The organism is Butyricimonas sp. BSD2780061689_150309_C8 (assembly GCF_015560935.1).
GTDB classification, from domain to species: Bacteria; Bacteroidota; Bacteroidia; order Bacteroidales; family Marinifilaceae; genus Butyricimonas; species Butyricimonas paravirosa.
This window is the reverse complement of the sequence record NZ_JADMSV010000022.1, coordinates 1-57,671: the sequence shown is the minus strand read 5'-3', so window position 1 is coordinate 57,671 and position 57,671 is coordinate 1. Positions and strand designations below refer to the sequence as shown.

At 42.9% G+C, this 57,671-nt stretch carries 39 protein-coding genes and 1 tRNA gene (1 of these 40 running past the window's edge); 35 read left to right on the top strand and 5 right to left on the bottom strand.

The features are described from left to right. Together I2I33_RS15135 and I2I33_RS15130 are read left to right on the top strand one after the other, a co-directional pair. On the top strand, positions 1–1,469 hold the 3' portion of the coding sequence (locus I2I33_RS15135) for a S8 family serine peptidase (RefSeq protein ID WP_087422190.1). 160 nt of this gene lie to the left of the window's left edge; 1,469 of the gene's 1,629 nt are visible here — the last part of the coding sequence; its start codon lies off the left edge, out of view; the stop codon is at positions 1,467–1,469. Positions 1,470–1,484: 15 nt separating this feature from the next. Further along, positions 1,485–2,645 (top strand): retropepsin-like aspartic protease, encoded by a 1,161-nt coding sequence (locus I2I33_RS15130; RefSeq protein WP_087422191.1) that lies wholly within the window; start codon positions 1,485–1,487, stop codon positions 2,643–2,645. 126 nt (positions 2,646–2,771) lie between these two features. On the opposite strand, the gene I2I33_RS15125 is transcribed toward I2I33_RS15130, so the two are convergent. Next, the gene (locus I2I33_RS15125) at positions 2,772–3,329 is read right to left on the bottom strand and encodes an RNA polymerase sigma-70 factor (RefSeq protein WP_087422192.1); all 558 of its coding nucleotides are present in this window, start codon (positions 3,327–3,329) and stop codon (positions 2,772–2,774) included. A gap of 147 nt (positions 3,330–3,476) precedes the next feature. Here I2I33_RS15125 and I2I33_RS15120 point away from each other — a divergent pair, with 147 nt between their 5' ends. The 25 genes from I2I33_RS15120 to I2I33_RS15000 all read left to right on the top strand — a co-directional run bounded on the left by I2I33_RS15120 (position 3,477) and on the right by I2I33_RS15000 (position 41,896). Further along, positions 3,477–4,640, top strand: a complete 1,164-nt coding sequence (locus I2I33_RS15120) for a FecR family protein (RefSeq protein ID WP_087422193.1) — start codon at positions 3,477–3,479, stop codon at positions 4,638–4,640. Between the two features lie 76 nt (positions 4,641–4,716). Next, positions 4,717–8,295, top strand: coding sequence for a SusC/RagA family TonB-linked outer membrane protein (locus I2I33_RS15115; protein ID WP_087422194.1), 3,579 nt, complete (start codon positions 4,717–4,719; stop codon positions 8,293–8,295). Positions 8,296–8,308: 13 nt separating this feature from the next. Continuing rightward, the gene (locus I2I33_RS15110) at positions 8,309–9,778 is read left to right on the top strand and encodes a RagB/SusD family nutrient uptake outer membrane protein (protein ID WP_087422195.1); all 1,470 of its coding nucleotides are present in this window, start codon (positions 8,309–8,311) and stop codon (positions 9,776–9,778) included. 6 nt (positions 9,779–9,784) lie between these two features. Then, positions 9,785–10,690, top strand: a complete 906-nt coding sequence (locus tag I2I33_RS15105; RefSeq protein WP_087422196.1) for a hypothetical protein — start codon at positions 9,785–9,787, stop codon at positions 10,688–10,690. Between the two features lie 10 nt (positions 10,691–10,700). Beyond that, on the top strand, positions 10,701–11,798 hold the full coding sequence (locus I2I33_RS15100) for a TlpA disulfide reductase family protein (RefSeq protein WP_162613853.1): 1,098 nt from the start codon (positions 10,701–10,703) through the stop codon (positions 11,796–11,798). A 40-nt stretch (positions 11,799–11,838) separates the two neighbouring features. After that, positions 11,839–12,915, top strand: coding sequence for a TlpA family protein disulfide reductase (locus I2I33_RS15095; protein ID WP_195666841.1), 1,077 nt, complete (start codon positions 11,839–11,841; stop codon positions 12,913–12,915). After that, positions 12,912–13,592, top strand: a complete 681-nt coding sequence (locus tag I2I33_RS15090) for a hypothetical protein (RefSeq protein WP_140402618.1) — start codon at positions 12,912–12,914, stop codon at positions 13,590–13,592. The genes I2I33_RS15095 and I2I33_RS15090 overlap by 4 nt, the downstream gene beginning before the upstream one ends. A 145-nt stretch (positions 13,593–13,737) precedes the next feature. Then, a complete protein-coding gene (locus I2I33_RS15085; protein ID WP_209279549.1) occupies positions 13,738–14,313 on the top strand; it encodes an RNA polymerase sigma factor in 576 nt (191 codons plus the stop codon). A 95-nt stretch (positions 14,314–14,408) separates the two neighbouring features. After that, positions 14,409–15,587: a FecR family protein gene (locus I2I33_RS15080; RefSeq protein ID WP_087422200.1), complete on the top strand. Its 1,179-nt coding sequence runs from the start codon at positions 14,409–14,411 to the stop codon at positions 15,585–15,587. Between the two features lie 86 nt (positions 15,588–15,673). Further along, a complete protein-coding gene (locus tag I2I33_RS15075; RefSeq protein WP_087422201.1) occupies positions 15,674–19,063 on the top strand; it encodes a SusC/RagA family TonB-linked outer membrane protein in 3,390 nt (1,129 codons plus the stop codon). A gap of 11 nt (positions 19,064–19,074) precedes the next feature. Beyond that, entirely contained in the window at positions 19,075–20,520 is a 1,446-nt protein-coding gene (locus tag I2I33_RS15070) for a RagB/SusD family nutrient uptake outer membrane protein (protein ID WP_087422202.1), read from the top strand. A gap of 8 nt (positions 20,521–20,528) precedes the next feature. Further along, entirely contained in the window at positions 20,529–21,284 is a 756-nt protein-coding gene (locus I2I33_RS15065; protein WP_162613854.1) for a DUF4843 domain-containing protein, read from the top strand. 29 nt (positions 21,285–21,313) lie between these two features. Beyond that, the gene (locus I2I33_RS15060) at positions 21,314–22,927 is read left to right on the top strand and encodes a PKD-like family lipoprotein (RefSeq protein ID WP_087422204.1); all 1,614 of its coding nucleotides are present in this window, start codon (positions 21,314–21,316) and stop codon (positions 22,925–22,927) included. A gap of 11 nt (positions 22,928–22,938) precedes the next feature. Next, positions 22,939–23,832 (top strand): hypothetical protein, encoded by an 894-nt coding sequence (locus tag I2I33_RS15055; protein WP_087422205.1) that lies wholly within the window; start codon positions 22,939–22,941, stop codon positions 23,830–23,832. A gap of 5 nt (positions 23,833–23,837) precedes the next feature. Further along, entirely contained in the window at positions 23,838–25,181 is a 1,344-nt protein-coding gene (locus tag I2I33_RS15050) for a TlpA family protein disulfide reductase (protein WP_087422206.1), read from the top strand. 510 nt (positions 25,182–25,691) lie between these two features. Continuing rightward, complete coding sequence (locus I2I33_RS15045; RefSeq protein WP_087422207.1) at positions 25,692–26,264, top strand: RNA polymerase sigma factor; 573 nt, start codon at positions 25,692–25,694, stop codon at positions 26,262–26,264. A 92-nt stretch (positions 26,265–26,356) separates the two neighbouring features. Next, entirely contained in the window at positions 26,357–27,529 is a 1,173-nt protein-coding gene (locus I2I33_RS15040) for a FecR family protein (protein ID WP_087422208.1), read from the top strand. An 84-nt stretch (positions 27,530–27,613) separates the two neighbouring features. Beyond that, positions 27,614–30,937, top strand: coding sequence for a SusC/RagA family TonB-linked outer membrane protein (locus I2I33_RS15035; RefSeq protein ID WP_087422209.1), 3,324 nt, complete (start codon positions 27,614–27,616; stop codon positions 30,935–30,937). Positions 30,938–30,950: 13 nt separating this feature from the next. After that, positions 30,951–32,372, top strand: coding sequence for a RagB/SusD family nutrient uptake outer membrane protein (locus I2I33_RS15030; RefSeq protein ID WP_162613855.1), 1,422 nt, complete (start codon positions 30,951–30,953; stop codon positions 32,370–32,372). 14 nt (positions 32,373–32,386) lie between these two features. Further along, the gene (locus tag I2I33_RS15025) at positions 32,387–33,148 is read left to right on the top strand and encodes a DUF4843 domain-containing protein (RefSeq protein ID WP_087422211.1); all 762 of its coding nucleotides are present in this window, start codon (positions 32,387–32,389) and stop codon (positions 33,146–33,148) included. A gap of 33 nt (positions 33,149–33,181) precedes the next feature. Then, entirely contained in the window at positions 33,182–34,768 is a 1,587-nt protein-coding gene (locus I2I33_RS15020) for a PKD-like family lipoprotein (RefSeq protein ID WP_087422212.1), read from the top strand. After that, positions 34,765–35,862: a TlpA disulfide reductase family protein gene (locus I2I33_RS15015; RefSeq protein WP_087422213.1), complete on the top strand. Its 1,098-nt coding sequence runs from the start codon at positions 34,765–34,767 to the stop codon at positions 35,860–35,862. The genes I2I33_RS15020 and I2I33_RS15015 overlap by 4 nt, the downstream gene beginning before the upstream one ends. Positions 35,863–36,168: 306 nt before the next feature. Beyond that, positions 36,169–38,313 carry an endo-beta-N-acetylglucosaminidase gene (locus tag I2I33_RS15010; RefSeq protein ID WP_087422214.1) on the top strand — a complete coding sequence of 715 codons (2,145 nt, stop codon included), beginning with the start codon at positions 36,169–36,171 and terminating at the stop codon, positions 38,311–38,313. Between the two features lie 161 nt (positions 38,314–38,474). Beyond that, complete coding sequence (locus I2I33_RS15005; RefSeq protein ID WP_229128325.1) at positions 38,475–39,908, top strand: hypothetical protein; 1,434 nt, start codon at positions 38,475–38,477, stop codon at positions 39,906–39,908. Positions 39,909–40,507: 599 nt separating this feature from the next. Next, on the top strand, positions 40,508–41,896 hold the full coding sequence (locus I2I33_RS15000) for an MATE family efflux transporter (RefSeq protein ID WP_087422258.1): 1,389 nt from the start codon (positions 40,508–40,510) through the stop codon (positions 41,894–41,896). Here the strand turns inward: I2I33_RS15000 and I2I33_RS14995 are convergent. Continuing rightward, positions 41,867–42,445, bottom strand: coding sequence for a Crp/Fnr family transcriptional regulator (locus I2I33_RS14995; RefSeq protein ID WP_087422216.1), 579 nt, complete (start codon positions 42,443–42,445; stop codon positions 41,867–41,869). The two genes, I2I33_RS15000 and I2I33_RS14995, sit on opposite strands and share 30 nt — an antisense overlap. A gap of 54 nt (positions 42,446–42,499) precedes the next feature. On the opposite strand from I2I33_RS14995, the gene I2I33_RS14990 reads away from it, so the two are divergent. From I2I33_RS14990 to I2I33_RS14980, 3 genes are read left to right on the top strand one after another with little or no spacing between them, the layout of a single operon-like run. Then, positions 42,500–45,133, top strand: coding sequence for a transglutaminase-like domain-containing protein (locus I2I33_RS14990; protein ID WP_087422259.1), 2,634 nt, complete (start codon positions 42,500–42,502; stop codon positions 45,131–45,133). Then, the gene (locus I2I33_RS20495) at positions 45,130–45,585 is read left to right on the top strand and encodes a GNAT family N-acetyltransferase (protein WP_087422217.1); all 456 of its coding nucleotides are present in this window, start codon (positions 45,130–45,132) and stop codon (positions 45,583–45,585) included. Before I2I33_RS14990 ends, I2I33_RS20495 begins: the two co-directional genes overlap by 4 nt. A gap of 19 nt (positions 45,586–45,604) precedes the next feature. Continuing rightward, positions 45,605–47,818 (top strand): beta-N-acetylglucosaminidase, encoded by a 2,214-nt coding sequence (locus tag I2I33_RS14980; RefSeq protein WP_087422218.1) that lies wholly within the window; start codon positions 45,605–45,607, stop codon positions 47,816–47,818. Positions 47,819–47,820: 2 nt separating this feature from the next. On the opposite strand, the gene I2I33_RS14975 is transcribed toward I2I33_RS14980, so the two are convergent. Further along, a complete protein-coding gene (locus I2I33_RS14975; protein ID WP_087422219.1) occupies positions 47,821–49,146 on the bottom strand; it encodes an MATE family efflux transporter in 1,326 nt (441 codons plus the stop codon). A gap of 393 nt (positions 49,147–49,539) precedes the next feature. Here I2I33_RS14975 and I2I33_RS14970 point away from each other — a divergent pair, with 393 nt between their 5' ends. From I2I33_RS14970 to I2I33_RS14955, 4 genes are all read left to right on the top strand, one after another. Further along, positions 49,540–50,697, top strand: coding sequence for an MFS transporter (locus I2I33_RS14970; RefSeq protein WP_087422260.1), 1,158 nt, complete (start codon positions 49,540–49,542; stop codon positions 50,695–50,697). 51 nt (positions 50,698–50,748) lie between these two features. Continuing rightward, positions 50,749–51,843, top strand: coding sequence for an ROK family protein (locus I2I33_RS14965; protein ID WP_195666840.1), 1,095 nt, complete (start codon positions 50,749–50,751; stop codon positions 51,841–51,843). Between the two features lie 189 nt (positions 51,844–52,032). Then, positions 52,033–53,538: a glutamine synthetase family protein gene (locus I2I33_RS14960; RefSeq protein WP_087422221.1), complete on the top strand. Its 1,506-nt coding sequence runs from the start codon at positions 52,033–52,035 to the stop codon at positions 53,536–53,538. Positions 53,539–54,031: 493 nt separating this feature from the next. Then, positions 54,032–54,613, top strand: a complete 582-nt coding sequence (locus tag I2I33_RS14955; protein ID WP_087422708.1) for a hypothetical protein — start codon at positions 54,032–54,034, stop codon at positions 54,611–54,613. Positions 54,614–54,724: 111 nt separating this feature from the next. Here the strand turns inward: I2I33_RS14955 and I2I33_RS14950 are convergent, their stop codons facing one another. Together I2I33_RS14950 and I2I33_RS14945 are read right to left on the bottom strand one after the other, a co-directional pair. Further along, entirely contained in the window at positions 54,725–55,423 is a 699-nt protein-coding gene (locus I2I33_RS14950) for a hypothetical protein (protein ID WP_087422707.1), read from the bottom strand. Positions 55,424–55,484: 61 nt separating this feature from the next. Further along, a complete protein-coding gene (locus I2I33_RS14945; protein ID WP_162613881.1) occupies positions 55,485–57,269 on the bottom strand; it encodes a MutS-related protein in 1,785 nt (594 codons plus the stop codon). A gap of 167 nt (positions 57,270–57,436) precedes the next feature. Between I2I33_RS14945 and I2I33_RS14940 the strand changes: the two genes are divergently transcribed. Continuing rightward, positions 57,437–57,510: transfer RNA gene (locus I2I33_RS14940), tRNA-Asp, on the top strand. Positions 57,511–57,671: the final 161 nt, after the last annotated feature.

Genomic DNA, 57,671 nt, shown 5'->3' with positions numbered 1-57,671 from the left:
CCAAGCGAAAAGTGGTAGTGGCGTTAATTGATGCGGGTTTTGACGTGCAACACGAGGCTTTGGCTAACGTATTGTGGCGTAACAAGAAAGAAGTTGCCAGGAATGGAAAAGACGACGATAAAAACGGGTATAAGGATGACCTGCATGGTTGGAATTTTCTCGCGTCGCCTGATGGTAAGTTAATTGAAAAGGCTTCCGATGAGACTTTCCGACAGTTCTTGAAAGTGAAGGATCGTTTCGATGAACTTCACGGAAAGAAGAGAAGCGTTGAAGAAAATAACGAGTATGTCGATTACCTTAAATTTGCAAAGAACAGTCCGTTAGTATCTTTGTACATGGGGGCAAGTTTTAATTATAATATAGCTAAGGGCGTCGAAGAATTAAATCGGCTGTTACGGGAAAAATGTCCTGATCGTGAACCCACGTTGGAAGATTTTGCTGCCTTGAACCCGATCGTGCAACAATCCGGAGATACTCTTCAGAAGATTGCCTTTTATACTTATAATATAATATGGAGCTTCGGGAATAGAAATAAGAAATGGGATGACTTGTATCGAAACCGCTATAGAAGCAGTGAGGCACAGCGTCGAGAGTGTGAAAAAGCGTGGGCGGCTTTGGTCGACGAGAGGAGTTTGGCGAACGATGATTTCAATACCTTATCAAATAAATATTACGGGAACCATGAGTTCCTTTCTACTGCAGCCGACGAGGGAACAGCTGTGGCAGGCATTATCGCTGCCATGCCCGGTATCGCCAAGGGAATAAAGGGAATTTCCGATCAAGTGGAATTGATGCTTATCCGTGCCGTTCCCTCTTCCGGAGACGCATATGATAAAGACATAGCCTTGGCCATTCGTTACGCGGTGGAGCAAGGGGCTGATATCATCAATATCAGTTTCGGGAAATATATGTTGGACAACCCGAAATGGATAGATGACGCTATTGCCTACGCTGAGAAACACGATGTATTGATCGTGCATTCTGCCGGCGATAACTATCGTGACACGGATAAAGATCCTTATTTCCCGGTAAAACAAGGGCTGGGCAGTAAACGTGCGTTTACCAATATGATCACGGTCGGAGCCTCGGATATGGAGGGAAATCCTTATATCAACAGTAATTACGGGGCAGGCAGTGTCGATGTCTTCGCACCTGGGGTGCAATTGTATACAACGGTTCGCGGTGATAACTATAGGAAAGTGACGGGCACGAAAATAGCGGCTCCGGTGGTCACCGGTATCGCTGCTATGTTGAAATCTTATTATCCCTCGCTCAAAGCCTCACAAATGAAGGATATTCTAGTGCGTACGGCTCGGCAGACGCCCTCAGCTGCAGTCCCCTTCCCGCATGATCAGACCAATAGTGAAGGTGCTCCGACCGGGGGATATGACCAGTTGTGTGTATCGGGAGGTATTATTGATGCTGTTGCCGCTGTAAAGCTGGCATGCGAGATTTGTAAGGGAAAGTAATTAAAAATATTCAGTATGAAATTCAAACAATTATATATTAGTCTGTTGGTCGTGTGTCTTGCTTTTTCGTATTTCACGACCAAGGCAGAAACCCCTGCCTTTTATGTAGAAGTGCCTTACACGACCATCAATGGGAAGATTATCATTGAAGCGCAGGCAGAAGGCGTCCCGGGAAAATTTATTTTTGACACGGGGGCACCTACTTATATCACCTACTCTTTGGCTCGGCGTCTTTCTTTAGAATCCACGAACACGCAAAATATTCTTGATGCTCACAATCAGTCGATGACCTTGGAGAAGACACAATTAAAACGTTTGTCGATGGGGATGCCGGGAATTAATATAGAAGAAATTCCGGTTACGATTATGCCTGAAGGTCATCTTATCGAACAATTCGGTGTGGATGGGATGATCGGTTGCGAGTTGTTCCCGGGGGCTGTCGTGCGTATTGATTCCCGCCAGAAAAAGATAATTATAACCGATAATATTTCTCTTTTCCATATTAATTTGAGGAATCGTTTGCCGTTGCTTCACGTGCAAGGACAGATTCCATTTATAGAATTGAACGTGGGAGTGGGGGTGATCGAAACGGTTATGTTTGATAGCGGTTCGGGAGCTTTTTATGAAATGATCTCCGCCACGGCGTCGGAAGCCCTTCGGGAGAATGCTGCCGCTTTGCTATCCAAGGGATACGGTAGTAGTGGAATCGGGATGGCAGGTGCAGCCTCTGCCGGTGAACATAATTTGATTCGTTTGTTTGAATTGCGTGTCAGCACGGGACGTTTCCAGAATATTGTTACAGAATCGATGGATGCACCGTATTCCCGTTTGGGTTCACAATTATTGGACTACGGTACGGTGACGATTGATTACGCCTCGAGTGCTTTTTATTTTGAGCCTTTTGAATCGGCACCTCAAGATTTGTACAAGAAAAGATGGAACGTAGATTTTACTATGGCGAATGGTCATGTCGTGATTGCTTGCGTTTGGGGGGATTTGGTGGAGAAGATTTCTCCCGGAGATCGTGTTTTGAAGATAGACGGGGAACCCGTCGGGGAGGTAAATGTCTCCGATGCGTTGCAGTCTTCGATCGTGAAAATTAAGAACGAGAAAGCTATTATCACTGTTTTGCGACAGGACGGTACGGAGGTCGAGGTTGCTATTGAAAAGAAGTGAGTAATTGACACTCTGTTCGGTATTGGGTATTTTATGTTCCTTGATCGATCTGCAAAGGTGTGTTTCTTTCTATGTATAACAAAACCCCAAAAGTTTTAGTCTAACTTTTGGGGTTCTATTCATTTTTTATGATGTGAAATGTGTGTATAGCATGGGATATAAAAGGAATAGAATTCCCAGTTTATCTTGAAGGCGTTTCAGTGCAATTTGTTTTTGTTTCTTCACGGTATCCACGGCCAATCCTAATTCTACTGCTATTTCAGAAGGTTTTTTGCCTTCTAATGTGAGCGTACAAATTTTTTTGCATTGTGGCGGCAATTCATCAATAGAGGCGAGTAGTTGACGGTATACTTCTTCTTGAATGAGATTATTTAGTACGATAGGTTCTTCTTGTTCTTGCCAGTTATTCGTGATTTCTCTTTCGTGATGTTGTTGAATTTTAAGATTTCGGAGATAAGTAAAACATTTATTGCGAACAGAACGGTATAAATAGGTTCGAATAATTAGTTCATTTTCGAAATGAATTTGTTTTTCCCACAAGTAGACGAATATCTCTTGCACGATGTCTTCTGCTGCCTCGTGATTATTAATGTAATGGAAGGCAAATTGCACGAGTGATGGATAAAATTCTTTAAATAGAATTTTATATTCCTTTTCCTTGTATATGTTACGAATGTCATCCATATCAAATTATTCCACCACGAATCGGTTTAGTGTGAGACAAATTTAGAGTTTTTTTATATTTATGCAAGAGAACGCGTGATTTTTTCTGAATTCTTTTACCACTCTTTCCCGAGTTATGAGTCCTTATATAAACATGGAACAAAAAGTATGGATAAAGGTTTTGAAATTGCGGATATTATTGTTGCATTCATAAAGGGGGATGCGACCCCGGAGCAAATTGTCCGGTTGGACGAGTGGCAAAATGAGTCTGATGAGAATAAACGTTTGTTTGTTTCATTGCTGGATGAAACAAATTTTGATTTGCAAGTACGGGTACGGAAGGAATTGAATATAGAGAAAGCGTTTAATCAGGTTAAATCTAGAAAACGGACGCATGATCGGAGGTTTAAACGAGTGTGGCAACTTTCTCTTGTCGCTTCTCTTGCACTTCTTGTTGTGGTGAGTAGTGTTATGCTGTATAAAGGCCGGGAGGCTGGTGTAAAATCAGAGATTGATCAAGGGGTTATTTCGGGCGGTACGAATAAGGCACTTTTGACATTATCAACGGGAAAGCAAATACTGTTAGATAAACAAGATACATTATTACAAAGTGATATAACTCGTATTCGAGTTGCGAGTGATAAAGGAGTTACTTACGAGAGTATCGATGGGGATTCGTTGATTCAGTTAGCGTATAATACAATGGAAATTCCTCCTAGGGCAGAATTTCAACTGGTTCTATCAGACGGAACGAAAGTCTGGTTGAACGCGGGTTCTAAATTGCGTTATCCGGAAAGATTTGTTGGAGATGAACGACAGGTAGAATTGAATGGTGAGGCTTATTTTGACGTGGTTCATGATGAAAAGGCCCCGTTTATAGTGAAAACTTCTCGATCGACAATAACCGTGTTGGGGACGGAGTTCGGAGTTCGGGATTACGAGGGGAAAGCTAATCTGACAACGTTGGTTCAGGGGCGCGTGGCCGTGTGTGACTCCATGAATAAATCGTATGTGATTTATCCGGGACAACAGGTTATTATTGATGAGCGAGGGACAACAGTGGAAGACGTGGAAACAGCCTATTTTACTTCATGGAAAGATGGTTACTTTACATTTAACCAAGCGACTTTGGGTGATATCATGGATGAATTGTCCCAATGGTATGATTTTGATTGTTTCTTTACTAATACCACGGTGACGAACTTGCGATTGACGGCGAGATTAAAGAAGTATGATGATATTAATGTTCTCTTGGATATATTATCTGATACCGGAGATGTTTGTTTCTCTCGAAAAGGGCGAGCGATCACGGTGACAGAAATTAGCCGATAAAATACCACGGGGAATAGGCTCCACCCAAATTCCCCGTAAGTATTTATTAATTAATAAATAATTGAATTACAAATTTATGGAAAAAAATGGAAAATGCAGGTATTATCTGCCAGAAAAATGGAGATTTTTAAAAGGGTTCACGAGGCTCTTGATGTTAATCTGCCTTGTCAATCTGCCGGTACACGTTTTCTCCCAAGAGAAAAGGTTCTCGTTTGAGTTCACGAACGTACCCGTGAGTACTGTTTTTCTTAATATCGAGAAAAATAGTGATTATTCTTTCGTGTATAATTCGCAAGAATTACAGAAGATTGGATTGAAAGATTACAAGTTCGAAAATACCACGGTTCGTGAGATTTTAGAAACTTGTCTGAAAGGATCGGATTTAGTGTATGAAATTCGAGATAAGCATATCGTTATCCGGCGTGCTAATGGAAATGAGCAAGGAAAGAAAATGGTTCTAGTCCGGGGACAAGTGTTAAGTGTCGATAGTGTTGGTTTGCCGGGGGTGACCGTTTTGATAAAAGGAACAACAACGGGAGTGACAACGGACCACAAGGGCTATTACTCTATTTTTGTTCCTCAACAAGAAAAGGTGGTCTTGGTGTTTTCATTTATGGGAATGAAACAACAAGAAATTCGGTACACGGGGAAAGAGGTAATCAATGTAATGATGGAAGAGGATTTAAAAACCGTGGAAGAGGTTGTCGTTACCGGTTATCAAAATATTCGTAAAACCGATATGGTGGGATCTGCCCAGAGGATCAACCGGGATGAGTTGTTTTTCGATGGAACGAATAGTCTTGAACAAATGTTACAGGGAAAGCTCGCCGGCACGGTGGTGAACAACACTAGTGGATTGGTGGGATCTCGTCAAAAAGTTCGTGTCCGGGGGACATCCACGTTGTTAGGGAATCAAGAGCCTGTCTGGGTAGTGGACGGGATTATTCAAGAGGATCCGTTACCTTTTAAAGCTCAGGAGTTTTCATCTACAGGGGCGATATCTAGTGATAATTTTGATATGGTTCGTGATTTTGTGGGTAATGCGATTAGTTGGTTGAATCCCAATGATATTGAAAATATCACCGTGTTGAAAGATGCCTCGGCAACAGTTCTTTATGGAGTAAAAGCGGCCAACGGGGTGATCGTGATTACAACAAGAAAGGGTACTCAAGGACGGATGTCTGTAAATTATAGCGGTAATTTTTCAATCAGTTCGCGCTTGACGTATGATAAGATGCATTTGATGAACTCGAAAGAACGAATTGATGCGTCGCGGGAAATCTATAGTAATAGGGTTGTGTATAACGGGCGAACGTTGGAGGAAGTCGGGTATGAAGGCGTCTTGAAAAAATACTTGAATAAAGAGATAACGTATGACATGTTTGATGCGGAGGTGAAATACTTGGAATCGGTAAACACGGATTGGTTTGATTTGCTGTATCGTAACCCTTTTAATCATAGCCATAGCTTGAGTATTTCCGGGGGGACGGATAAGGTGGATTATTATTGGTCTTTAAGTGTTAAAGATAATAAGGGGGCAGCTAAAGGGAATGACCTGCGTTCTTATAGTTCGTTGATGAAAATGACTTTTCGTTTGGGAGATAAAATTATTGTCAATGCACAATTAAACGGGGATTATACTAAAACAGATGGGTTTTATCAAGTGAATCCTTACCAGTATGCAAGAACAACGAGTCGGGCAATACCTTGTTTTAACGAGGATGGTACATATTTTTTCTATCCCTCTAAAACGAACACGAAGATGATGTCTTATAATGTTTTGAACGAGTTGGACAACACGGGAAATAAGAATCATAAAAAGAGTTTGGGGACCACGGTGGGCCTTCGTTACACGATTATGAGCGGGTTGAATTTCGAGACGCTTTTAGGGTTGGCATATAGTGGTACGACGGGAGAATCATACGCTTCGGAACGTAGTTTTTATATCGCGAATAAAAGAGGGTATGATTATGGCCTTTTCGGGTCGGAGACCACGGAATACAAGTCATCGCAATTACCTCATGGTGGGGAATTGAACACGACGAACGATCAGAATTTAACGTTGACGTGGAGAAATACGATTGCTTACGATCATGTGTTTGGGGAGAAGCATCGGTTGGGAGTGTTTGCCGGAGTCGAGTGTCGGAGTTCAAAATATGATGGCACGAGTGAAACGACTTACGGGTATTTTCCGGATAGGGGTAAAACGGTGACATTACCTCCGTTACAGTATACTTCAGGAACAGCGAAGTTCGATAATCCGATATATTTATTCATGAAAAAAAACATTGTTGATAAGAAATCAAATTATATGTCTTATTTCGGGTCGTTGACTTATTCTTTTGCAGAACGTTACGTGGTGACGGGTAGTATTCGGAGTGATGCGTCGAATCGTTTTGGGCAAGATACGAAACATCGTTTCCTACCAACATGGTCAATAGGGGGTGTGTGGCATATGACCAATGAATCGTGGATGCAGACCCAGAATTTTTTCAATGAATTAAGTTTTCGTGCAACGTATGGTTGGCAAGGAAACGTGGCGGAAAATTATGGTCCTAATTTAGTGGCACAAATATCCGGGTTAGAGTATTACACGAAAGAGTACCAGTTGAAAGTGAAATCATTACCTTACGGGGATTTGAGATGGGAAAAAACAAAAACGGTAAATCTAGGAATTGATATTGGCTTATTGAAAAATCGATTGATGGTTACGGCCGAGTATTATAATAAGAAAACAGAAGATGTCATTCTAAATAAAGAAGTTGCTTATGAATATGGCGTGAGTTCAATGCCTATTAACGGGGGGGACTTGCATAATAAAGGTTGGGAATTAAGTGTGAACATGACGCCTGTGAGAACCAAGAATTTCTTGTGGAATTTATCTTTTAACACGTCTAAAAATTACAACAAGATGGACTCGAAGACCGAACAAAATAAAAATTGGCGTTCGGCTGCCAGTGGACGTTTAGCGAAAGAGGGGTATGCGGTGTCTTCCATCTGGACGTTCGAATTTACAGGCTTGACGAATGAAGGACGTCCCACGTTTTATATCCCGACGATAGAAGAGTTGCCGGAAGGTATAAAAGATGCAACTGCTTTTATGAAATATTCCGGAACGTTGGAGCCTGATTTTGCAGGTGGAATATCAACCTCTTTGCGATACAAGACATTAACTTTGGCTGCTTCTTTTAACGTGAATATTGGAAGTAAACGTTTCCTGGAAGCGTTGTTCCCGGAATCTATGGTGAATGATGCTCCGAGTGCTTATTCAAATTTGTCAAAGGAATTACTAGGTCGTTGGAAAAATGCCGGGGATGAAGTTAGAACAAATATTCCGACATTTCCTTCTGCCGGTTTGAGCAGTACGCCTAGAGATTGTGTTGTCGCATCTGAATATCTTTACCGGATGTATAATTACAGTGACATACGTGTTGTTGACGGTTCTTTTTTCCGTTGCAATAATATCTCCTTAAGCTATACATTTCCGGAGAAAATAGTAAAACAATTATACTTGACTCATTTGGCGCTAACGGCAGGTGTGAGCAATCCTTTTATTATTGTGAGTAAAGATTATAAAGGTGTGGATCCGGAAGTCGCGACGGGATCTCAACCGATCGTGAGGACGTATTCATTAGGCTTAAATATTAGTTTCTAAAATTTTGAATGATATGAAAAATATAAAATATTGTATAGTTATTTTGGGAATGATACTAGCTGTCGGGTGTGGTGATTTTTTGGATGAATATAGTCAGGATGAGATCATTCCGAGTACGGCTGATGACTTGGACCAGTTGTTGGTGGGGGAAGCGTACCCGATTGTATTACCAATTTTGTCTTATCTGGATTTATTAACAGATGATGTGGAAAGTAATTATCCTACGAATTCGACTCAGTATCAATGTTTGGTAACCGGAGCAGGTGTTTTTACTTGGGCTGAAGATATGTATGAGAGGTTAGAAGAAAATACAAAGACCCCGATAAATACGTGGGAATATTATTATGCCCGCATTATGGGGTGTAATGTTGTGTTGGATAATATCGATGCGGCGATAGGAGATGTGAGCAAAAAGGGTAATGTGAAAGGACAGGCCTTGACGATGAGAGCTTATTACCATTTTATGTTGGTCAATTTGTTTGCACGACCTTATAATATGGAAGGTATTGACCTTTCTAAAGAATCTGGGATTCCGTTAATGCTTTCGTCTGCTGTTAAAGATGAGGCTCCTAAACGAGCCACTTTGGAACAGGTGTACAAGCAAATAGAGAAGGATCTGCTTGAGGCTGCACCTCTGATGAAGCTATATGGTCAGAATAATAATTCGTTTAAAGCGAATGATCTATTTACTTATAATTTATTATCTCGTTTGTATCTTTATGAAGAAAAGTGGGAGAAGGTAATAGAATATGCGGATTATGTGATCGAGCGTAAACCGGTGCTATTGAATTTGTCTGATATCGTAATGGCAAGCGGTTTGTTTAATTGGTCATTTGGTACAAAGAATGTTTTTGATGAGGCTAGTGAAGAACGAATCTGGAGATATTCAAGAAATAATGAATTTGGTCCTTTTTTTTATCTTTACAATGCTCCTGTTGCTTTCCAAGCATCGGAAGAATTAAAAGATTTGTATGAAAAAGATAAAGGGGGTAATTCTGCGGATTTAAGATTAGGATGTTATTATCGCAGTTATTCACAATCGGGTTCAACAAGAATACAATACGGGCAAAAAGCTATTACCGGAACTTCTAAAGGAATGAGAGTGGCAGAGGCTTACTTGAATCGGGCGGAGGCTCAAATTCGGTTGTATTTGCAGAATGGTAATGACGAATTAAGAAAAGCGGCTTTAAAGGATTTGAATTACTTGCGGTCCCGTCGTTTTGATACACGTACGGAATTGTATAAGGATATAGACAAAAACGGGGAGGCGTTATTGGAATTTTGTTTGGATGAGCGTCGCCGGGAGCTGAGTTTTGAAGAACATCGTTGGTTTGATTTGCGTCGTAACGGGATGCCTGAAATTATTCATATACTGACTCTCGAGGCAGGAATGCCCGTGACGTTTGTTTTGGAAGAGAAAAGTGACAAGTATGTTTTGCCAATACCTCGTAATGTTTCAGATAGAAATCCGAATTTAAAATAGATAAGTATGAAAACAAGAATATGGATATTGATTGGAATGTTAATGGGAGTGATTGTAAGTTGTAGCGAGGATAGTATTTCTCCGTCAACAGATCCCGAAACATTTGATGGGTTGTATAGTTTGCCTCAAGGAAATCATGATTATGATGTTCGTATCGTGGAGTTGTCAAATAAATACAACACTAGAATTTATTATAAATTCGTTGATAAAGATTATTATTGGGGAGTGAGTACGGATATTCGTTGGCGATTTGACACGGTGAATAATAAAATTGTAGCAGGGTATGATGCCTTGCCTGCCGATGAAAATTATGTAGGAGAACAGTTGGATTTATTGGAAAATCATTTCTTAAAATACTTTTCGGACACCATGCTATTGCGAACCATGCCATATAAAGTATTATTGTCCAGTGTGTTTGATTATATAATATATTCAAGTACCGGGATGCCGGAAGTCTTGCCCCGTACGTTGGTAAACGCTTATTCCGGGTATGACTATCTTGCATTTAATTGGGGAAATGTAAACGTGAAGACGATGACTTCCGAACAGATTAATGCTTTTAAAAATGATGCGGTCTGTGTCTTTTTGCAGCGATTAGCAGATAAAGAATTGATAAAGCGTTCGACGGCATTTACTTCCGTAACAAATTATGGTGCTTCCATGACAGCTGCAAATATGTACGAGTTTGGTATTCTTCATTATAGTTATCGAACCATCGCGGGCGATTGGGAGCAATACGTGAAAGCCATTGTTTCAACCCCGTATGAACAATTGATTGCCCCGGGTGGAATCTTGCATCCGGATATTGATAAAAAGCAGATGATTCGTAAGAAATATGATTATATGATCAATCACTTTAAAGAAGAGTATAATATTGATTTGCAAGCTATAGGTGATGATGTACAAAATTGAAATGCTGGATATGAGAAAAGTTAGGAATTGGATTCTATTGTCTTTAGCTCTTTTGTTGTCTTGTAATCGAGATGCTGTTTATACGGTGTCTATTCAGGGAGAATTAGAAGGGATAAAGTATGGAACGGCATATTTAAGGACTTTCGGGGAGAGGGATTCTTTTCTACTTTCTTCTGCGATAGAGAAAGGTCGATTTGTGTTAGAAGGCGTGTTGCCGGAGAAAGGTCGTTATACCTTACAGATCAATAGGAAAGTGTTATATCTTTTCCTCGATGGAGAGAAAATGCAGTTAAAGGGTGATTATAAGCAACTGAATAATTCTGATGTGAAAGGTTCTTTGGCTAATGAATTGGAACAAGAATTTTATTTATTACTAGAAGAAAATTATCAGAAAGAATTTCAGAAACTTCAAGCTATTTATAGAGAGATTATACAACAAGAAGACCAACATGCGGCCGATGACGTGATGAGTCAGATGTTGCAATTGGATGAAAAACGCTACGTGCTAGTAAGAGACTTTATAAAAACTCATCCGGATAATATTTTTTCAATATTTCTGGCAAACACGGAAATAAAAGGAAGTTATGAAAAGGGGAAAGAGCTATATGCTCTTCTCTCCCCTTCCATGCAACAAACAGCACAGGGCAGGGAGGTGAAACAACAGGTTGATGAATTGGCTATTTCTGCATTGGGGGTGCCTTGTCCGGAAATTCAGGCCGAGACGGAGCAAGGGGGATTAGTTGCAATAGATTCTTTGAAAGGAAATTTTGTCGTGCTGGATTTTTGGGCCTCTTGGTGTGGACCTTGTCGGCAAGAGATGAAGAATCTAAGAATATTGTACAACGAGTTTGCTGTAAAGGGAGTCCGTTTCGTGAGTATATCGTTTGATGATTCTGTTGAGAAATGGAAAGAGGCGTGTGAAGAGGAGCAAATTCCTTGGATGAGTTTGCATGATAAAAATGGTTGGAAAAATTCGAAGATTCGGAAAGCGATGGGGATTCAGTTTATTCCTTTTATCATTTTATTAGATCGAGATGGAAATATTATTGCCAAGAATATTCGGAGGAATCAATTGCGTGATAAACTTCTTGAGGTAACGAAGGAGTAGTGTGAGTTGGTTAGTTAAAAATATGAATAAAATAGAACGTATGAAAATCACAGGTATAATTTTATTGTTTTTATTCAATTTGCTAGGTGTTGTGCCGAGCATGGGGCAAACACAGGAAGAAAAGGTGTATTCGAAAATAGATTTGATGTATAATGTTCTAAATCAGAAAGACAAGGCAACACTTCCTGCAGAAGAGTATAGTAAATGTTTTGATGAGGTTGATCTGGCTGTTATGTTGATGATAGATTCTTTGCCAACAGACGCTCTTAAAGCTAAAGCTGAATTAGTTGCCTATAAAAATGTGATGAATACATTGGGGCTATACGTGGATAGAGGAGGGAAGGATTTGGTAAAGAAATACAAGAAACGGCTTAAGGGATTAGATATGAAGTCTCCTTTTATAGACGAATTACCCTATATATATGAAGCCAACTTGTATGGAAGATACATGATGAATAACAAAATAGGAATGTCCATAAAAAGAGGAACTTATGTGCTTAAGAATTCTCGAAATGGTGTATTTCAGCGTAGATTCGTGCAACCTATCTTACAAGGATATATGGCGTATTATGGTTATTCAGATTCATTGCGTATGTTGATGAAAGATGTGAAACGTTATTCGAGAGATTCTCAGCTTTTAGCTTTTAGCGAAGAACTTAGGACTAAATGTTTGGCTTTGAGTAAAGGAAAGGTTGCCCCTGCGTTTACCATGATGGATGAAGATGGGAAAACTTACCAGTTGTCTGATTTTAGGGGAAAATATGTGTTGATGGATATTTGGGCTACAACGTGTGGACCATGTATAAAGGCCATGCCCGGTCTTATAGAGACTTCGAAACGATATGAGAATTACGATCATATCGTTATCATGTCTTTTGCTTTGAATGTTGGTCAGGAGGGATGGGCTAAATTTTTGAGAGAAAAAGATTTTGCAGGTAAAATGGTTCATATGCGTTGTGAAAGTAATATCTCTCAATTTATGACAGATTATGCCGTTGGTGTCCTTTTGCGTTACGTGCTAATTGATCCGGAAGGAAGAATCGTGGATGCATGGCATATTGCTCCTTCTGAGAAAGAATTCACGAAAATATTTAATAAAGAAGTTGGTATAAGATGATGAAAAGATATGGTGTATTATGCATGTTATTATTCTTTACCATAGGCATAAGATTTATTACGGTCGGGCAAAATGGAACCGACCAAGACGGTAAGATATTGCAAAAACTTTATTCTTGTTATAATCTTTTGCAAGAACCGGAATATATGAATTTGTCACCCGAAGAATATATGCGTTATTTCGTGGATATAGAAAAGAAAGCTTGTTCCATGATAGATTCTCTATCGAGTGTAGATTCGAAGAAAAAAGCTATTTTGTATCATAAATTGGGGTATTTAAATTCTTTGGGGAAATATGTGAAACAAAAAGAGGTAAAAGGTGCTGCAACATTGGAGGATGAGTTGGAGAGGCGTTTGGGTGATTTGGATATTGACTCTCCGGATTTGGATTTGTTGTCTGATATGGAGATTATGGGTTTGTTGGATAGTTATTACGCTTGGAAATCACCTCGGGCATCCGTGTGGGAGAGATCAATGGACGTTTTGTATAATGTGAAGAGTGAAAAGGTAAGGAGAGCTTATGCTTTCCAAAACTATAAAACAATGATACAATTGTATGGTTACACGATGTTTATAGAAAGTCTATCATGGGATTTTGAATTTTGTACCAGAGATTCCGTGATGCTCCGGGAGGTTCGGGAGTTGAAAGAAAAGTATAAAAATGATCATAAAAAATAGTCTTATTTGTAATTTTGTATATAAATCCCGGTGAAGCCGGGATTTATTGTTTTGTGAATGATAGGCTTAAAGGTGAATATAATTGATGGCATTCCGGATTAAATTATTATTTTTGTAATAATTATTAGATCCGAGGGAGCCGTTTATGAGAGTGATAAAGAAGGATATAGATATATTCATAGACCAACTACAGAAGGGTGATGAAGGTGCTTTTCGAGTTTTATTCGATGAGTTCTATACGGCTTTGTGTCTGTTTGCAGAACGTTTCCTTGGAGAGCGGGAAGCGGCGGCGGACGTGGTTCAGGAGGCTTTTTTGAAATATTGGGACAGGCACATGGATTTTGATAATTACTATAAGATAAAATCTTTTCTTTACGTGGTGGTTCGCCATGATTGTTTGAATTTACTTCGGAATAAGCGTGAGGATTTGCCGGTGACGGAGGATATTGCCATGGACTCGGATGAATTTTTTCATAATCAAGTCATGGAGGAAGAGGCATATCGTGTATTTTACCGGGCGATTGAGCATTTGCCGCCACAGATGCGGAACGTGATCAATTACGCCTTGGAAGGATTGAAGAATGCTGATATTGCTCAAAAAATGGGAGTGTCCGAGAATGCTGTGCATGCCTATAAGAAAGAGGCGTACAAGAGATTGAAAGAGAGTATGAAAGATTATTATTACCTGTTGGATATATTTTTCTTATATCTGTTTCTTTGATTAATAAATGTTAAATAATTAAGTACAACATACCCGATCTACCATTTCTTGTGTTGTAAGATTGAAAGAATTGATAAATATTCAATACAAGTAGTATGGATAAAGTGAAGTTTGATGTTGCGATTTTGGTGGGGAAGTATCTTGCCAACAATTTGACGGATGAAGAACAAAAGTATCTGTCCGATTGGCTTTCTTCGTCAGAAAAGAATCGTGTGTGGTTTGAACGGGTAACATCGGAGTCTTATCAGATTGAAAAAGGGAAAGCAACTCGTTCCATTAACGTGGAGGAGGGGTGGAAAGCTTTGGAATTTAAACGTGAATCCCGACTGGGGGGACGTCGCCGTCGGATTTATTGGATGCGTTACGTGGCGATGTTTGTCTTACCTCTGGCTATTGCCGTTTTATTACACCAAGTGTATTATTCCCGTAAAGATAAGGTGGAAATGGTACAGACAATTACTTCCGGAACGAGTAAGGCTATTCTTATATTGGCAGACGGTTTGCCCGTGGTGCTGGAACAACAACAAGAAAAAACATTGAAGGAATCGGATGGTACCAAGATTAACGTTCTGAAAGAACATATCAGTTACGAGAGTGGTGTTGATGATAAGCAAGAGAAGTCGGTATACCATGAATTGGTTATTCCTCGTGGGGGAGAGTTTTCTTTGACTTTGTCTGACGGAACGGAGGTCTACATGAATGCAGATTCTAAATTGCGTTTCCCGACAAAGTTCGGGAAGGGGGAACGGGTGGTAGAGTTGGAAGGGGAGGCCTATTTTCAGGTTGTTCATAACGAGGATGCTCCTTTTATCGTGAAAACTTCCCAGATGGCGATAAAAGTTTTGGGAACGGAGTTTAATGTTTCCGCTTATGCGGAGGATTCTATTATACGCACGACGTTAGTTCGGGGTTCCGTGAAGATTTCTTCGGAAGTCAGCGGGGAAAGCGTGGTTCTTCATCCCGGGGAACAGTCGGCTCTCAACCGGGGAGATCATTCCATGTTGGTGAGCGAGGTGGATGTGTCGTACGCGATGGCTTGGAAAGAAGGGCGTTTACGTTTTAAGGAGAAACCTTTGAAAGAGGTGATGAAAATTATATCTCGTTGGTATGATGTTGACGTGGTGTACGAGGACGAGGAAGTGAAGGATTATCCTTTCGGGTGTAATTTTAGTCGCCATGCGACGATAGAACCTTTATTGAAAGTATTCGAGGCGACGGGTACAATTGAAACGAGTATTCACGGTAGAAAAATATGGATTAGAAAGAGAAAATAAAACGGAAGATGGTGGTACATCTCCCGCTTGAATAAGTACTTTGTGGTAAAAGTACTATAAAGTTAAATAAATAAACACTCAAAGTTATGAAAAAAAATCATGGATTCCCCTATAAATGGGGAATAAAAATGAGGTATGTGTTGCTTGTATTACAAGTGGCCCTATTTCTTCCCCAATGGGGACATGCGAGCAATAATGTTTTATTGCCGGGACCTAAGATTAGCTTTTCGATGAAAGATGCTTTGATGAAAGATGTCATCTGGGAACTTGAAAAACGATCCGGGTTTGTATTCGCTTACAACGCGAATGATTTGTTGAAGGCGGGGAAAGTGAGCGTGGAGGTGAAGGACAAGGATGTCTATGAGGCGTTGGATATTTGCTTGAAAGGAACGGGTTTGACGTATGTCGTGCAACAAGATGTTATCGTGATCAAGCGGGCAGATGCTCCGGTGCAGGAAGTGAAAAAGGTCACGATTACGGGACGGGTTGTAGATAAGGATAGTCTGCCATTGCCGGGGGTAACGATTTTATTAAAACACACGACAATGGGTGTGGTTACCGACCAGAACGGACGTTATAGTATCACGATTCCGGATGTACAAGAGCCCGTGTTGATTTTTACTTTCGTGGGAATGAAATCCCGGGAGGTGAAGTATACGGGAAATAACGTGATTAATATCGTGTTGGAAGATGATGTGACGGAGGTGGAAGAGGTCGTGGTAACAGGAATGTTTACCCGTAAGGCTAGTAGTTTCACGGGATCGGCAACGACGATTAAGGGGGATGAATTGTTGAAGGTGGGGAATCAGAATGTATTCCAGAGTTTGAAAGCCTTGGAGCCGGGATTGATGATTTTTGAAAGTATAGACTTCGGTTCCGATCCCAATAAAGTACCGGAGATGCAATTGCGGGGAACTTCAGTGATTGCGATGGATGTGGAAGGAGCTTCGGACCTTCGGGGAAATTTTGAGAATAATCCCAATATGCCTTTGTTTATTTTAGACGGTTTTGAAGCAGCGGCAGTAAAGATTTTTGATTTGGATATTAACCGGATCGAGTCCATCACCATATTGAAAGATGCTGCCGCGAAAGCTATTTATGGATCTAAAGCGGCCAATGGCGTGGTGGTTGTCGAAACAAAAAGATCGGTTTCAAAGAACTTGAGAGTGACTTATATGGGGAATGTAAATGTCGAGGCGCCTGATTTGTCTTCTTATGATTTGTGTAATGCTCGTGAAAAGTTGGAAGCCGAACGTGTATATGGTATGTATTCTCCTAACCGGACGGATGACATCGAGGGGGTGCTTCGTCTGGAACGTTTGTATATGGAACGTTTGGCTAAAGTGGAGGCGGGTGTCAATACGGATTGGATGGCTAAACCTTTGAGAAATGGTGTTGGGCATAAACATTCTTTGATGATAGAATTGGGGGATAAAAATATCCAGTTGGTGGCTAATCTTTCATATAACAGCATTGCGGGAGTTATGAAAGGTTCGGATCGGGAAAATGTAGCAGGTTCCGTTTTTGCTTCATACCGAAATAACCGATTCCGTTTCCGGAATGAATTGTCTGTTAATATAAATCGTAGTAGTGATTCCCCTTACGGTGAATTCAGTGAATATACAAGACTGAATCCATACTGGACTCCGGTGGATCAATACGGCCAGATTACAAGAAATGCCGGAGACGAGGAGGCATATTATCCTAATCCTTTGTACAATGCGACATTGAATACAAGTCTAAAAGATAAATATACGGATATCACCGATAATTTCGAGGGTGAATACGATGTTTTTGAAGGCTTGAAAGTAAGGGCAAGGATTGGTTTCACCCGGAAATTTACCCGTGCGGATCATTTCTATCCGGCAAATCATTTGAAGTTCAACACCGTGCAAGAACTTCGGAAGAGGGGTTCCTATCAAATTAATACAGGAGAGGGGCAGACCATGGATTACGATTTCAGTTTGAACTACTCCCGTCAATTGGGTGACAAACATTATGTGTTTGGTTTCTTGAGCTATAGTCTGAGCGAAAATACTTTTGAGGAAGATATTTTCAAGGCTGAAGGTTTTCCTAGTGATAAGATGAACAGTATATTTTTTGCACGTCAGTACACGGAAAATTCTAAACCAACGGGTTCTGAATCTACAAGTCGTTCGGTTGGGGTAAATGCGGTATTCAACTATTCTTTTGATGATCGGCTTTTAATGGATGTGACGTATCGGACGAATGCCTCCAGTCAATTTGGAGCAAACCAGAGATGGGGAAATTTCTGGAGTTTCGGTGGTGGATGGAATATTCATAATGAGAAATGGATGAGAGAACTGGGATGGTTTTCGCGTTTGAAACTCCGTGCTTCTCTTGGTAGTACCGGTTCTCAAGGGTCTAATGCTTACCAGTCACTTGCTACTTACAATTATAGCGATAAATATTATGAAGATGCTTTGGGTGCTTATTTATTGGGCATGAAGAATGATGATTTGAAGTGGCAGAAAAAAATGGATTATAACTTGGGGATGGATATGACGGTGAAGAATTGTTTTAATCTGGTTTTCGATTATTATCAGAGTATTACGGAAAATCTTTTGGTCGCTTTAACTTTACCACCTTCTTCCGGTTTCACGACGGTGCAGGAAAATATAGGGAAAGTAAAAAATGCCGGAGTGGAAGTGAATATGAGTTATACCGTATTTTCACACGCGAAAGATCGGTCTTATCTGACATTAGCGTTGCGAGGTGCTCATAATAAGAATAAAGTACTCAAGATATCCGATTCTATGAAGGCTTATAACGAGCGGATGGATAAGGAGATGCTGGAAGGAGGAAAGCCTGTTATCAAATATTATGACGGGGTATCTATGAATGCAATCTGGGCTGTGCCTTCTCTAGGGATTGATCCTGCCACCGGAAGGGAAATTTATCGAAAGAAAGATGGAAGATCGACTTTTACCTACGATGTCAATGACATGGTTATCTGTGGGGATAATCTCCCCAAGCTGAATGGAAGTTTTAGTATTAATTTGGGGTATAAAGGGCTGGGATTTAATATGACTTGCATATATGAATTAGGAGCTAAAATGTTCAATCAAACGCTGATAGACCGGGTTGAAAATGTAGATATGCATTATAATGTAGATCGGCGAGTGTTGGAAGGACGTTGGCAAAATCCGGGAGATGTGGTGCGTTTTCGTTCTCTGAAATCTTATTGGGATCCTGAAACCCAAACTTATCCCAGAGATGTGCAGACTAAGGCTACTTCACGTTTTGTGCAGAAAAAGGATGAATTGAATATTTCTTCTATCAACATTTCCTATGATTTTTATCGTTATGCTTTTGTGAAACAGATCGGGTTGGAACGGTTAAGTCTTGCTTTTTACATGAATGACGTGGCAAAGTTGTCGACGATAAAGACTGAAAGGGGATTGGCTTATCCCTTTGCTCGAAATTATAATTTTTCATTACAAATGACATTTTAAATACTGGAAATATGAATAAAAAGATAAATACTTGTCGTTTGATAATCGGTTTTTGCCTTTTATCGTTCGGTCTGTCATCTTGTTCCGAGTGGCTGGATGTAAAACCCAAATCCGAGATTAAAGAAGATGAGTTATTCAAGACGGAACAAGGATTTAAAGATGCCATGACAGGGGTATATGTACTCATGACAGAGGCTCAATTGTATGGTCGGGAAATGACTTTTGGGTTGGTGGAAGCAATTGGACAACAGTATGAAATGGATCAGGCAACGAATGATTATTATGACGCAACTCAGTTCCGGTATGAGGTGGAAAAGGTGACGGTTAAGGTTGATGGAATATGGAGTTCTGCCTATAAAGTTGTGGCGAATATTAATAATATTCTTGAAAATTTGGAAACGAACGGAAGTTGCGTGACGCCTCCGGTGTATGCGCAATTGAAAGCAGAATGTCTGGGCTTAAGAGCTTTTATTCATTTTGACTTGCTGAGGTTATTCGGATGGGGGAATTTGAAAGAACGTCCGGATATGTTGAATCGGCTTTGCATTCCTTATGCTTTCCAATATACGAAAGAGATCGTTCCTCAAGTGACTGTTGGAACGGCATTGGAATATATGGAAAAAGATTTGACGGAGGCGGAGAAGTTGATTTCCCATGATGTTGCAAAATCTCGTTTTACCTTTAATTATTATGCTCTGTTGGCAACTAGGATGCGTATTGCCATGTGGAAAGGTGATTATTCTGTAGCCCGAAAATATGCGGAAAATTTATTGAATTATGAAACAGATTTTGCTTGGGTAAGCAGAAATGCATTGGAAACGAGTTATCCGGAGAATCGGGATTTGACTTTTTCAAGTGAATATCTTTTTGGATTAAGTATCGAGCAGTATAAAGATATTACAGATTCGAATTTGGAATTTAAATTAGTTGAAAATCAGGATAATCCGCAAATGTTTTTTCATACGGCCGAAATTGCGGCTCAACTTTTTGAAGTAGAGGAAAATATAGGCTCCGGTGATTATCGTTATAAATGGTTATATGCACAAGGGGGAGATCGGTTTGCTTTTTTAAAACTCAAGCAGTATGAAAAGAGTATTTATGGCAACCGGGTCCCGTTGATGAAGAAAGCTGAAATTTATTATACGTTGGCCGAATGTTTGAATGAGTTAGGAAATGAGTCTGAAAGGCAGACGGGAGTCGGTTATTTAAATACCGTGAGGAGTAAACGGAATATACCCCAAGCTTTAGATGTTAATATGTCAAAGGATGAATTGCGGGAGGAAATTCAGAAAGAATGGCGGAAAGAGATGCTGTTGGAGGGACAAATGTTCTATTATTATAAACGTAGAGGTGTTTCCAGTATCCCACGTTGCAACATTACGATGACCGATCAGACGTATGTTTTACCTTTACCTCAGGCAGAATTGGAATTTGGAGGCCGAGAAAACAATAAATAGGAATGAATATGAAAAGAATGAATAGATATAGTTTATGTTGGTTATTTTTGCTCCTTGTCTTGTTTGAAGGATGCGAGAAAGACGAACCGATGGGATATATAGGGCGTCCCGGGTTTTATTTTAATGGTAATGAGTTTTCTTATTCCTTCGCGGAAAATCCTTGGAAAACTGTAGATACCGTGATGTTGCCCGTTATTATTACCGGAAAACTTGAAAATTATGCCCGGACCTTAAAAGCCGAAGTGGTTAAAGATTCTTCAACAGCTACGGAAAATATGTACCAGTTACTGGAAGGAACTTTGGGAGAAAACCAGTCGGAAGGTTTTATTCCTGTCGTGTTGAAATATGTTCCTTCGTTAGATGATATAACAGTGACTCTAAAAATACAGGCCGTGGCGAATGACGATTTTCAGGAACTTGATCTTGTTTTTCCCTCTTGCCGGTTGAATTTCACGGCTAAGATTATGAAACCTTTTAACTGGTCTCAGCTGCAATATTTTTTCGGTACTTATTCTACTCGTTGGTGGCGGTTTATCATGGAAAAGTGTGAACGTACTTCTTTGCCTTTTTGGGATGATTTATGGTCTCCGATTCCTAATCCTGATCCTAACAAATATAATATGTCTTATTACGAGATGTCCAATTTACAGGAGATGATCCGACAGGAGTTGAGAAATTACAATAGGAATTCTTTGACCGGACCGTTGACACATGATGACGGGGATTTGGCTGGGCAACAAGTTGTGATGCCAGCTCCTTATTAATAAGTTGAATAATTATTAAAACATGAATTATGAAATTTAAGATATTTCTGGGAGTATTTCTGTTGGGTTTGTTCGCAAGCTCTTGTTTTGAAGATGAGTCGGCGAAAGATGTAACATTATTTAATCCGTTAATGATTAATGATTTTTTGTCGTCGACTGAAATATACGTGACACAGGGAGATCGTTTGAAAGTAAAAGTACTGGCTTATAAAGAGGGGACGGATGATGCGAAACTGGAATATGAATGGCGTTTGGAAGGTCACGGGCAACATTTGGATTTGGGACATTCTATGATTCTGGATACGGTGATCAACGTGCCTATGAATCGGGATGCCTACTCGCTTTTATTTAAAGTTACCGATACGGAATATGGATTAACTTTGAGTAAGAAATATAACTTGTATGTGACGGGACAATATGTAGCCGGTTTATTGGTGGCTGATACGAAAGACGGGATGACTTCCGATATTCATTTGGTGTCGAGTAAAAATTTTACACAAGACTATAATAGGGAAGAAGATAAACATGTTTTTTGGAATGTATACAGCGTGAATAATGGTCAAAACGTAAATGGCTTGATTCAAGACATGAAGAATGTTGTCGGCCGTGGATTTTTGGAACTATCTATTGCAACGGATCATTTGATCGAGGATTTGGACCCGTTGGATAATTTTACGGTCATGCGTAGAAATAATGATATGTTCATTAAGCCTTTCGAGGGCGAAATGAATGTCGGGAAATTGGGAACAAGTTCTTCAGGTCCCTATGATATTGCTGTTGTTAATGGTTTCCTTCACAAAAGGACTCAATACGAGGAGGTAATTACTTATGGTGTCGGTTTGGTTTTGAGTGATCTTTCGGATGATTATTATATCACAGAATATAAATATCGTTCAACCAGACCTAGGGGATATGAAATTTATGGTGTCGCTTTTGATAAGAAAAATCAGCGTTTTCTAGCTTTCCCATCTATATATGGTGCAGACAAAAATAACTTGCGTATTTTTAAACGTAAGTCTGCAGATGGCAAATTGGATCCGAACAAACCGGGTAATGTAGATTGTAAATATATCGGTTATGGACCGAACAACACCTTGTATGCAGTTATACAGAATTTAGATTCAAAAGTATATGAAGTTTGGGAGTTCAATTTGGATTCGGATGATGAAAGTGCGGATAATGTTGTGAATAGACGTTATATATTGGATCAATGTCCGGACATTGATAAAGCCATATCTTTTAGTTCGCAAGCGATGGAGAGTATTTTGTATTATGCGACCGAGGATAATGTATATACAGCTTTGATGACTTCGGAACATCCGAAAGCTTATCCAAAGTTCTCAGCTTCATATACCCACGACGGAATTACGGTTTCTAATGAGAAAATCACGGAAATCCGGGTAGTGGATGAGTGTCCCGGAAAGGTTGAAATCCCCGGGGAAGGAGGAGAAACGGAAACATTGGCCTCCGGACGTAATATGATTACGGTTGTAACCTATAATGATGTAACGAAGGAAGGGAAAGTCACCGTGGTTCCTATTCGGTCATTAAGTACCGGAGAAGTAGTGGAAGATCCTAAATTCTATCGCGTATACGATGGGTTCGGGCGTATTTTAAAAACAACTTGTTTCCATACTCGTTAAATTGTAGCATAATGAAAAAGATAAAATATATTTTGATGTTGTTATTGGCAGGTATTTGGATCAGTGCTTGTCAGGATAATGATGATGTGAAACCTTCGAATGAGGGGTTGAATGAATTTAGAGTAAAAGAAATTGTCGGTCGCAACGATTTGTGGGGAGATTTTAAAATAAACTTGAATTATTCGGATGATCGTTTGGATATTGGAGTTGTTGTTAACAAAGATCAAGATACCATCGCTAATCTGACAAAAGGAATGGTTATTATGAAGGTTCCGGCTCTTTCACAGGAAGAGATTGACATGCTGGAGCCGGGGAGTGAGGTGCCCATGACAAGTAGGATTATTTATCAAGTGAACCGGACAACTCGGGAAGAATCGATTACTCATTATAAAAGAGAGGATTTACAATTTACTTTTGACTATGAGGAAAATTATATTTATGAGTTTGACGATACCTTGTCCATGAATAAGAAAGTCATGAAATGGCGTTGTTTCGGGGAGGCTGACTGGGAAATTCCTTTAACCCGGATGGTGTATACGTATGAAGGGAACCGGATTGTTCGGGGTGAATATGCGGTTTATGACCATCAGTGGACAGTGATTTCTCATTGGGATTACAGTTATGATGGAGCTCGGCAGACCGGTTTGAAAGTCGTGGGAACTAACGGGGAGGTGAATATGGAAAAAGTGTTTACCTATCTGGCAGATACAAAAATGAAGGTCGTGACAACTCAGGCTGGAAAATCTCATGAGGTAACGTATACTTTGGATGAGAATGGATACGTTGTTCGCGTAGAAGAGGAAAACGGAAATTATATGGATATGAAATATGAGGCGGGACACGGAAATTTCAGTGATTTTATTCCTCTGTCGGTAAAATTACAAGGTGAACCTTATATAAAATAGTGAAGATGAAAGTGTGGTTAATGTTGTGTAGTCTTGCCGTCTTGAGTGGCTGCAAGACTACCCCTGTTGCGGAGATTCATTTGAAGGGACGTTTGGCTGATATGGGAAGCCAAGAAGTAAGTATGGAATATACCGGGGTGACTGGAGATTTCGGTACTGGCAGGAATATAATGCTAAAGACGAATGAGGAGGGGTATTTTGATACGATCCTTCCATTGAGAGAACCCATGTATTTCAATATCAGTCGTAACATTCTTTACCTTTCACCCGGTGATGATTTGGAAGTTTACTTGACACCGGATACCCGTCAAGCGACTTTTAAGGGAAAAGGGAGCGAGGCGCAGTTGTTTTTGAAAGATCGGCTTTATCCCAAGGGGGGCTCTTTTCTTTTGTCTGGACGGAATGTAAGGGAGAATTTTGAGAAAACGAAAGAGGTGGTGGATGCGCTTGCGGCTTCTAAATTGGCTCAACTGGATACTCTAAAGGGGGTAACGGAGCTTTTTAAGGAGAATGAACGTATTCGGGTGAAGGCGAATTTATTGAATAGTTATTTGACTTATGCTTTGTATAATAAAGAAAATGCAGGAGCGTCACGGGAGGAACAAAGGCAATGGTACGGACGTTTTATTACTTCTGTTACCCCGGATATAAATCAACTGATGCGAGAGATTACGAAAAACGAGTATCTGGATATTATAGATGTCAGGGATGTGATCGTGTATAACTTGGATCAAGCGGAATTTATGCAAGGGGTGGAGATTACCCCGGAAATGCGGGAAATCAAGGAAGCTTTACAAGTTTTGGCGAAATTGGATTCATCGACAGATCCGGAGGTGATTCTGAGCATGGAGGAAAAGACAAAATCTTTTCAGCACGTGGGAATTGTTTCCGAATTGCAGGAGAAGATCCGTAATGTAAAAAGTCTGATGACGGGACAACCGGCCCACGAGATCATCATGACGGATGTTGATGGGAATGAAGTCTTGTTGAGTAGTTTTAAAGGCAAAAATATTTATCTGGATTGTTGGGCGACGTGGTGCGGTCCTTGTATTCAGGAATCCCCGGCATTTGCTGCGTTAAGTGAGAAATATAAGGATAAAGATATTGTCTTTATTCAATTGTCAACAGATAATTCCAGAAAGACTTGGCTGAGTTACTTGAAACAAAAGGAATCGGTAGTGCCTCAGTTTAATTCTGTCGATAACGAAGGATTGAGAGTGAACTGGCAGATCAAATATATTCCTCGTTTTATCTTGATTGACAAGGAATTTAATATTGTTGAGTCTTTTGCCCCGAGGCCTTCTGATCCGGAAATTACCGAACATTTGGATGCCTTGCTTGCAAAATGAATGATTATTGATAAGTAAAAGTAATTGCCGGATTTTCTTCCGGCAATTACTTTTTTCCGGTTGATACTCGTACTTTCTCATAAGGAATGCTTTATTCGCGGATTTAGGGATGTTCAATAAACATTTAGTACAAATTAATGTAAAATAGTGTATTCAAAATGTGATAATACAGTTATCATATTGTGAGCCGCTCCCATTCCGCTCCCATTCCTCCCCTATTCCGCTCCTATTAGAATAATAATATATTGTATTACAATAGGAATTATTAACATTCGGAAAAGTCGATTATAGCTATTTGAAAACAGGATAATAACCCTATCTGATAGAAATTTTATTTGAATGCCCGTTTTACAAGGATAAATCACTGTTTGTCCGGGTACACGTCGATGTGGAAACGATTGCTTGCATTTTTTCTTTTGGTGTATATGCTTGATATTATATTTTTGGAGGATAATTATATTGTTTTGTAATTATAAAGCCGTACTTTTGTTCACCCGTGGGTCGCAAAGTATGGAGAGGAAAAATGAAGATACCAGTTTATTATTAAAGCACTTGCAAGAAGGTGACGAACGAGCTTTTCGGACGTTATTTGAGGAGTTTTATGCATCATTGTGCTTGTTTGCGACCCATTATTTGGGTGATCGGGAAGAGGCTGCGGATGTGGTGCAAGAGACGTTTTTAAAATACTGGAACAAACACACGGATTTTGATGATTACCGGAAGATAAAGTCTTTTCTTTATGTCGTTGTGCGTCATGCCTGTCTTAATTTATTGCGTGATCGTGAGTTACGTTCCCGTATCCCCGAGGAGTGGATTGAGGATTCTGAACAGGAGTTTCGAAATCAGGTGATGGAAGAGGAGGTACATCGTATTTTTAATCATGCGATAGATAAACTGCCCTTACAGATGCGAATGGTAATTAATCTTTCTTTAGATGGATTGAAGAATTCGGAGATTGCAGAAAAAATGAATCTTTCGGAAGGAACCGTTCACGCCTACAAAAAAGAAGCCTACAAAAAGTTGAGAATCAGCTTGAAGGATTACTATTATTTATTGCCTTTTCTTTTATTCATATCTCGTTAAATATTAATTAACGTTAAATACCGAATATCAGACACTCCCTAAAATCCTTTTTTTGTGTTCTAGCTGTGAATTTAATCTAATAGTAGCATAAAATGGATGATGGATTCTTTGATATTGTCGAGCTAGTTAGTAAATACATGACAGGAGAATTGACCGGAACAGAACGGGAGAGTTTGGATAACTGGTTGAGTCTTTCCGAAGATAATCGTAAATGGTTTCATGAGATTACCGAAAAAGAATTTATATACCGGAAACGTCGGGAGTTGAGATCCATTGATGTAAAGGGTGGATGGAAAGCTCTTTCTCGTAAACGAGCCAAGGAGAATAGGAGGCGATTGGGGATTCGTGCGTTGAAATATGCTTGTGTTTTTATTCTACTGGTTGTTTCTTCCATGTATTTTTTAATGCAGCGTGTTGATCGGGAAGAAATTATTCCAGTGGAGAGTGCCGAGATCCTTCCCGGAACTTCCAGGGCTATCCTTTACATGGCGAATGGTTCTATTATTGATCTAGCCAATCATGATCGGGATTCGTTGCGAGAATTAGATGGAACGATTATTGGCTTGGATGGCGAGAGTATTACTTATAAAAATGCGGTAGATTCGGTAGTCAGTTCAGATTTGTATAACGAGCTTGTGATTCCCCGGGGTGGTGAATACGTGTTGACGCTTGCGGATGGAACGTTGGTATGTTTGAATGCTGGATCTAAATTGCGATTCCCCGTGCAATTTAGCGGAATCACGAGGAAAGTAGAATTGGAAGGGGAAGGGTATTTTCAAGTGGCACGTAATGAAGAAATGCCTTTTGTTGTCAATGCATCCGGGGTGAATATCACGGTGTTGGGAACGGAATTTAATGTATCGAATTATCCAGAGAATGGCGATGTACAAACAACGCTGATCAAGGGTAAGGTGCAAGTAACTCTTTCGGAAGATACGGGTGGTTATATCTTGCATCCGGGGGAACAAGCCGTGTATAACAAGGAAAGCGGGGAGGTTACGGTGGCAAATGTTGACGTGTCATATGTTACGGCTTGGCGAGAAGGGCGTCTTCGTTTCCGGGATCGTCCTCTAAAAGAGATCATGGATTTTATTTCTCGTTGGTATGATGTGGATGTGGTATATGAAGATGAGAGCGTGAAAAATTATCTTTTCGGGTGTAATTTTAATCGTCATGTGACGGTGACTCCTTTGCTGGAATTATTCCAGAGTACGGGGACTGTCCGCTTTGAAGTGGTTGGAAAGAAAATCATCGTAAAAAAATAGCGAAGAATATGCAACTATTCTTCGCTTGTTAATAACACCTCTTGCTGGAGGCATTAAAAAATCGAATTTAATCAAATCAAAAGTATGAAAAAAAAACGTAGAAGTACTCGTTGGAAAGTAACAAATTTGTTTTTAGCTTTCCAGGTGGCTATTGTTTTGGTGTTGTCCGGAGGACACGTGTATGGAATGGCGGATGAACCACTACTTAATTTATCGTTGAAAAATGTGGCGGTAAAAGATGCTCTTTGGGAGATAGAAAAACAATCCAAAATGGTTTTCGTGTATAATGCTGACGACTTGGGTAAGGCTGGTAAGATCTCCGTGGAAATCAAGGGTAAAACGGTACGGGAGGCTTTGGACATTTGTTTGAAGAATTCCGGATTTGAATACACGATAGAACAGAATACGGTTGTCATCAAACGTAAAGTAGTGGAAAAAGCGGCTAATGTGCAAAAAATCACGGTAAAAGGAAAGGTTGTTGATAAGAGTGAGACGGGGTTACCGGGAGTAACTATTGTACTAAAGGGAACGAGCGTGGGGATTGTGACGGACGTGAATGGTCATTATTCGATCACGATTCCCTTGACGGGCAGTCCGGTACTCGTGTTTACTTTTATCGGGATGAAAAAACAGGAAGTGGCGGTTAATGATCGGCAAGAGATTAACGTGGTCTTGGAAGACGAGCAAACAGAAGTTGAGGAGGTGGTTGTTACCGGTATTTATTCTCGTAAGAAAGAGAGTTTCACGGGTTCTTCTCAAACGTATAAAGCGGAGGAGTTGAAAATGGTCGGGAATCAGAATTTGTTGCAGAGCTTGAAAACATTGGACCCGGCATTTAATATCATGGAAAATAATCAATACGGTTCCGATCCTAACCGTACTCCGGATATTGAAATACGAGGGAAAACGAGTATCGTGGGGATGAAAGAAGAGTTTGGTGAAGACCCGAATCAACCTTTGTTTATCCTGGACGGTTTCGAGACAACTTTGGAAACGATCATGGACTTGAGTTTGGATCGGGTGGCTTCGGTGACAATATTGAAAGACGCGGCTTCTACTGCTATTTACGGTGCCAAAGCGGCGAACGGGGTTGTCGTGGTTGAAACGAAAGTGCCGGAAAAAGGACGTTTGCGTCTTTCATATAACGGGAGTTTTGATATTTCTTTCGCGGACCTGACGGATTATAATTTGATGAACGCGGAGGAGAAATTGAAGTTCGAGTTATTATCCGGTAATTTCAAGTCGAATCTGGTTGCCGTGGAAGAGGCTAATATGGTACGTTACAATAAGTTATTGTATGACGTGAAGAGGGGTGTCAATACGTATTGGATGTCAGAGCCTTTACGTACCGGGTTGAACCAACGTCATAATATCTACGTGGAGGGTGGTGATTCGCAAATGCGTTACGGTTTAGGAGTGAATTACACGAATATTCAAGGTGTGATGCAGGAGTCTCGTCGCCAGATCATGAGTGCTAACTTGGACTTGTTATACCGGCGAGGTAAATTAAGTTATAGTAATAAATTGACCGTCGATTACACGAAAACGAATAATCCGGTTGTGCCGTTCAGCGAGTATTCACGGGCTAACCCGTATTACCCGAAATATAATGAAAACGGGGGAATCGACAAGTGGTTGGAATATTTAGACAAGGGTACCGGCAGTATTTCCGTCCCAAATCCTTTATGGAATGCCTCGCTGAATAGCTATGATAAAGGTAACACGTTTAAGGTTCGGGATAATTTCCAGATGGAATATCGCCCGTGGACTTTTTTGTATGTACGGGCTAATTTTGGAATCACGAAGGCGACTTCGGATGATGAAAACTTTTTTTCCCCGGAAGACACGCGGTTTGACAATAGCACGGATGATCAAAAGGGTTCCTACACGGATACTCGCAACGAGAGTCTCTCGTACGAGGGGAGTTTCACGGTGACTTACGGGCAAGTGATCGCGGACGTGCATCAGGTTAACGCTGTGCTCGGAGCCTCGTGCAGCGAGTATAAAAGTGATTCAAAATCTTTTTCAGCGGAAGGTTTTCCGGAAGGAGATTTCACGACTCCTTCTTTCGCAAATGGTTACGCGTCTAGCGGGAAACCCTATTATTCAGATTCCAAGAAACGTTCTGTTAATTTCTATTTTAACGGGGGATATTCATACGACAATCGTTACTTGTTGGATGTAAACTTTCGTTCAGACGGGTCTTCCGTGTTTGGTACGAATAAGAAATTCACGACGACTTGGGCTGTCGGTTTGGCGTGGAATTTACACAACGAGGCTTTCATCAAGAATCACACGGATCTTTTCAATGTGCTAAAATTGCGGGCCTCGATCGGTAATCCCGGTAACCAGAATTTCGGTTCTTACAACACGATAACAACTTACAAGTTTAATAACTGGTTGTTGAATAATTTCGGAACAGGATTGTTGATAGACGGTTTCGGTGATCCCGATCTGGAATGGCAGAAAACGATTGATAAGAATATCGGTTTTGATTTGAGTATGTTTAACAATCGCTTTCACGTGAACTTTGATTATTACTACAAAGTGACCGACCCGTTGATGGCTTCTATCGGGATTCCCTTGTCGGTAGGTGTGTCCAGTCGATTGGCGAACGTGGGGAAACAGGTGAGCAAGGGATATAGCGGGACGATAAAGTATGCTTTCGTGTATCACCCGAAGGAACGAATCAACTGGACAACAAGCGTGACGTTCAGTCATGGACGTTCTTATTATGATAAGATCGGGAATAGCTTGAATCAATATAACCGGGAAAATCGTTCCAATAGTTTGGGGCGTTATTACGATGGAGGCAGTCCTTCTGACTTGTGGGCTGTTCGTTCAAAAGGGATTGATCCCGCGACAGGTGAGGAATTGTTTCTAACCTCGGATGGAAGAATATCATTTACTCATAGTTATGCGGACGAGGTTGTCGTGGGTAATTCAGAACCGGACCTTGAAGGTGTTATTGGTAATTCTTTGTATTATAAAGGTTTTTCTTGTAGTATTTATTTGCGGTATAGTTTTGGTGCAGACGCGTTCAACCAGACGTTGTACGATAAAGTGGAGAACATTTCATCGTCGAATCTAATCCAGAATCAGGATAAGCGTGCTTTATACGATCGTTGGCAAAACGCGGGTGACAAGGCGAAATTCAAGGGTATCTCGTTGACGGAGAGTACGCCCATATCTTCTCGTTTCGTTCAGAAGAAGAATTATTTGACCTTTGAATCTATTCGCGTGGCGTACGAGTTTAACCATGAATGGATGCAGAAAATTCGTTTTTCAGGCATGACGGTAAGTGCCTACATGAGTGATATTTGTCGTTTTTCAACCATGAAGGATGAACGAGGAATTGATTACCCGTTTGCACGGAGTGTATCGTTCGCACTATCAATTAATTTCTAATGAAGTAAAAGGTATGAAGAAGTCTATATATTTATTATTGATGATTGTTTTTTCCGGGTGTTCGGATTGGCTGGATGTCCGTCCGAGTGATCGGGTTTCAGAAGAGACTGCTTTTTCCACTGTTGCCGGTTTCAAGAAGGCCTTGAATGGTGTGTACGTGGATATGAATAGAACCGAATTGTACGGGCAGGCGCTTACTTGCGAGATGCTCGAGATTTTGGCACAGCGTTATGATATAAACCAGGAAAATAAGGACTGGACGGCCTTGATGACGTACGATTATGCCGGTTCCTACGTGTATGGCCGGGTGGAACAGATCTGGGGTAGGGCTTATAGTCTGATTGCCAACACGAATTTAATCCTGAAAAATTGTGATGAACGACGAGAGGTGTTGCCGGATGATTACTACCGGATGATAAAGGGAGAGGCGCTGGCCTTGAGGGGATTTCTGCATTTTGATTTATTCCGGTTGTTCGGTCCCGTGTATGCCAAGGATTCAGCCGTGGAATCTATTCCCTATTATAAAGAGTTCGCATTGAGCGTGAATCCTTCCTTGACGGGAACGGATTTCATGAAGAATGTGATTTCGGACTTGAAGGAGGCGAAAGTGTTGTTGTCCGATGACCCGATTATCACGAACGGTGTGACGGGTGACCCATCGGATAAGTTCAAAAAAGATAGGAATTTACGGCTGAATTACTATGCCGTGCAAGGTCTATTGTCCCGTGCTTACATGTACATGGGCGAACTGGATAGCGCTTTGGTTTACGCATTGAACGTGATTGATATTCACAAGCGTGTTTTCCCTTGGGTAAGTCGGAATAACGCGGTGATGGGTTCGGAACCGGATAAAATATTCTCGACGGAAGTTTTATTCGGACTCCAGAATAAGAACGTGGGTAGTCTTTATAATTCACTTTTTAACGGGGAATCGTTGAAAATTTCTTCTTTATTGGCCATTCGTGATAATGTTATCAACGACAGGTTTGAATATCAAGGGGAAGGGGATGTCAGGATATTGAGTTTCCTGAAAAACAAGATGACCATCGGGGGCGTGGACTACAAGTTGTTTAATAAATTTGAATCGACCCAATCGGATTCCCTTCATTCTCAAATGATGCCGATGATTCGGATCAGCGAATTGTACTTGATCGTGGCAGAAATATATGATGAAAAAGACCAGATCGATCAAGGCGAAATTTATTTTGACGAATTACGTGAAAACCGGGGGCTTTCCGGCCAGGGGGAATGGTATCCTTATTATTTAGAGGGTGCATGGTGGAAAGAGTTTATAGGAGAGGGACAATTATTCTATTATTATAAACGGCAGATGGCCGAAGAAATGTTGTCTGCTACAAGCATATATAACCCGACACCGATGAAATTAAGTAATTATGTTTTGCCGTTACCGAATGGAGAAACGAAATATAACTAAAAAAATGAGGGATTATGAAACAGGTATTTTTTATATTGTTATTCTTCACGGCATTCCTTTGTGCTTGCGAGAAGGATCTGGATACATTCGAGGGGAAAAGTGGTATATATTTTGACACGAAAGGGTTGTTGGGGGATACGGTTGTTGTGTCCTGGGGAATGAAAGCCGGTGACGTGAAAACACAGGAAATAGCATTACGTGTCATGCTTGTAGGTAACGTCGCTAGTTATGACAGGAAATTTACCGTGGATGTGGTATCGGATAAGACCGACACGATAGCCGCGGAGGAAGGTGTGGATTTCGAGTCGTTTGACAAGGAATATGTAATCCCGGCTAACGGGGCTTACGCGGATATTAATATCATGTTGAAACGAAGAGAAGGCTTGAAACTTCATAGTCGTCGTTTTACCGTGCGGCTAAACGAGACCCCGGAATTGAGTTTCATGTATAGCCGTCGTGCGGCAAAAGATTCTGTCACGTGGCGAGACGTGGATTACCAACGCGTGATCTACATGAACGAACGATTTCCCCGACCGGGTTGGTGGTCTAGCGAAGGACAAAGCCGGTTCGGCGATTGGAGCCAGACGAAAGCGGCTTTGATTTGCGACGAGATGGGAATCGACCGGGAAGTTTGGCTCGGCATTTTAGGAGAGGGGACTTTCACGCAAGGATACCTTTCTTATGTCGGGAAATACATGCACCGTTGGTTGCAGGAGAATCCCACGAAAGACGAAGATGGCAAATTGATGGTCATGGGGCCGGATTCTCAGAATTAGTTTATTGTGTGTCATGAAGTTAAAACGAGAATTATGAAATATGTAATATACGGGTTACTTGTAACCTTACTAGGCTTTGTCAGTTCGTGCGCGGACGATAAAGGTAATTATGATTATCAGGTGATTAATGAACTTGATATTACTGGGATAGAAACAGGTATCGCATATCGTAAAATCGCTTACGTGGATACTTTGAAAATTTCTCCCGAGGTGAAAAACTTGGTCGGTACCGAAGGGGATTACACTTACGAATGGAAGTTTATCCCGTCGAATGCGGATAAGGATAAAGGGGCGGATTCAGTTAATTACGTGGTTGCCACGACGAAGGATTTGAATCTACCTGTAACCTTGAAAGCCGGGTCATACACTTGTTTCTATAACGTGAAGGATAAAGAAACGGAGATATGCTGGTCACAGAAATTTTACTTGCAGGTAACCAGTTTGACTAGCGAGGGATGGATGATACTTTGCGAGAAGGACGGCCAGTCACGTATGGATATGGTCGTGAACGTGGATGCCAGTACCGATATTATTTCACGGGATATTTGGTCTGAAAGTGATTTGGTAACGGGAAAGCCTATAAGAATGATGTATAATTTTTTAGCTAGGGGGAATGGAGACGTTATTAATTTGTTCGCTTGCGAGAAGGGGACGTATAGATTGGACCCGGTAGATATGCATGCGGGAGAAGACAATAATATCAGGTGGAACTTTGGAGCCCAACCGGAACACGTGTATGTTCGGGCATCTGAAGCCATGCTATATTTTTCCTATAAATCTGAATCCGGTAAATGGATATATCCTCCTTTGTATTGGATTGTCGTGGATGAAAAAGGTGACGTGTATTCCAATACTGTATCCACGAACGGGGGATTATTCGATTTTCCGATTAATGAAATTGATGGGGTCAAATTCGAGGCCGCTCCTTTTCTCGGGAATGCTTATCGTTACCAGGGTCAGGGAAACATGGGAGGAACGTCGATCATGCTGTATGATAAAGCGGGACGTTTTGTCGAGATAAGAACGGGGGCGGGAAGGCCTACCGTGATGAAGTTTAAAGGTGATATTCTTTTCCCCGCGGAACAGGAGGGTAAAGAAATGGTTTTGCTGCAATCCACGGTGAATAACGGGTTGACTTATGCTGTGCTGAAGGATGGAGCGGGAGATTATTATTATTACGGGATTATATTAGGCACTGAAGGGGCTAATACTCAAAAGTATTACGGGAAATTGTCTGGCACGGATCTAGATAAGGCGACTCTATTTGCCTGCCACCCGATTCTTGGGGTACTTTTCTACGCAACGAAGGACCGAATTTACAAATTTGATATGAAGAACCCTAGTCAACCCGTGAAGGAGGTTTGCCATTTCCCGGGAGAGACAATCAAAGTGTTGAAATTTAATCCTTTCACGGCGATGCGTCAATATCAGGCTTGGGAAGAGTTGCGTAGCGAGCATTTAGTAGTGGGAACAACGATGGACGGTGCCGATAAGGGAACGTGCGGGGTTATGCGCACTTACGAATTTGAACCACAATGGGATAAGGCTCCTGTTAAGAAGAAGGAACATAAGGGTTTAGGTAACATCATTGATATTGCTTACAAGGAGGTTCTCCTATGATAAAAATGGTGAGTGGATGCCTGTGCACGATGATGGTGATTCTTTGCGGGTGTCTGACGAGGTCTCAATATATAGTGAATGGTTATATTGCCGGTTACTCGGGGAAAGTATTTTTACTTTCCCCGGATACAACGGATAAACTGGACACGTTGGCCCGGGCGGATGTACGTGATGGCGTTTTTCAAATGACGGGAAACGTGAAGGAGCCGACATTTGCTTGGTTGATGGCCAAGGATGTGAAATTGAGAATACCTTTATTCTTGGAGAATACTTCTTTTGATGTGAACGTGAAAGGGCAACCTGCTGTTTGGAGCGTGTCTGGGGGTGATCTCCAGCAAGCGCATGTGCTTTTTAAAAATGAAGTGGAAGATGTGATAAAAGAGAAACGGGATTCCTTGGAGAAGGTGTATCAAAAATGTGTTCAGGAGAAGAATCTATTCGGGGAGTATCATGTTCGGGCTCTTGCCGAAGAGTTAGATTCCATTTATGAAAGCAAGGAGAACGAGTTTATTCAAAATAATAATAACATTGTGGCTGCGAGTTTGATTTATGCACGTTTGTTTACTTTGAACAAGAATAAAATGTTGAGAGGAAAATACGAATTGCTGGGTGATTCTGCTCGAAACACGACCCTTGGGAATATTCTTACGAAATACGTCGAAAATGAGGTTGATTTGAGGAAGGGGGCTTTATTCCCAGACTTCACATTGCAAACGCCACAAGGTGAACCCGTATCTTTGTATTCCGTGAAAGCAAAAGTGAAAATCATTGATTTTTGGGCTTCTTGGTGTGGCCCGTGCCGGGCGGAGAATCCTCACGTGAAGGAGTTGTACGAGAAGTATCATGATGCAGGATTAGAGGTCATCAGCGTGTCGTTGGATGATAAAAAAGATAAATGGTTGAAGGCTATCGAACAGGACGGTTTACCTTGGATTCACGTGTCTGATTTACAGGCGTGGGGAAATCCGTTGGTGAAGATGTTGGGGATACAGGGAATCCCTTACTTGATTGTTTTGGATAAGGATAATCGGATTGTCGGGACTAGATTGCGAGGAGAGCAACTGGACCGGTGTGTAATGGAAACGATACGATAAGTTTCGTGGCATAAGTGTGAACAGGGGTGTGTCAAAAGTCATTTTATTTGAAGAAACTCCTCCGTCACTTCGGGGTACTTCCTCTATAAACAGAGGAGGAGCTGGTGACTCTTGTCGAAGACAGGGAGTATTTCAACTCTCCCTCTGTTTATAGAGGGAGTACCCCGAAGGGGGGAGGGAGTTTGATAAATGACTTTTGACACACCCTCGTTTTTTCGAAAAATACATTCTTTAGGATCTTGTTGATACTTTTCTGTGATAATTTATTACTTTTATCACGTTGTGTTTTGTGTAAATATTATTTGTATGAGAAAAGTATCTTATTGTTTCCTATTTGTTTTGTTATTTTCGAATATCTATGCCCAGCGGTCAAAAGATATTCAGTGGAATCCCTCGAACGGGATGAATTTCGTGGAGTTTCTGGAGGTTTGGGAACCGGGAATCCCGGTGAGTGAGGATGATAACTTCTTTATTTCCCGGGTGAAATTGAAAGAGCGTTTTGAAAATAAAAATACCCAAGTACATCCGGAACTTACCACTGCCCGGCAATTATGCTGGTGGACGCCGATGGGTGACGGGAAAAAAGAATGGAAATCGTTTCCCCGGAATCAGTTTGAGGCGGATAATTTTAATATGTGGCAATACGTGGATATACACGGGAATTGGGGAGACGGATGGTTTCGTGTGCCGGGAGTGTTTAACGACGTGGCTCATAAAAATGGGGTGCGAACGGGATGCGTGTTGTTTATCAACTGGGCGGAACCGGTGAAAAAGGCTGGTGACCGGGTGTACGATCTCTTTTCAAAACTCATGACAAAAGATGAATACGGGCGTTTCAAGTACGCGGAGAAGTTGATCCGTTTTTTGCGGTATTACGGGATTGATGGAATCGGGGTGAACCCGGAGGGGGAATGGGATACGGATGTGGCCTCCGAGGTACAGGATTTTTTCGTGGAGTTACATGTGCAGGCCGAGAAACTGGGTTTGCAAGGATTCCATATCGACTGGTATGACAGTAATGATAGCCGGGGGCATTTAAGTTTCGGGCAGAATGCTTTGCAGGAGCGTAACCGGAATTGGTTCCAAAAAGGGAACCGGAGGGTGACGGATATGTTTATGTTGAATTATAATATTGATGTGTGGGGAGGAAATAACGATCCGATGGGTGAATCGGCTAGGAATGCGGTGAAGTTCGGGCGGAGTTCGTATGACGTGTATGCCGGTTTTTATCTGCGGGGCCGGGGGCTTTCCAGTTACGATTCTGAACCTCGTGCGGGGAAGGGCTGGGAGGTGTTGAAGGATAAACCCGTGTCCGTTTGCCTTTGGGGAGAACATGACCGGAATAACATTCATAATGCGTCTTACGAACATGGTAAGGAGCCGCTCGTTGTGCAACAAACTTACTTGAGAAAACTGGAATATTTTTTCACGAGTGGCACACGCAATCCGGTGAATGCTCCTGTTGTGACGAATACGATTACCACCGTGAATGAAGAGGATATGCGGCGTTTTCATGGGATCTCGACCTTTTTCCCGGCAAGAAGTACAATGCAGGAGTTACCTTTCGTGACCCGGTTTAATCTCGGGAACGGGCTTTTCTTCAATCGGGAAGGGAAGACGGAGAACGGTTACCCGTGGTATAACGTGGGTGTACAGGATTGGATGCCTTCTTGGCGTTGGTGGGTTACGGGGCATGACGGGCGGGTGCCTGCTGATGCGATTCAATGTGATTTCGTGTTTGAAGATGCTTGGTTCGGTGGGTCATGCTTGAAACTACACGGGAGAACGACATATTCCAAGGTGCGTTTGTTTAAGACGAATATTCCGGTTCACGAAAAGGTGAAATTATCGTTTACGTATAAAATGAAAATGGGCGAGTACGGTAAATTGAAACTTGTATTGTCCAAGGTCGGTGCAGAAGATCAGTTTATTGAAATTCCGGTGGAAGGGAAAAATATTTCACGGGAATGGCAGACGGTGACTTGTAAATTGGGGAATTTCGGTTGGAACGAGAATGATCATGTTGCTTGTATCGGTTTGGTCGTGGAGAATACGTCGGATGATTTCGAGATGTTCATCGGGGAGCTGGCGTTGACGGATGCCCGGATGAAATTTAAACCCGTGAAACCGGAGATCACGAAAGCGGAAATTATTCGGACGTACGCGGATTCTTTGGATTTCAAGTTGGTATGGAACGTGATTCCGTGGGTGAATCGTGAAAAGGATATGCCCGTGATGAATGAGGCTATCGACACATGGTATTTTGAGGTATACCTGAAAGATTCGTCAAAGGCGAGACCTCGTTTAATTACGACAACTACTTCTTGGGCAGCTTATGCTTGTGGGGTTAACGTGAAGGCTATGAGTGAGGTATTGTGGTTGGGAGTTCGGGCTGTTGCCCCGGATGGGAAACGATCATTCAAGATCGTGTGGCAGGAAGTAAAGAGGTAAATGGTATATTTTAACGTAAATTTAACCTAAAATGTCGGGTATTAAAATTGATTGATGCTTATATTTGAAAACTAATTAAGTTTGTGTTTTTATATATTATTTATTGCGAAATGAAACAAGTTTACCGATTATCAATTTTATTGTGTTTAATGATCTCGGTGATGTCTTCATTTGCTCAAAAGAAGAAAGCAAATGGACGTGCCGGAGGCGAGTATGTTGTGTTGGCATCCAAGGCTGTACAACAGGATGCAGCGTGGATGCAAGTAGTTAATGCGTTAAAAGAAAAGCATGGTGCGGAGGTCTTTTTTTACGAGAAAGCGCCTCGTGAGAACCTGGCGGATCTTCAACGGGTGAAACCGCGTTACGTGGCTATCGTGGAGAAACCGGAGAATTTGAACCGGGATTACGTGATTGATATGCATCACGTGAGCCGTGAGGTGGATGAGGACATTTTTGCCGATTTCCTTTGGGGGATTATTACCGGTTATGATGCAAATGGGGCGATGAAGATGTTGGACAACAGCACGGAACCTTTGGTTATTAAGAATGCCGTGGCTACGATTACAGAATTAAAGAGTGCCAAATGGTTTGACCGTTACGCTTGGGTGGATGATCAGACACTGGGATTGTGGGGCGAGAAGACAGGCAAAGGGGAGGCCGTGAAAACGGGTAATGTTTCCGTGGATGGACGATTGAAGAAACTCTCGGATATGTATGCTGCATGTGATCCGGACTTGGTGGTAACGGCATGGCACGCCACGGAAAAGGATTTGCAGGTGCGTTATTCCACGGGAGACATCCGGGCGAAAGACGGGAAGTTGTATTTCAATGATCATAAAACGAAAGCGACTTGGGATGTGCCGGAAAGTGGAAAACGGAAAGTGTTTTTTGCCGTGGGTAACTGTTTGATCGGTAACGTGAACAACACGAAAGAAAGTATGGCTATCGCTTGGATGAATGGTAGTAATGCTGCCACGATGATCGGTTACGTCGTGACCACTTGGCACGGGCGTAACGGTTGGGGTGGTTTGAAATACTGGTTGACCAATCCGGGACGTTATTCTTTGGCAGAGGCTGTTTACATGAACCAACAGGATTTCTTGTACCAGCAAAATCAATGGTATCCTTCTTTGATCAAGGAAAACTATAATTTTGATGGAAACGAATTCCAAATTGCAGCCCGGAAAGTTGCTAAAGCGATGAATACTCAACAACCTACCCAAGACCAGATCGGTTTCTGGCATGACCGCGATGTGTTGGCTTATTATGGTGATCCGAAATGGAATGTGCGTTTGCAGGAGATTCCGGAAGAGACTGATTTTACGGTGACTTCCAAGGTAAAAGGTAAGAAATGCATCATCACGATCAAGACGAAAGAGAATTTCAGCTTGGAGCGTATGAAAGGGGATAAGTTCAAACAGGAACACGTGTTGGATTTGCCTTTCAGTTACTTCTTCCCTGAACGTTTGAATAATCCTCGATTGGCTGCCGGACAAGACTGGAAGGCTGCCGTGGACGAGAACTTCCTGATTATTTATGATCCGGATTTCAAACCCAATATGACGTATGAAGTTGTACTGGATATAGACAAATAGTATTTGTTTGGTATATAGAAAAATAGGCTGTCCCCAAAGGCATTTTATTTCAAAAAACTCCTCCGTCACTTCGTGCCACCTCCTCTATGAACAGAGGAGGTGCTGGTGACTATTCCCGAAGACAGGGAGTATTTCAACTCTCCCTCTGTTTATAGAGGGAGTACGGCGAAGCCGGGAGGGAGTTTGAAAAATACCTTTTGGGACAGCCCATTTTTTAATGTATGTAAATTTATTGTTAATTATTGTTTGCTTTTATACAATGTGGAAGTCATTTTGATTCCGATCATCATTGTTTATTTGCCCGTATTTCAGTAGATTATCTGGTCAGTCTCGCCGTACTCTAAGGCGTAACTTATCGATAACTTATCGATAAGTTGCCGATAAGTTACCGACGCGGACCCGTTAACTTGTTCCTGATTTGCAGGTGAGGTTCAGTGATGTTATGAGTGAGGGTACGGCGGGAGATACTATCATGTTGCGGGAGAAGATCGTCAATCAAGAAGAAGTGTTACCGGTACAAGCCTTGTATGAATAAGAAAAATTGATGTAGATCAAGTCATCCAATGCGTGGTGGTGTTATCTTTGCACGATTTTTTAAGATGGGATGTATGAAACCGACTAAAACACTACGCGGACAGCTATTTAGACTGACGGGACCGATATTCGTGGAGACGTTATTGATCATGTTGCTGGGGGCAATGGATACGTTTATGCTGAGTCATTATTCGGATGATACGGTGGCGGCCGTCGGGGTGGTGAATCAATTATTGAGTCTGGTATTTCTCGTGTTCGGGGTATCGACAGTCGGGACTTCCGTGCTTTGTTCCCAGTATTTGGGGGCATCGCAACAGGCAAACGTGCGGCAGGTGATTGGTGTATCGTTGTTTTTTAATACCCTGATCGGGGTGACCACGAGCGCTTTCCTGTATTTTCGGGCAGAGGCTTTGTTGAAGATAATGGATTTGGCCCCGGAACTGATCAATGAGGGGTTGGCCTATATGCAGATTGTGGGCGGTTTTGCCTTCTTGCAAGCTATCGCTCTAACCATGTCGGCTGTGCTGCGAAGTCACAACAAGGCGTACTATCCCATGCGGGTGACCTTGTTGATGAACGTGTTGAACATCATTGGAAACTATGCCTTGATTTTCGGTAAATTCGGGTTACCGCAAATGGGAGTCGTGGGGGCAGCAATTTCGACTTCTTCCTGCCGAGCGGTGGCGTTAGCGTTATTATTGTATATCACGTTTGGCAAGGTGGTTCCTCGCTTCTCGTTCTCGTGTCTGAGACCGTTCCCGTGGGATAAGTTGAAAAACTTGTTGCATATCGGTCTTCCGGCGGCAGGGGAACAGGTGTCATATAGTTTGTCGCAAGTGGTTATTACTTATTTCACGGTTATGTTGGGTACGGCGGCACTGACGGCACGTACTTACGCGATGAATATTATCCTGTTTTCATACGTGTTCTCCGTGGCCCTCGGACAAGGGGCCGCAATCCTGATCGGGCATCTGGTCGGGGGCGAACGTACTGATGCGGCTTTTATATTGCAGAAATATTGTCTGCGACTTTCGATCGTGGTTTCCCTTTGCGTGGCGGTGGTCACGGCGGTTTGCAGTAAGTTTATTTTCGGAATGTTGACTTCCAATCCGGAGATCGTGTACATGGGGGTGATGATTCTTTGTATTGACATTTTGCTGGAGGTGGGACGTGCGGTGAATATCCTGTCGGTAAACGTGCTGAATGCCGTGGGGGATGTGACTTATCCCTTTATCACCGGGTTGATTGTCATGTGGGGAGTGGCGACAGCGTTGAGTTACGTGTTCGGGATTTCTTTCGGTTGGGGGCTTGCCGGGATGTGGGTGGCTTTCACGTTGGACGAGAATATCCGGGCGATTATTTTCGTGCGCCGTTGGAATAGCCGGAAATGGGTGGGTAAGTCTTTTACCCGGGTGGAGAAATTGTTAAAGCAAACCAGCTCTCACTCGGCTTAACGTTTCGGGGGTCATGCCGAGCCGGGAGGCAATGTGGATGAGGGGAGCCCGTTTGACTACTTCCGGGTGTTCCGTGGCGAGTCGGTGGTAACGTTCCCGGGCGGTCTCGAAACGACAGGCATCGGCTTTTTGCTGTGATTCGATCAGGGAGTTTTCCAGCATTTTGCAATACATGTGTTCCACCTCGTGATTCGTCCGCATAAGATCTTGTAGTTGATCGTGCGGGAAAGAATAGATAACAGAAGGTTCGAGAGCCTCGATCATCAAGTAACTCGGGGTTTGCCGGAAATAGCTTTCCAGCGAAACGAATATCCCTTTTTCATACGAGAAGTGTTCCGTGAGATCCCGCCCGTTTTTATCATAGAATAGGCGAATCATTCCTTGGGCGACCATGCTGTAATATTTACATATCTCACCTTCCCGGAGAAAAAGGTCTCCTTTGGCCAGTTCGAAACGGACGAGAATGTTGGCCAATTTCTCGTGAGTTTCCGGGCTGAGCGGGGCGGTTTGAGCCTCGAATTGCCTAATGATTTCTTCCTTCGTGTCCATGAGGCAAAAATAGTGAAAAAATCTGTTATATTTGTGACATAAAATATCATGATCATGAAACAAGTTTTATGGATACTGCTTGCTTTCGTGCTGTTATGTGCATGTGAGGAAAAGCATTTTATGACAGATCCGGGCTACCGGAAGATGGTGGAACAGGATTTTCAGAAAAAGAAGAAGGTGTTGGAAGGTAACCCGGGTAATTTGTTTGCCGTGTTCGATTCCCCGATGAGCGTGGAGGAACGAGAGGCGCTGATGTTTCTCTACGCTTATTCTCCGTTGATTGATCTATCTTTTTCGGGGGGAGATTTTCTGTTGAAGAACGTGCGTTGGGCATTTCAAGCGAGAGAGGCGATGCCTTGGGGGAAAGATATTCCGGAAGATATATTCCGTCATTTTGTACTTCCCGTGAGGGGTGGGAAAGAGAATCTGGACACGGCCCGTATCGTTTTCTACAAGGAACTGAAGGAACGGGTTGCGACCTGTGAGTCCATGGAAAAGGCGGCGCTGGAAGTGAATCACTGGTGTCATGAACACGTGATCTATAAACCGACCAATGCCCGGACCCGTTCACCGCTAGCCACGATGCTCACGGCTTACGGTCGCTGTGGTGAAGAGTCCATATTCACGCTGGCAGCTTTGCGGGCTGTGGGGATTCCGGCACGTCAGATATACACGCCTCGCTGGGCGCATTGTGATGATAATCACGCGTGGATTGAGGTCTGGGTGGATGGCGAGTGGAAGTACTTGGGGGCTTGTGAACCGGAACCTCGGTTGAATATCGCGTGGTTCACGTTGCCCGTGCAAAGGGCGATGTACGTGGAGTCGGAGGTGTTCGGGAAATACAATGGTCAGGAAGAGATTGTTTACGTGAATGAAAGTGGTTCAGGCGTGAACGTGACTTCCCATTATACACGGACCGTTCCGACAGTAGTTCAAGTTATTGACGAGAACGGGCAGCCTGTTGAGAATGTGAAGGTGGAATATAAGATATTTAATTACGGGGAGTTTTACCCCGTGGTGACATTGTATTCCGACGTGAAGGGTGAGACTTTCCTGACGTTGGGGCAAGGAGATATTTTCGTTTGGGCAAGTAAGGGAAAGAAGTTGGGTTTTGGGGAATTGTCCGTGGAGCGGCAGGATACACTGACCGTCGTGTTGGATAAAACTGTCGGGGATTTGTTTTCAGGGGAGTGGGATTTGGTACCGCCAAGGCAACATGATATTACAGCTTTGTCAACCGATGAGGAACGGGCCGTGAATGACCGTCGTTTTGCCCGGGAAGATTCGTTACGGAATGTTTACGTGGCAACTTTCATGTCGAGGATGCAAGGCGGGGATGTAGCGATGGAGTTGGGTGTGGATACGGCACGTTTTGCCACGTATATGGTTGCGTCACGGGGAAATTATTCCGAATTGCTGCGTTTTATGCGTGAAGTGTCGCCTGAACGTCGGACATTAGCCATGAATTTGTTGGGCGTGATCGCGGAGAAGGATTTGCAGGACACTCCGGCAGACGTGTTGTTGTCTCACGTGGAAGGGGATGGCCGTGATGTGTCGAATCCCTATTTCACGGAATACATACTGAATCCGAGAGTGCAGAACGAGTTACTTACGGCTTATCGGGAACCCGTTCGGGAATTTTTGAAGGGGCATGGAATAACAGATGTTATCGGTCTGATCCAAGAAACCGGAAAAATCAAGGTTGTTGATTCCCTGTACCCCGCGAAGGTGGTAACTCCGCCGGTGGGAGTGATTCGGGCAGGGGTGACGGATGCACTTTCCCGGAATGTTTTCTTCGTGGCAGCCTGTCGTACAATGGGAATTCCGGCTCGGTTAAGCCCGATTTCGGGTAAACCGGAGTATTATCAGAACGGAACGTGGCATACGGTTAATTTCATGACCGAAAAGGTAGTACCGAAAGGGGAGTTGATGTTAAATTATGCTCAAAAGACGGTGAGTGACCCAAAATATTTCCTGAACTTTACGATCGGAAAGTTGGAAGATGGTCGGGTACGGACGATTGACTTGGGAAGTAATGCGGCGGTGGATATGGGTGTTGGTGCGTCATATAAAACGATCTTCACGAAACCTGTCACGCTGGAAGAGGGGGATTATCTTCTTTCAACGGGAAATAGACGGAGTGATGGGGCTGTTTTGGCAGATTTGGTATCGTTTCAAGTGGAGGCTGGTAAATTGACAAATATAGATATGCTTATCCGTCCTTGCGTGGAGAAAATGGAGATTCTGGGAGTGGTCCCGACGGCGCTATCCATTATCCCGGAGGGCAAGACAAAACCGGAGGCAATCCGTCTTCCGGGGAAGGGGTACACGGCGATAGCCTTGATCGAGGCGAATAAAGAGCCGACGAATCATTTGTTGCGGGATATGAGCGGGATGAAAGATGATTTCGAGAACTTGGGTCTTCCCTTGTATTTCGTGTTTAAGGATGTGGATCATCAGGCTAAGTTCAATCGAGCGGACTTCCGGGCTTTTCCTTCTGTGATGCGGTGGGGAACGGACTTGGACGGTCGTTTGCTAAAAGGTTTGGCAGAAGGATTACACTTGACGAACACGGAGAGCCTGCCTTTGATCGTCCTGTTGAACGCGAAGGGAGAGGTCGTTTTTGTTTCCCAAGGGTATCGTGTCGGGTTGGGTACGCAGATCATGAATATAATAAGTAGAAAGTGATAGACATTATAATAAGAGAATTTGATGAACGTGACGCGGAAACCGTGTCACGTCTGATTAGGAATAACTTGACCTTCGTGAATAGCCGGGATTATGAACCTGCGGTGATAGACTATATGTGCCGTTTGTTCACGCCTGATTATCTGTGTGAAATATCGGCTACCCGGACGATGTTCGTGGCGGAGGAAAACGGGAAGGTGGTCGGGACGGTTGGACTGGAAGGGGATGAGGTCTGCGCCTTGTACGTGGACCCGGATGTACATGGTCGGCGGGTTGGGGAACGTTTATTACAATGCGTCGAGGATTTTGCCTTGAGTCGTCATGTCCATTTGTTGCATTTGTCGGCCAGCCTCACGGCAGTCGGTTTTTACGAGAAAATGGGGTATCGCTCCCAAGAGAAAGAGGAATCCGAGCTTTTCGGTCCTGCTTATATTATGACTAAATTATTGTAATCTTATAAAATATTTCCACATGAAAAAGGTGTTGGTTTTCTTCGTTTGCTTGTTGTTCGTGCAGGTGAGAGTTATGGCTCAGGATATTCAAGTGCAACCTTCTCCCCGTCAGGTCAATGTCACGGGGAAGAGTATGACGATTCCGGTTGCTTTCCGGCTCGTGGGTGAACAGGAGGCTAATCCTCATGCAATAGCTTTGTTGAAACAATTTTTGGGTGACCGTCTCGGGACGGAAGGGTTTTCCTTGTACGTGGGCGAGAAAGGTGACCGGGCCGTGCGGGGGGCAAAACGGCTGATACCCGATCATCCGGAAGGATACTACCTGTCGATTACCGATAAGGCCATCATGCTGGCCGGGAATGACGAGCGGGGAACGTATTATGCCGTGCGTACTTTCATGCAGTTGTTCCACGAGGGGCATTTACCGTTTGTTAGGATTCAGGATTACCCGGACGTACGTTTCCGGGGCGTGGTCGAGGGATTTTACGGTACGCCTTGGAGCCACGAGGCCCGTTTGAGGCAACTGCGTTTTTACGGGGAGAATAAATTAAACACGTATATTTACGGGCCGAAAGACGATCCTTTCCATAGTTCGCCCAACTGGCGGAAACCTTATCCTGCCAAGGAGGCAGCTCGTCTTGCCGAGCTGGTGAAGGTAGCAAACGAGAACGAGGTGGATTTTGTATGGGCGATTCATCCGGGGTTAGACATTCGCTGGGAGACTTCCGACCGTGATTCATTGATGGCCAAGTTCGAGCATATGTACGATTTGGGCGTACGTTCTTTTGCTGTCTTTTTTGACGATATTTCCGGTGAGGGGGCGAAAGCCGACCGACAGGTGGAATTGTTGAATTATATTGATGACCATTTCGTGCAGGTAAAGCCCGACGTGACGCCTTTGATCGTGTGTCCAACCGAGTACAATAAAGGATGGGCACGACCGGAAAGCGGGTATCTTGCCACGATAGGTGAGAAGTTGAACCCGTCCGTGGAGGTGATGTGGACGGGAGATCGGGTGATTTCCGAGATTACTAAAGAAGGCGTGGAGTGGATTCGGGAACAAATCAAACGTCCCTCTTATATCTGGTGGAATTTCCCCGTGTCGGATTACGTGAGGGATCACCTGTTACTGGGCGAGGTGTATGGTAACGGGAAAGATATTGCCGGGAGCATTTCCGGTTTCGTGGCTAATCCCATGGAATGGGCGGAAGCATCCAAACTGGCAATATACTGCGTGGCAGACTACACGTGGAATATGCAATCGTATGATCGTTTCCGGTCATGGCACCGGGCGATTCGGGCCATCATGCCGGAGAACGTGGAGGCCTTTACCGTTTTCGCCCGTCATAATTCCGATCTGGGAGAGAACGTGCATCGTTTCCGTCGGGAAGAATCTGTGGAAATTCAACCCGTGGCCGAGCGTTTCATGAAGGGGTATCGGGAAGGACATTATGATGAGCGGGATTTTCTTGCTTTGCAGGACGAGTTCGAGCGTGTGGTGGAGGCTGCCGATTTGTTGTTGATTGACCGGGAAAACGAGGCGTTGATTGAAGAAATTACCCCGTGGTTGCATCAGTTCAAGATATTGGGAGATGCCGGGCAGGAGGCTTTGTCCATGATTAAAGCCGGGGAACGTGGTGATCGTGAACTTTTCCTGCGGAAGTATAATCACGTTAAAGCCTTGCGCAAGAGAAGTTACGAGCTGGAAAGACAATTTAACCAGAATCCTTACCAGCCGGGCGTGAAGACCGGGACGACAGTACTTCAACCGTTGGTGCTGGATGTTTTCACGGAGGCCACGGAACGGTTTAATCGTCAGACCGGGACGGATTTGCCTTTGTTAGCCGATTATTCACCTTGTAAGTTGACCACGAACGTGCCTCAACTGGAACATCTGCCTTTACAAGTATATCCCAGTCGGGTTCATTTGACCCCTTTGCTGGAAGTCGTGAAATGGCCGGCCGGGGGGTACCTGCAATTGGAACTTGATGATGCCTACCGGATTCCCGGTACTCGTTTGAATTTTGACGTGAAGGGTGATCTTTCCTGGGGTGTCATGGAAGTATCTGCTGACGATGAGACGTGGCAGACCGTGACGTTGACCCGTGACGCTCGCGGCCGTCTGAACGGCAAATGGGAGGATACTCCCGTGAAGTTCGTCCGTTTCACGAACACGGGAGAGGGAGAACAACAGGTGTATTTACGGGAGTTCTACGTGGTGTTCAGTTTGTGATGCTATATTTTCTTGCCTGCCCATTTTCCGCTTTTCATGTACATGAAACCGAGAATGAGCAGGATGCTCCAATAGGCGTGTTCCGTGGTCCAACAGATGGCGACATCTGCTTGGAGATAGAACACGATGTAGATGATGTAGAGAACGTAGAACGTGAGCGTGCCGAACTCCATGAATAGAGCCATACGTGTGTTTCCTGTTCCCGACACGGCGTTGAAAAGAATACTGCCGGGGGTGGAAAGAAGAACCGCGCTCATCATCACGAAAAGGGAAGGGATCGTGGCTCGGATGAGTTGGGGATCATCGGTGTATATTCTTAAAAATGTGGCGGGAGCTAGTAGTATGATGATGCCGATCGGGATGACAAAGAGGTAGCACATTTTGATTGTTTTGAGACAAGTACTCCAGACCTGGGAGGTGGCCTGTGCGCCGATCAGGTTACTCACAAGCGAGCTGGTCGTGGCAGCGAAGGCGGAAACCGGCATGAAGAAGAACATGGCGGCACTGCGCACGATGTTGGACACTGCCAGCGGGCGTTCACCGAGGTGTTCCACGGCAATAAAGAACAGAAACCAAGTGGCCATAGCCAGAAAGGACTGGATCATGGTCCAAATGGAGATATTGAGTATGCCCGACAATAATTTCGGGTTGAAACTGGACAGGTTGAAAAGGGCGTATTTTTTCCAATCAACTTTTTTCCAAGTATATAGGATATAGAATATCATGGAAACGAGTTCTGCCACGGACGAGCCGATGGCAGCCCCGCTAATGCCTAAGGCCGGGAACCCGAATTTACCGAAAATTAACAGGTAATTCAGCACGACATTGGTACCGACCATGACAAGCGAATTGATCGTGAGGATGCGTGTCGTGGTGATTCCCACGAAGAAGGCCCGGAACATGACGGCGACAAACGAGAAGAAGAAACCGAATATTCGCCATTTCATGTAGTCGTTCGTGGCCACGTAGACTTGTTCCGAGTCAATGACCGAACGGAGAACCGAAGGCGTGTATATGCGGGAAACTGTGAACATGAGCGTGGCAAGTCCCACGAGGAAAAGTACCCCTTGTATAAAAATGGGGCCGATATCCTTGTAGTTGCCTTCTCCATTGCGTCGGCCGATGAGGATTTGAGCCCCGATGCTGAAACCGAAAGCGAGCATGTAGATTGCCATGTAGTACACGCCGGCTAAGGCTGATGCACCTAGTTCGACTTCTCCCACTCTGCCGAGAAAGGCGGTATCGGTCATGTTAATCAAGTGTTCCATCAACAAACTGACCAGGATCGGGAAAGTGATCACCCATATTTGTTTGTGTGTAAATCTCATATTCGTTTCGTTTATCGGTTTGTTTTTTCGGGCCGCAAAGATACGTATTTTTATTGTTTTGTGGCTGTTCGATGGCAGATAAGGTGGAGAACGGGCTACATAAAGATGTCAGAGGTGTGGATAGTTGGTTGCAAACACGTTTCATTGATCGGCTTTAATTCGGACGGGGAACGTCTGTAACTGGTCTCTGCGGATGGTTCTCCCATCGATCTCGCCATCAAGTCGGGTTGTCATACTGGAAAGTCCGTATGGTAGCCGTTCCGAGTATTTTATTGGGCGTGTATTTTAACGTTTCAAAGTTGAAATGAGGTGATTAATTGTTAGAAATATTAAATGAAATTGTTTACATTAGTCGCTCTTTTAATGTTCTTGTTTGTGTTAAATTTATATATTATGAAAGAAAGTTCTACAAGTATTAAGGCTTTACTGCCTGTGTTGTTCGGTTTTTTTATCATGGGATTCTGTGACGTGGTGGGGATTGCAACCAGTTATGTAAAGGCCGATTTCGGGTTAAGTGAAACTATTGCCGGATTCCTGCCTTCTATGGTATTTCTATGGTTTTTGTTACTGGCGGTCCCGGCGGCTATTTTTATGAACCGTATCGGTCGTAAGAAAACGGTATTGGTGAGTATGTTGGTGACCATTGTGGGGATGATTATTCCTTTTATTGATTATAACCTGTACACGTGTCTGATCGCTTTTGCCCTGCTGGGAATCGGTAATACCATTTTGCAGGTGTCGTTGAACCCGTTACTGACGAACGTGGTGAAGGGAAACGTGCTGGCAAGTTCGTTGACCGCGGGGCAGGTGCTGAAGGCCGTTTCGTCTTTTTGCGGTCCGTTTATCGCGGCATTCGCGGCGACCGTACTAGGAAATTGGCAATATCTTTTCCCGATTTTCGCCTTGTTGACCTTGATTTCCATGGGCTGGTTAATGCTTGTGCATATTCGTGAGGAATCGCCGGAACAGTCGACCTCTTCGTGGGGAGCGACGTTCGGGTTGTTGAAGGATAGGACGATCCTGTTGCTTTTCTTGGGTATCGTGTTTGTCGTGGGCGTTGATGTCGGGATTAACACGGTGGCTCCGAAGTTATTGATCGAGCGTTGTGGGTTTGATGTTACGGGAGCGGGTGTCGGATCGAGTGTTTATTTTGCCTTCCGCACGATCGGGGCTTTCGTGGGAACTTTCCTGTTAGCACGGGTTTCCGGTAGCAAGTATTTCCGGGTGAACATTCTGGTAGCTATTGCTGCCATGATCGTGTTGTTCTTCATGTCTGGGCAATACTCGATTTTGGTGTTGATTGCGTTGATCGGTTTCACGTGTTCCAGCATATTCTCCCTGATCTTCTCCATGGCCATTCAAGCCCGTCCGGAGAAAGCTAACGAGATTTCCGGTCTGATGGTGACAGGTATTTTCGGAGGTGCGGTAATCCCGCCATTGATGGGATATTGTACGGATTTGATCGGCACACAGGCCGGTTCACTTATCGTGATTCTCGGTTGTATGTGTTACTTGTTGTATTGCTCGGTGGGAATTAAAACCCGGAAGTGATTCTACATTCTCTTAAACTTTTAGTTTTTATCTTTTAACTTTTAGCTTATTATGTATCAGTTTGATAAAAGAATAGTGATGACGTTGGATGCCGGGGGAACGAATTTTGTATTCTCGGCTATCCGGTCTAATGAAGAGATCGTTGAACCGATTGTTTTACCTTCAAATGGCGATAATTTGGAGAAGTGCTTGGAGACGATGGTTACGGGTTTTTCTGCCATCAAATTGAAGTTGCCGGAAGATCCCGTGGCGATCAGTTTTGCATTTCCCGGGCCGGCAGATTACGTGAACGGGATTATCGGTGACTTGAAGAATTTACCGGCTTTTCAAGGGGGAGTGGCATTAGGTGCTTTTTTGAGAAATAAGTTTGGGATTCCGGTATTTATCAATAATGACGGGGACCTGTTCGCTTACGGGGAGGCATTGGCTGGAGCGTTGCCGGAAGTGAATCGTATGCTACGGGATGCGGGGAAAAATAAGGTGTATAAGAATTTGATTGGCATTACGTTGGGGACCGGATTCGGTGGTGGGGTAGTTCGTGATGGGGAGCTTTTTCTGGGTGATAACGGTGCGGCTGCTGAAGTATGGGTGTTGCGGGATAAACGCCAGCCGATTTACGGGGTCGAGGAGGGAATTTCGATCCGGGCGATTAAGAGGGAATATGCCCGATTGTCTGGGGATACACGGCGGTTGACCCCGAAAGAGATTTTCGAGATTGCCGAGGGAAATCTCGAAGGGAATCCAGCGGCTGCCCGGGAAGCTTTTGATCATGCGGGAGAAGTGTTGGGAGAGGCTATTGCCTCGATGAATGCCGTGGTGGATGGAATTGTGGTGATTGGTGGAGGGATTATTGCTGCCCACAAATATTTGATGCCGGCCGTGATGCGGGAATTGAACGGAACTTTGGAAATGTACGAAGGGGTCCCGGCGGACCGGATGGAAATGAAGGCTTTTTTCCTGGATGATCCGGGAGATTGTGCGGCTTTCTTGGCTCCCACGTCCAGACGAATTGTCGTGCCTGGAACGACGGAAACGGTTGAATATGATCCCGTGAAAAGAATGGGGGTAATCACGACAAAGCTGGGAACAAGTAGGGCTATCGCTTTCGGAGCTTACGCTTTTGCTTTGAATGAGCTGGACAAATAGGAAAAGATAAAAGTTAAAAACTAAAAGATAAAAGTTGAGAGCTAAAAGCGTCGGCTTGTGTGGCTGGAATCTAAAATAATTAATCAGATTCAAAATTTAAAATCTAGAATCTAAAATTAACTAGGGATTATAACTCATTTTTTTTATTTTTAGAAGCTAAAAATTAATAGATCTAATAAATAAAGAAATATGAGTTCAAAATATGCACTAAATCCTCATGCTTTGGTCCGTTTTTTAGAAAAAGATGCTAAAGATTTTACCAAAGATGATATTATTCGTTACGTGACGGAAAATGAAATTGAGATGATCAATTTCAGGTATCCCGGTGCGGATGGACGATTAAAGACGTTAAATTTTATTATCAATAGTCTTGATCATCTGGATAATATACTGACGTGTGGTGAACGAGTGGATGGTTCCAGCCTGTTCCCATATATAGAGGCCGGATCAAGTGACTTGTACGTGTTACCCCGTTATCGTACGGCTTTCCTGAACCCGTTCAGCGAGATACCTGCGGTTGATATTCTTTGTAGTTTTTACACGAAGGACGGGAAACCATTGGAAATGTCACCGGAGTACACGATGCGAAAGGCGCACGAGGTATTAAAGCGAGTGACGGGAATGGAATACGAGGTGATGGGGGAGTTAGAGTATTACGTGGTGAGTGAAAAGGAGGATTTATTCTTGGCCTCCGATCAAAAAGGGTATCACGAGTCTACTCCTTTTAACAAGGGGCGGGATTTACGTGCGTTGGCCATGAAGTATATTGCCGGAACCGGAGGATTGATTAAATACGGACATTCCGAGGTAGGTAATTTCACGAAGGGAGATTTGATGTACGAACAGAACGAGATCGAATTTCTGCCCACGAAAATGGAAGATGCTGCTGATCAATTGATTATTGCCAAGTGGATTCTGAGGACGCTGGCTTATCAGTTTGGTGTAGATTTGACATTTGCCCCGAAGATCACGGTAGGTAAGGCCGGGAGCGGGTTGCATATTCATACCCGTTTGAAAAAAGGGGATAAGAATATGATGATCGAGAATGGCAAGTTGACGGATAGCGCATTGAAAGCTATTGCCGGGTATCTGGATCTGGCACCCTCGTTGACGGCTTTCGGGAACACAAATCCGATGTCATATTTCCGCTTGGTTCCCCACCAAGAGGCTCCCACGAATATTTGTTGGGGAGATCGTAATCGTTCGGTTTTGGTACGTGTACCGTTGGGATGGACGAGTGGTGCGGGTGATATGTTGCGTGATGCGAACCCGTTGGAAAAAGTGGAAGATCAGGATTTCAGTGGTAAACAAACCGTGGAATTCCGTTGTCCGGATGGTTCGGCCGATGTGTACCTGTTGATCGCGGGGTTGGCAGTTGCCGTGCGTCATGGATTTGAAATGAAGGACGCGTTGCAATATGCGAAGGAACGTTACGTGGATGTTAATATATTTGATGATGCGAACAAGGGGGTTGCTGATCGGTTAAGTCAGTTGCCGGCATCCTGTTATGATTCCGCGTTGTGTCTGGAAAAACAACGTGCTGATTTCGAAAAGTACGGGGTGTTTGCTCCCGGTCTGATTGATGGTTTAGTGGCCGGTTTGAAAAAGTTTGATGACAAAACGTTGCGTCAGGATTTAGGAAACGACGAGGTAAAAATAATGGAACTCGTGCAAAAATATTTCTATTGCGGATAAAAAGAAAGGTAATGGAAAATGGGCTATTCGATTTTATGATGTCGAATAGCTCATTTTTATTTAATCTGATAGTTTTTTCTATTCTTAGGAGGATATTTTTATCCTTTCATTCCTTTTTGAGGGGCTGGGAGCTTTTGTAGAGGAATCCTCTCCTTTCTTTCTTTTTTTATAAATCGAATATTCGACTATATAATGAATTGATTCTATGTGTTTTGTGTTAGAAAAATGATTTGTCTGATAAAATGTAAGAAGAGGGTAATTATTCCTTATGTATTTATTAAACGATCATTTTTTGATATACGTTCAAATGAGTTTTATTGTTTTAGGTGCAATAACGATAATTAATTAGTAATCAGCCTTGTCATTAACAAATAATTATTTGTATTTATCATTATTATTATTTATTTTTGCATATTATTAAATGATCGTTCTTTGCTATTCCTAAAGAGGATGTGGGGGATAAGAGGAACGAACGTGTATAACTAGGAATTAAATGAGTGTAAAGGTATTTTTATTGTTCTTTTCTCTCCTGTCTATCCCGGGAGTAGGAGCGACGAGATGTGTTCCCGTCGAAGAAGTATCGGATAGTGTACGTGTATTTCGTTTTGTTCCTTGTAGAGCAACGTTTTACGTGCATTTTGGATCCAATGATGTAGAGTTGGATAGTATTCTTTCTATGGCAAAACGCTATCAGGAAGATATAGAGGCAGGGCGTATCATGTTGCAGTTGGATAGTTACAGTACATCTCTTTCAACTGATGAGGAAAATCTGAATTTAGCGTTACTTCGTGCTAACGAAGTGAAAAAAGCTATTGCTTGGCGTAGAAGGTTAACAGATCGTTGTTTTGTGGTGCATACACACCCCACGTTATTGGAAAATACACGTGAGGTCGTGACCGTGCGTTTACTGGTAAAAGTAGGAGAAAAGCAAGGAAAGAATGTTGCTTTATCCGAGGTTCAAGATCCTAAAAAGGCTAAAGTTCGTGATCAAGAGAATTCATCTGTTTTGTCGGAGAATGATGTTGTCATGTTGCCTTTAGCCTCGGCGGAAGTATTACCTGTTGTGAAACTGTAGACTATTTGTCCGGTAGAATTCGAGTTTCTGGTTGTATTTTGATGATTTCCCGGTAAGGTATTGCTTATTATATTGTTATGGCGTGAGTCATGGTGATGCACAAGCAATATGTTACAGGGAAATTTCTGATTCTTGTTTATAATAAACCCTTTTACTGAGCTTGAAGGTTAATTGTTTCCCGTCATCATGGATGAAGGCCTCGTTCGTGAAACTCGTGAGGGGATTATTGGTGAATTGAATTTCGTTCTTGTTTAAAAGAAACCACTTTCCGGTAGCATTACGGGAGGAGTTTGCACTTAGATTATAAATACTGAACGTGTAGGTGTAGTCGGGATGTAATGAGAACATGAACCGTTCTGTTGGTTTGATATTGTTGGGTACATAGGTTATGTAGTCTCCCGTGAGGTGTGTGCCACGTGGATTTGTTCCGGGGTGTAAGCCGATGATTTGAGTAACGGTAAGGCCGTTCATGGAAGTGTGTTCAACATCGTTCGCCGGGGAGAGGTGTCCGAGTAATTGAACGCTGACACCCTTCCCGCTAGGAAGCTTTAGCGCTAAATATTGTTCTGCCAATTGGGTTGCTATTTCCCCGTTATTGATGGTGAACGTGGAACCTGTGGCTTGATCTTTTAAGGTTGCTTTATCTGTTTGATACTGGTATTCTCCGGCGAAGTAATAATTATTGGTAATGGCAGGTGTTGCGGCAAACGTGCTGTCCGGTATGTTGGAAACTTTACCTTGAGTTTTGTCCTTACATCCATTGAGAAGTACCATGGGTAAAAGTAGCGTGATCAAAATCATTGTTTTCATATTCTCCTGTTTTTACCGTGTTAAACGGAAACGACAGAGGAATGTTCGGATTGGATGATTCTTACACGAGTTTCATTTTTTCAAGTAAGATGGATGCATTCATGTTTTGACTGATACCGGGTTTCAGTTTATAATCATAGGCAATGTCATCATCCGTGTGTGTAATCTCGAAACACCGGTTAAAGAAGTTGTCCGGTATCGTGTTGGCAAGTTCTCCGAGTTCGAGGTCATGCGTGGCAACAAGTCCGGCAACAGGTAACGTGAGTAATTTTTGAAGGAAACGACGGGAACCGTTCAACTTGTCCCGGGAGTTAGTTCCTTTTAGAATTTCATCCAAAATGATAAACAAACGTTCTTCGTGTTGTGCCATGTTGACAAGTTGTTGTAAACGGAGTAATTCGGCATGAAAATAAGAGGTTCCTTTCGCCAGGTTATCAACGGTGCGCATACTGGTAAAGAGGGCCATAGGCTGGAATTCAAAACTTTCAGCCCGAACGACAGCTCCGCAACAAGCAAGTACAAGATTCACCCCTATCGCACGTAGGAAGGTGGATTTCCCGGCCATGTTCGCTCCCGTGATGATATAGAATTCGTGTAACCGGGCTACTTCGAAATCATTGGTTACACATTCATTGGCGGGTAGGAGAGGGTGACCGATGGCTGTACCCCGTAAAAGTTGATTGTCTCCGGGAGTAGGATGGATAAAATCGGGGTGGTTGTACTTGTAGTTGGCCAGACTAACCAGAACGTCAAGTTCTCCCGTGATTTCCACCCAAGTCGGGATGGCCGCGGCATAACGGCGTTTCCAGGCAACAAGGCGCTGGATAAGGTGTAATTCCCGCATGAAAAGCCCGTTCATGAACATGGCAACCACCGCGTTAGAGCGCTGGTCGAAACTTTCCTGTATTTTATGCAGGGAACGTAGAGCCTCGTCCGCGTTGTATGTTTCGTTGAATAGTTGTTGACGCAATGCTTTTAATTTGACGGAAGAACAGGTAAATGTAGAAAAATGTCCGATCAGTTCGTGAAGGTTACTGAACGAACGGGTGAATTCATCCAGACGCATATGAGTTCGCAATGTTTTTTGAGCCGGTAAATAGCTACAAAAAAGGGATACGCAGGAAAGGAATAATGGAATATTTAACGTGAGTATGGAGGCAATATACAATATCCAGGTAGAGACCGTCAGTATCGGAAGGATATACAGGAAAGGACGAGTCCAGCGTGGTAGCCCGACTTGTTCCCGCTGCCATTGTTCGATTTGTTGCATGGCCATGTGGGTAATGCGTTGGCTGTTGCCCTTGGCCCGGAAAACGTGACACCATTCCGGCTCGCGGGCAAATTCTTCGATGGCTTGTTGGCGCTCGATGATGGGTTGCCCGGATTTTAACGGGTGGAGCAACCATTCCCGTAGCTTCTCTCTTCCGTGGGGCGTGACCGTACGGTTGACGGATTGGAAAAGGGAATCTTCCCCGAATATGTCGAGATCATGAGCGTAAGGGTGAGTCTGGTCTTTGTACTCCTCGCCTGTCGGGAGATTTTTAAAGTTTCCGGCAAGATATTCCAGTTCCACACGGGAACATTCTTCAAGTTTGTGCAGGAATTGTATTTCTTTTAATAATTTGGTTTCGAATATATTCGTGATGATAAATAGTGCTATGGCAGCAATAAAAGCGATTAGATAAGGCGTGTACCCTGTGTTGGCGAAGGTATATATGAAATATATGGCTAACAGGAATAAGAAGACTTTTGTGAGGGTGATACCGTTACGCCGTTGTCTGTGTTTTTTTAAGAGGATCGTAAGGCGTGATATTTGTGCTTGATAGTATTCTTTTGGCTGCTGCATAGTATGAATGTTATTTATTGCAAATATAGTTTTTAACCTTGATATATTAAAGTGACGGGAGAAAAATGGTTTATCGTGAATTTTTTGTATAAAAATCATTGTAGAATTAAAAACAAAGGCTATATTTGCACCCGCAATCAGAAACAATAGAGGTTGTTTTTAAATCTGGTTCGGTAGTTCAGCTGGTTAGAATACATGCCTGTCACGCATGGGGTCGCGGGTTCGAGTCCCGTCCGAACCGCAGAGATGCCTGTTAGTCGATCGATTAACAGGCATCTCTCTTTTTATTGTATTGTCTCTTCAATATACTCATTTGGTCGATTGGGATAGTGTTTCAAAAAGTGTGTAAATTCCGAATTGATTATTTTTGTAATGCAATTTTCAAAAATGAATTATTATGGA

What these genes read in the sequence shown, in the direction of transcription:
- I2I33_RS15130 (WP_087422191.1), top strand. Translation starts at nt 1,485, where the DNA reads ATGAAATTCAAACAATTATATATTAGTCTGTTGGTCGTGTGTCTTGCT.
- I2I33_RS15125 (WP_087422192.1), bottom strand. Translation starts at nt 3,329, where the DNA reads ATGGATGACATTCGTAACATATACAAGGAAAAGGAATATAAAATTCTA.
- I2I33_RS15120 (WP_087422193.1), top strand. Translation starts at nt 3,477, where the DNA reads ATGGATAAAGGTTTTGAAATTGCGGATATTATTGTTGCATTCATAAAG.
- I2I33_RS15115 (WP_087422194.1), top strand. Translation starts at nt 4,717, where the DNA reads ATGGAAAAAAATGGAAAATGCAGGTATTATCTGCCAGAAAAATGGAGA.
- I2I33_RS15110 (WP_087422195.1), top strand. Translation starts at nt 8,309, where the DNA reads ATGAAAAATATAAAATATTGTATAGTTATTTTGGGAATGATACTAGCT.
- I2I33_RS15105 (WP_087422196.1), top strand. Translation starts at nt 9,785, where the DNA reads ATGAAAACAAGAATATGGATATTGATTGGAATGTTAATGGGAGTGATT.
- I2I33_RS15100 (WP_162613853.1), top strand. Translation starts at nt 10,701, where the DNA reads ATGAGAAAAGTTAGGAATTGGATTCTATTGTCTTTAGCTCTTTTGTTG.
- I2I33_RS15095 (WP_195666841.1), top strand. Translation starts at nt 11,839, where the DNA reads ATGAAAATCACAGGTATAATTTTATTGTTTTTATTCAATTTGCTAGGT.
- I2I33_RS15090 (WP_140402618.1), top strand. Translation starts at nt 12,912, where the DNA reads ATGATGAAAAGATATGGTGTATTATGCATGTTATTATTCTTTACCATA.
- I2I33_RS15085 (WP_209279549.1), top strand. Translation starts at nt 13,738, where the DNA reads ATGAGAGTGATAAAGAAGGATATAGATATATTCATAGACCAACTACAG.
- I2I33_RS15080 (WP_087422200.1), top strand. Translation starts at nt 14,409, where the DNA reads ATGGATAAAGTGAAGTTTGATGTTGCGATTTTGGTGGGGAAGTATCTT.
- I2I33_RS15075 (WP_087422201.1), top strand. Translation starts at nt 15,674, where the DNA reads ATGAAAAAAAATCATGGATTCCCCTATAAATGGGGAATAAAAATGAGG.
- I2I33_RS15070 (WP_087422202.1), top strand. Translation starts at nt 19,075, where the DNA reads ATGAATAAAAAGATAAATACTTGTCGTTTGATAATCGGTTTTTGCCTT.
- I2I33_RS15065 (WP_162613854.1), top strand. Translation starts at nt 20,529, where the DNA reads ATGAAAAGAATGAATAGATATAGTTTATGTTGGTTATTTTTGCTCCTT.
- I2I33_RS15060 (WP_087422204.1), top strand. Translation starts at nt 21,314, where the DNA reads ATGAAATTTAAGATATTTCTGGGAGTATTTCTGTTGGGTTTGTTCGCA.
- I2I33_RS15055 (WP_087422205.1), top strand. Translation starts at nt 22,939, where the DNA reads ATGAAAAAGATAAAATATATTTTGATGTTGTTATTGGCAGGTATTTGG.
- I2I33_RS15050 (WP_087422206.1), top strand. Translation starts at nt 23,838, where the DNA reads ATGAAAGTGTGGTTAATGTTGTGTAGTCTTGCCGTCTTGAGTGGCTGC.
- I2I33_RS15045 (WP_087422207.1), top strand. Translation starts at nt 25,692, where the DNA reads ATGGAGAGGAAAAATGAAGATACCAGTTTATTATTAAAGCACTTGCAA.
- I2I33_RS15040 (WP_087422208.1), top strand. Translation starts at nt 26,357, where the DNA reads ATGGATGATGGATTCTTTGATATTGTCGAGCTAGTTAGTAAATACATG.
- I2I33_RS15035 (WP_087422209.1), top strand. Translation starts at nt 27,614, where the DNA reads ATGAAAAAAAAACGTAGAAGTACTCGTTGGAAAGTAACAAATTTGTTT.
- I2I33_RS15030 (WP_162613855.1), top strand. Translation starts at nt 30,951, where the DNA reads ATGAAGAAGTCTATATATTTATTATTGATGATTGTTTTTTCCGGGTGT.
- I2I33_RS15025 (WP_087422211.1), top strand. Translation starts at nt 32,387, where the DNA reads ATGAAACAGGTATTTTTTATATTGTTATTCTTCACGGCATTCCTTTGT.
- I2I33_RS15020 (WP_087422212.1), top strand. Translation starts at nt 33,182, where the DNA reads ATGAAATATGTAATATACGGGTTACTTGTAACCTTACTAGGCTTTGTC.
- I2I33_RS15015 (WP_087422213.1), top strand. Translation starts at nt 34,765, where the DNA reads ATGATAAAAATGGTGAGTGGATGCCTGTGCACGATGATGGTGATTCTT.
- I2I33_RS15010 (WP_087422214.1), top strand. Translation starts at nt 36,169, where the DNA reads ATGAGAAAAGTATCTTATTGTTTCCTATTTGTTTTGTTATTTTCGAAT.
- I2I33_RS15005 (WP_229128325.1), top strand. Translation starts at nt 38,475, where the DNA reads ATGTCTTCATTTGCTCAAAAGAAGAAAGCAAATGGACGTGCCGGAGGC.
- I2I33_RS15000 (WP_087422258.1), top strand. Translation starts at nt 40,508, where the DNA reads ATGGGATGTATGAAACCGACTAAAACACTACGCGGACAGCTATTTAGA.
- I2I33_RS14995 (WP_087422216.1), bottom strand. Translation starts at nt 42,445, where the DNA reads ATGGACACGAAGGAAGAAATCATTAGGCAATTCGAGGCTCAAACCGCC.
- I2I33_RS14990 (WP_087422259.1), top strand. Translation starts at nt 42,500, where the DNA reads ATGAAACAAGTTTTATGGATACTGCTTGCTTTCGTGCTGTTATGTGCA.
- I2I33_RS14980 (WP_087422218.1), top strand. Translation starts at nt 45,605, where the DNA reads ATGAAAAAGGTGTTGGTTTTCTTCGTTTGCTTGTTGTTCGTGCAGGTG.
- I2I33_RS14975 (WP_087422219.1), bottom strand. Translation starts at nt 49,146, where the DNA reads ATGAGATTTACACACAAACAAATATGGGTGATCACTTTCCCGATCCTG.
- I2I33_RS14970 (WP_087422260.1), top strand. Translation starts at nt 49,540, where the DNA reads ATGAAAGAAAGTTCTACAAGTATTAAGGCTTTACTGCCTGTGTTGTTC.
- I2I33_RS14965 (WP_195666840.1), top strand. Translation starts at nt 50,749, where the DNA reads ATGTATCAGTTTGATAAAAGAATAGTGATGACGTTGGATGCCGGGGGA.
- I2I33_RS14960 (WP_087422221.1), top strand. Translation starts at nt 52,033, where the DNA reads ATGAGTTCAAAATATGCACTAAATCCTCATGCTTTGGTCCGTTTTTTA.
- I2I33_RS14955 (WP_087422708.1), top strand. Translation starts at nt 54,032, where the DNA reads ATGAGTGTAAAGGTATTTTTATTGTTCTTTTCTCTCCTGTCTATCCCG.
- I2I33_RS14950 (WP_087422707.1), bottom strand. Translation starts at nt 55,423, where the DNA reads ATGAAAACAATGATTTTGATCACGCTACTTTTACCCATGGTACTTCTC.
- I2I33_RS14945 (WP_162613881.1), bottom strand. Translation starts at nt 57,269, where the DNA reads ATGCAGCAGCCAAAAGAATACTATCAAGCACAAATATCACGCCTTACG.